Origin of the sequence: Phytoactinopolyspora limicola, from assembly GCF_011320225.1 — a bacterium.
Classification (GTDB): domain Bacteria; phylum Actinomycetota; class Actinomycetes; order Jiangellales; family Jiangellaceae; genus Phytoactinopolyspora; species Phytoactinopolyspora limicola.
Genome location: NZ_JAAOEN010000001.1, coordinates 815024 through 872093, shown reverse-complemented (window position 1 = coordinate 872093; position 57070 = coordinate 815024). Strand labels below are relative to the sequence as shown.

General features: G+C 67.1%; 57 protein-coding genes, 1 tRNA gene and 1 riboswitch (1 of these 59 only partly in view). Of the genes, 28 read left to right on the top strand and 30 right to left on the bottom strand.

Translation table 11 applies throughout. From position 1 onward, the window contains the following. Positions 1 to 171 precede the first annotated feature (171 nt). The 4 genes from G8760_RS04265 (at position 172) to G8760_RS04250 (ending at position 3561) form a co-directional block, all read left to right on the top strand. A complete protein-coding gene (locus G8760_RS04265) occupies positions 172 to 693 on the top strand; it encodes a hypothetical protein (RefSeq protein WP_166346989.1) in 522 nt (173 codons plus the stop codon). Continuing rightward, positions 690 to 1610 (top strand): hypothetical protein, encoded by a 921-nt coding sequence (locus G8760_RS04260; protein ID WP_166346986.1) that lies wholly within the window; start codon positions 690 to 692, stop codon positions 1608 to 1610. Before G8760_RS04265 ends, G8760_RS04260 begins: the two co-directional genes overlap by 4 nt. A 74-nt stretch (positions 1611 to 1684) precedes the next feature. Continuing rightward, positions 1685 to 2227, top strand: a complete 543-nt coding sequence (locus G8760_RS04255) for a SigE family RNA polymerase sigma factor (RefSeq protein ID WP_166346982.1) — start codon at positions 1685 to 1687, stop codon at positions 2225 to 2227. Beyond that, positions 2224 to 3561: a hypothetical protein gene (locus tag G8760_RS04250; RefSeq protein ID WP_166346979.1), complete on the top strand. Its 1338-nt coding sequence runs from the start codon at positions 2224 to 2226 to the stop codon at positions 3559 to 3561. Before G8760_RS04255 ends, G8760_RS04250 begins: the two co-directional genes overlap by 4 nt. 97 nt (positions 3562 to 3658) lie before the next feature. On the opposite strand, the gene G8760_RS04245 is transcribed toward G8760_RS04250, so the two are convergent. Both G8760_RS04245 and G8760_RS04240 read right to left on the bottom strand, forming a co-directional pair. Further along, positions 3659 to 5128 (bottom strand): phytoene desaturase family protein, encoded by a 1470-nt coding sequence (locus G8760_RS04245; protein WP_166346976.1) that lies wholly within the window; start codon positions 5126 to 5128, stop codon positions 3659 to 3661. An 85-nt stretch (positions 5129 to 5213) separates the two neighbouring features. After that, positions 5214 to 5696: a hypothetical protein gene (locus tag G8760_RS04240; RefSeq protein WP_166346973.1), complete on the bottom strand. Its 483-nt coding sequence runs from the start codon at positions 5694 to 5696 to the stop codon at positions 5214 to 5216. 260 nt (positions 5697 to 5956) lie between these two features. On the opposite strand from G8760_RS04240, the gene G8760_RS04235 reads away from it, so the two are divergent. Together G8760_RS04235 and G8760_RS04230 are read left to right on the top strand one after the other, a co-directional pair. Next, entirely contained in the window at positions 5957 to 6652 is a 696-nt protein-coding gene (locus tag G8760_RS04235) for a class E sortase (protein WP_166346969.1), read from the top strand. 6 nt (positions 6653 to 6658) lie between these two features. Continuing rightward, positions 6659 to 6814, top strand: a complete 156-nt coding sequence (locus G8760_RS04230) for a DUF4175 domain-containing protein (RefSeq protein WP_166346966.1) — start codon at positions 6659 to 6661, stop codon at positions 6812 to 6814. A 560-nt stretch (positions 6815 to 7374) separates the two neighbouring features. Here G8760_RS04230 and G8760_RS04225 read toward each other — a convergent pair. The 5 genes from G8760_RS04225 to G8760_RS04205 form a co-directional block, all read right to left on the bottom strand. After that, positions 7375 to 7662, bottom strand: a complete 288-nt coding sequence (locus G8760_RS04225; RefSeq protein WP_166346963.1) for a ubiquitin-like small modifier protein 1 — start codon at positions 7660 to 7662, stop codon at positions 7375 to 7377. Between the two features lie 8 nt (positions 7663 to 7670). Beyond that, entirely contained in the window at positions 7671 to 8948 is a 1278-nt protein-coding gene (thrC, locus tag G8760_RS04220; protein WP_166346960.1) for a threonine synthase, read from the bottom strand. Positions 8949 to 8963: 15 nt separating this feature from the next. Beyond that, positions 8964 to 9073: riboswitch (SAM riboswitch) on the bottom strand. 124 nt (positions 9074 to 9197) lie between these two features. Beyond that, positions 9198 to 10007, bottom strand: coding sequence for a trehalose-phosphatase (gene otsB, locus G8760_RS04215; protein ID WP_207782004.1), 810 nt, complete (start codon positions 10005 to 10007; stop codon positions 9198 to 9200). Then, on the bottom strand, positions 10000 to 10611 hold the full coding sequence (locus tag G8760_RS04210; protein ID WP_166346954.1) for a LytR C-terminal domain-containing protein: 612 nt from the start codon (positions 10609 to 10611) through the stop codon (positions 10000 to 10002). Before G8760_RS04210 ends, otsB begins: the two co-directional genes overlap by 8 nt. Positions 10612 to 10693: 82 nt before the next feature. Next, complete coding sequence (locus G8760_RS04205) at positions 10694 to 10996, bottom strand: DUF3263 domain-containing protein (protein ID WP_166348105.1); 303 nt, start codon at positions 10994 to 10996, stop codon at positions 10694 to 10696. 151 nt (positions 10997 to 11147) lie between these two features. Here G8760_RS04205 and G8760_RS04200 point away from each other — a divergent pair, with 151 nt between their 5' ends. Beyond that, a complete protein-coding gene (locus tag G8760_RS04200; protein ID WP_207782003.1) occupies positions 11148 to 12548 on the top strand; it encodes an alpha,alpha-trehalose-phosphate synthase (UDP-forming) in 1401 nt (466 codons plus the stop codon). Positions 12549 to 12582: 34 nt separating this feature from the next. Here the strand turns inward: G8760_RS04200 and G8760_RS04195 are convergent, their stop codons facing one another. After that, positions 12583 to 12861: a hypothetical protein gene (locus G8760_RS04195; RefSeq protein WP_166346951.1), complete on the bottom strand. Its 279-nt coding sequence runs from the start codon at positions 12859 to 12861 to the stop codon at positions 12583 to 12585. Between the two features lie 286 nt (positions 12862 to 13147). Between G8760_RS04195 and G8760_RS29745 the strand changes: the two genes are divergently transcribed. Beyond that, positions 13148 to 14122 carry a hypothetical protein gene (locus G8760_RS29745; RefSeq protein WP_207782002.1) on the top strand — a complete coding sequence of 325 codons (975 nt, stop codon included), beginning with the start codon at positions 13148 to 13150 and terminating at the stop codon, positions 14120 to 14122. A 447-nt stretch (positions 14123 to 14569) separates the two neighbouring features. On the opposite strand, the gene G8760_RS04185 is transcribed toward G8760_RS29745, so the two are convergent. Beyond that, the gene (locus tag G8760_RS04185; protein ID WP_207782001.1) at positions 14570 to 15292 is read right to left on the bottom strand and encodes a GntR family transcriptional regulator; all 723 of its coding nucleotides are present in this window, start codon (positions 15290 to 15292) and stop codon (positions 14570 to 14572) included. Between the two features lie 201 nt (positions 15293 to 15493). On the opposite strand from G8760_RS04185, the gene G8760_RS04180 reads away from it, so the two are divergent. The 6 genes from G8760_RS04180 (at position 15494) to G8760_RS04155 (ending at position 23190) form a co-directional block, all read left to right on the top strand. Beyond that, entirely contained in the window at positions 15494 to 17086 is a 1593-nt protein-coding gene (locus G8760_RS04180) for a family 10 glycosylhydrolase (protein WP_166346948.1), read from the top strand. A 209-nt stretch (positions 17087 to 17295) separates the two neighbouring features. Further along, positions 17296 to 17607 (top strand): hypothetical protein, encoded by a 312-nt coding sequence (locus G8760_RS04175; protein WP_166346945.1) that lies wholly within the window; start codon positions 17296 to 17298, stop codon positions 17605 to 17607. Positions 17608 to 17838: 231 nt separating this feature from the next. Further along, complete coding sequence (gene secD, locus G8760_RS04170; RefSeq protein ID WP_343074365.1) at positions 17839 to 20247, top strand: protein translocase subunit SecD; 2409 nt, start codon at positions 17839 to 17841, stop codon at positions 20245 to 20247. A gap of 223 nt (positions 20248 to 20470) precedes the next feature. Next, positions 20471 to 20544, top strand: a tRNA-Thr gene (locus G8760_RS04165). Between the two features lie 97 nt (positions 20545 to 20641). Next, a complete protein-coding gene (locus tag G8760_RS04160) occupies positions 20642 to 21721 on the top strand; it encodes a hypothetical protein (RefSeq protein ID WP_166346942.1) in 1080 nt (359 codons plus the stop codon). Beyond that, the gene (locus G8760_RS04155; RefSeq protein ID WP_166346939.1) at positions 21718 to 23190 is read left to right on the top strand and encodes a hypothetical protein; all 1473 of its coding nucleotides are present in this window, start codon (positions 21718 to 21720) and stop codon (positions 23188 to 23190) included. Before G8760_RS04160 ends, G8760_RS04155 begins: the two co-directional genes overlap by 4 nt. Before the next feature lie 38 nt (positions 23191 to 23228). Here the strand turns inward: G8760_RS04155 and G8760_RS04150 are convergent, their stop codons facing one another. The 9 genes from G8760_RS04150 to G8760_RS04110 all read right to left on the bottom strand — a co-directional run bounded on the left by G8760_RS04150 (position 23229) and on the right by G8760_RS04110 (position 32125). Continuing rightward, on the bottom strand, positions 23229 to 24233 hold the full coding sequence (locus G8760_RS04150) for an Rv1681 family radical SAM protein (protein ID WP_166346936.1): 1005 nt from the start codon (positions 24231 to 24233) through the stop codon (positions 23229 to 23231). A gap of 11 nt (positions 24234 to 24244) precedes the next feature. Further along, positions 24245 to 25060 (bottom strand): Rv1680 family SBP-like protein, encoded by an 816-nt coding sequence (locus G8760_RS04145; protein WP_166346933.1) that lies wholly within the window; start codon positions 25058 to 25060, stop codon positions 24245 to 24247. A 15-nt stretch (positions 25061 to 25075) separates the two neighbouring features. Next, positions 25076 to 26218 carry an Rv1679 family acyl-CoA dehydrogenase gene (fadE16, locus tag G8760_RS04140; RefSeq protein WP_166346930.1) on the bottom strand — a complete coding sequence of 381 codons (1143 nt, stop codon included), beginning with the start codon at positions 26216 to 26218 and terminating at the stop codon, positions 25076 to 25078. After that, positions 26215 to 26592: an Rv1678 family membrane protein gene (locus tag G8760_RS04135; protein WP_166346927.1), complete on the bottom strand. Its 378-nt coding sequence runs from the start codon at positions 26590 to 26592 to the stop codon at positions 26215 to 26217. The genes fadE16 and G8760_RS04135 overlap by 4 nt, the downstream gene beginning before the upstream one ends. Next, on the bottom strand, positions 26589 to 27125 hold the full coding sequence (locus G8760_RS04130; RefSeq protein ID WP_166346924.1) for a TQO small subunit DoxD: 537 nt from the start codon (positions 27123 to 27125) through the stop codon (positions 26589 to 26591). The genes G8760_RS04135 and G8760_RS04130 overlap by 4 nt, the downstream gene beginning before the upstream one ends. Positions 27126 to 27636: 511 nt before the next feature. Beyond that, positions 27637 to 28674, bottom strand: coding sequence for an NAD-dependent epimerase/dehydratase family protein (locus tag G8760_RS04125; protein ID WP_166346921.1), 1038 nt, complete (start codon positions 28672 to 28674; stop codon positions 27637 to 27639). Between the two features lie 90 nt (positions 28675 to 28764). Continuing rightward, entirely contained in the window at positions 28765 to 30084 is a 1320-nt protein-coding gene (locus G8760_RS04120; RefSeq protein WP_166346918.1) for a hypothetical protein, read from the bottom strand. 119 nt (positions 30085 to 30203) lie between these two features. Further along, positions 30204 to 31430: a sensor histidine kinase gene (locus tag G8760_RS04115; protein WP_207781999.1), complete on the bottom strand. Its 1227-nt coding sequence runs from the start codon at positions 31428 to 31430 to the stop codon at positions 30204 to 30206. Then, positions 31427 to 32125: a response regulator transcription factor gene (locus tag G8760_RS04110; protein WP_166346915.1), complete on the bottom strand. Its 699-nt coding sequence runs from the start codon at positions 32123 to 32125 to the stop codon at positions 31427 to 31429. The genes G8760_RS04115 and G8760_RS04110 overlap by 4 nt, the downstream gene beginning before the upstream one ends. Positions 32126 to 32227: 102 nt before the next feature. On the opposite strand from G8760_RS04110, the gene G8760_RS04105 reads away from it, so the two are divergent. From G8760_RS04105 to G8760_RS04095, 3 genes are read left to right on the top strand one after another with little or no spacing between them, the layout of a single operon-like run. Next, a complete protein-coding gene (locus G8760_RS04105) occupies positions 32228 to 32941 on the top strand; it encodes a TIGR04282 family arsenosugar biosynthesis glycosyltransferase (protein WP_166346912.1) in 714 nt (237 codons plus the stop codon). Further along, positions 32938 to 33624, top strand: a complete 687-nt coding sequence (locus G8760_RS04100; RefSeq protein ID WP_166346909.1) for a glycosyltransferase family 2 protein — start codon at positions 32938 to 32940, stop codon at positions 33622 to 33624. The genes G8760_RS04105 and G8760_RS04100 overlap by 4 nt, the downstream gene beginning before the upstream one ends. Next, positions 33621 to 34448 carry an MTAP family purine nucleoside phosphorylase gene (locus G8760_RS04095; RefSeq protein WP_166346906.1) on the top strand — a complete coding sequence of 276 codons (828 nt, stop codon included), beginning with the start codon at positions 33621 to 33623 and terminating at the stop codon, positions 34446 to 34448. Before G8760_RS04100 ends, G8760_RS04095 begins: the two co-directional genes overlap by 4 nt. A 25-nt stretch (positions 34449 to 34473) precedes the next feature. On the opposite strand, the gene G8760_RS04090 is transcribed toward G8760_RS04095, so the two are convergent. Both G8760_RS04090 and G8760_RS04085 read right to left on the bottom strand, forming a co-directional pair. Next, entirely contained in the window at positions 34474 to 35796 is a 1323-nt protein-coding gene (locus G8760_RS04090; RefSeq protein WP_166346903.1) for an MFS transporter, read from the bottom strand. 143 nt (positions 35797 to 35939) lie between these two features. Then, complete coding sequence (locus G8760_RS04085; protein ID WP_166346900.1) at positions 35940 to 36377, bottom strand: CBS domain-containing protein; 438 nt, start codon at positions 36375 to 36377, stop codon at positions 35940 to 35942. Between the two features lie 216 nt (positions 36378 to 36593). Here G8760_RS04085 and G8760_RS04080 point away from each other — a divergent pair, with 216 nt between their 5' ends. Together G8760_RS04080 and G8760_RS04075 are read left to right on the top strand one after the other, a co-directional pair. Further along, a complete protein-coding gene (locus G8760_RS04080; RefSeq protein ID WP_166346897.1) occupies positions 36594 to 37718 on the top strand; it encodes an ABC transporter ATP-binding protein in 1125 nt (374 codons plus the stop codon). A 92-nt stretch (positions 37719 to 37810) separates the two neighbouring features. Next, positions 37811 to 39088: a DUF4032 domain-containing protein gene (locus tag G8760_RS04075; RefSeq protein WP_166346894.1), complete on the top strand. Its 1278-nt coding sequence runs from the start codon at positions 37811 to 37813 to the stop codon at positions 39086 to 39088. A gap of 116 nt (positions 39089 to 39204) precedes the next feature. Here the strand turns inward: G8760_RS04075 and G8760_RS04070 are convergent, their stop codons facing one another. From G8760_RS04070 to cysS, 3 genes are all read right to left on the bottom strand, one after another. Next, complete coding sequence (locus tag G8760_RS04070) at positions 39205 to 40353, bottom strand: acyl-CoA dehydrogenase family protein (RefSeq protein ID WP_166346891.1); 1149 nt, start codon at positions 40351 to 40353, stop codon at positions 39205 to 39207. Positions 40354 to 40591: 238 nt separating this feature from the next. Beyond that, entirely contained in the window at positions 40592 to 41557 is a 966-nt protein-coding gene (gene rlmB, locus G8760_RS04065; RefSeq protein ID WP_166346888.1) for a 23S rRNA (guanosine(2251)-2'-O)-methyltransferase RlmB, read from the bottom strand. 81 nt (positions 41558 to 41638) lie between these two features. Further along, positions 41639 to 43075: a cysteine--tRNA ligase gene (cysS, locus tag G8760_RS04060; RefSeq protein WP_166346885.1), complete on the bottom strand. Its 1437-nt coding sequence runs from the start codon at positions 43073 to 43075 to the stop codon at positions 41639 to 41641. Between the two features lie 69 nt (positions 43076 to 43144). On the opposite strand from cysS, the gene G8760_RS04055 reads away from it, so the two are divergent. Then, the gene (locus tag G8760_RS04055; protein ID WP_166346882.1) at positions 43145 to 43975 is read left to right on the top strand and encodes a phosphatase PAP2 family protein; all 831 of its coding nucleotides are present in this window, start codon (positions 43145 to 43147) and stop codon (positions 43973 to 43975) included. On the opposite strand, the gene ispF is transcribed toward G8760_RS04055, so the two are convergent. From ispF to G8760_RS04040, 3 genes are all read right to left on the bottom strand, one after another. Next, positions 43940 to 44410, bottom strand: coding sequence for a 2-C-methyl-D-erythritol 2,4-cyclodiphosphate synthase (gene ispF / locus G8760_RS04050; protein ID WP_166346879.1), 471 nt, complete (start codon positions 44408 to 44410; stop codon positions 43940 to 43942). The two genes, G8760_RS04055 and ispF, sit on opposite strands and share 36 nt — an antisense overlap. Continuing rightward, positions 44407 to 45120, bottom strand: coding sequence for a 2-C-methyl-D-erythritol 4-phosphate cytidylyltransferase (gene ispD / locus G8760_RS04045; protein ID WP_166346876.1), 714 nt, complete (start codon positions 45118 to 45120; stop codon positions 44407 to 44409). The genes ispF and ispD overlap by 4 nt, the downstream gene beginning before the upstream one ends. 125 nt (positions 45121 to 45245) lie before the next feature. Continuing rightward, on the bottom strand, positions 45246 to 45728 hold the full coding sequence (locus G8760_RS04040; protein WP_162450825.1) for a CarD family transcriptional regulator: 483 nt from the start codon (positions 45726 to 45728) through the stop codon (positions 45246 to 45248). Between the two features lie 245 nt (positions 45729 to 45973). On the opposite strand from G8760_RS04040, the gene G8760_RS04035 reads away from it, so the two are divergent. Then, entirely contained in the window at positions 45974 to 46528 is a 555-nt protein-coding gene (locus G8760_RS04035; protein WP_166346873.1) for a hypothetical protein, read from the top strand. A gap of 70 nt (positions 46529 to 46598) precedes the next feature. Here G8760_RS04035 and G8760_RS04030 read toward each other — a convergent pair whose 3' ends face one another. Next, complete coding sequence (locus G8760_RS04030; protein ID WP_166346870.1) at positions 46599 to 47279, bottom strand: response regulator transcription factor; 681 nt, start codon at positions 47277 to 47279, stop codon at positions 46599 to 46601. Then, positions 47276 to 48457: an ATP-binding protein gene (locus G8760_RS04025; protein WP_166346867.1), complete on the bottom strand. Its 1182-nt coding sequence runs from the start codon at positions 48455 to 48457 to the stop codon at positions 47276 to 47278. The genes G8760_RS04030 and G8760_RS04025 overlap by 4 nt, the downstream gene beginning before the upstream one ends. A 175-nt stretch (positions 48458 to 48632) precedes the next feature. Between G8760_RS04025 and phoU the strand changes: the two genes are divergently transcribed. Continuing rightward, entirely contained in the window at positions 48633 to 49274 is a 642-nt protein-coding gene (phoU, locus tag G8760_RS04020; RefSeq protein ID WP_166346864.1) for a phosphate signaling complex protein PhoU, read from the top strand. Positions 49275 to 49429: 155 nt separating this feature from the next. Here the strand turns inward: phoU and G8760_RS04015 are convergent, their stop codons facing one another. Further along, a complete protein-coding gene (locus G8760_RS04015) occupies positions 49430 to 50608 on the bottom strand; it encodes a L,D-transpeptidase family protein (RefSeq protein ID WP_207781998.1) in 1179 nt (392 codons plus the stop codon). A 301-nt stretch (positions 50609 to 50909) separates the two neighbouring features. Between G8760_RS04015 and mshA the strand changes: the two genes are divergently transcribed. From mshA to G8760_RS03995, 4 genes are all read left to right on the top strand, one after another. Next, positions 50910 to 52163, top strand: coding sequence for a D-inositol-3-phosphate glycosyltransferase (gene mshA, locus G8760_RS04010; protein ID WP_166348087.1), 1254 nt, complete (start codon positions 50910 to 50912; stop codon positions 52161 to 52163). Next, on the top strand, positions 52160 to 52639 hold the full coding sequence (locus tag G8760_RS04005; protein WP_166346861.1) for a type III secretion system chaperone family protein: 480 nt from the start codon (positions 52160 to 52162) through the stop codon (positions 52637 to 52639). Before mshA ends, G8760_RS04005 begins: the two co-directional genes overlap by 4 nt. 9 nt (positions 52640 to 52648) lie before the next feature. Continuing rightward, complete coding sequence (locus G8760_RS04000; RefSeq protein ID WP_166346858.1) at positions 52649 to 53395, top strand: phosphoglyceromutase; 747 nt, start codon at positions 52649 to 52651, stop codon at positions 53393 to 53395. 192 nt (positions 53396 to 53587) lie between these two features. After that, positions 53588 to 54151: a Uma2 family endonuclease gene (locus G8760_RS03995; protein WP_166346855.1), complete on the top strand. Its 564-nt coding sequence runs from the start codon at positions 53588 to 53590 to the stop codon at positions 54149 to 54151. A 46-nt stretch (positions 54152 to 54197) separates the two neighbouring features. Here the strand turns inward: G8760_RS03995 and G8760_RS03990 are convergent, their stop codons facing one another. Continuing rightward, complete coding sequence (locus tag G8760_RS03990) at positions 54198 to 54887, bottom strand: FadR/GntR family transcriptional regulator (RefSeq protein ID WP_207781997.1); 690 nt, start codon at positions 54885 to 54887, stop codon at positions 54198 to 54200. A 280-nt stretch (positions 54888 to 55167) separates the two neighbouring features. On the opposite strand from G8760_RS03990, the gene G8760_RS03985 reads away from it, so the two are divergent. Together G8760_RS03985 and G8760_RS03980 are read left to right on the top strand one after the other, a co-directional pair. After that, positions 55168 to 56379: an alpha-hydroxy acid oxidase gene (locus G8760_RS03985; RefSeq protein WP_166346849.1), complete on the top strand. Its 1212-nt coding sequence runs from the start codon at positions 55168 to 55170 to the stop codon at positions 56377 to 56379. A 142-nt stretch (positions 56380 to 56521) separates the two neighbouring features. After that, positions 56522 to 57070: the 5' portion of a fumarylacetoacetate hydrolase family protein gene (locus G8760_RS03980; RefSeq protein ID WP_166346846.1), read on the top strand. It continues 300 nt past the right edge of the window; only the first 549 of its 849 coding nucleotides appear in the window; the start codon lies at positions 56522 to 56524; the stop codon falls past the right edge of the window.

Below are 57070 nucleotides of genomic sequence, written 5' to 3'. Positions count from 1 at the left end.
CCTTGTCACTCTCACCTTAAGAGTGCTAACGCTGTTTTAGCACTCTCACCCTTGGAGTGCAAGCCACGAGATCAGGCGCCCGCACTCGTCGCCACCGGCACCGGTCATCCCAGAGGATGATCCGACCACCTGGGTGTCCGACCACGGGCCCATCTCGGATGTAGTCGAGGTGTGGACGACCCACCGGCCCGGATGCGTAGTCTCTACGACGTGATCCCCCGCACCACGACGTCGCCGCCGCAAGGCCGCGGCCTTTTGCCCCGATGGGCGAAGGCGTGGCGGCTGGCCGCCGCCGGCCTCGGCCTGCTGGCCCTGCTGCACGGCACGCTCAAAGACTCCGACGATTACTTCCCGTTTGGTTCCATGGCGCAGTACGCCACCGCGCACAACCTCGACGGACAGACGCGTTCCACCTACATCCTGGCCGAGACCGAATCGGGCGACGAGGTGCGGGTACCGCTAAACGCCACGGGCACCGGTATCGGCCGCGCCGAAGTGGAAGGACAGCTAGGCCGGTTCATCGAGGACCCCTCCCTCATGCAGGTAATCGCCGATGCCTTCCGCCAGCTCCACCCGGACCGAGACCAATACACACATATGTATCTCAAGCGAAGCGTCTACCAATTGCGGGACGGTTACGTCGTCGGAGATCCGGAGACCGAGCTGCTCGCCGAGTGGGAGGTAGTCCGGTGAACGAGGGCACCGAACAGACCACCGTCACTTCGCGCGTTGCGGCGCCGGACGCTCCCGCCGGTCCCCGTCATCCCACCCGAGCCCGCCGTCTCGGCACCCGCGTCGCCGACTGGTGGCTACCGGATATCCCCCGCTCGCGGGTGGGCATCATGCGGGCGGTCATCTACCTGTTCCTGATCTACGACATCCTGTACCTGCGCAACGACGTCATTCCGCATGGTTACGCACCGGAGCTTTACCAGCCGCTATGGATCGGGCGCGCGCTGCCGCTACCCGAACCGTCGGTGGGCCTGGCCCAAACCCTGCAGATCGTCATCATCGTCGGCTGCCTGATCGCCGCCACCGGGCGGCTGCCACGGCTGGCCGGGTGGACGGTGGCGCTGTGTTATTTCGAGTGGCTGATCTTGAGCATGTCGTTCGGCAAGGTCGACCACGACCACCTGGCGCTGGTGGTGGCCGCCTTCGTGCTGCCCACCATCGGCCGGGCGCGCATCAGCGACCACGGCACCACACAGGCCGGCGGTTGGGCGTTCCGCTGTCTGCAAGTCTGCGTCATCGCTACCTACTTCGGTGCGGCCGTGGCCAAATGGGTGCGCAATGGTGCCCCGTTCGCCTGGGGCAACAGCGCTGTGCTCACCTGGGCGTTCATTCGCCGTGGCACGGATCTCGCCCGGTGGTCTCTCGATTACCCCTGGCTGTTGCGGATCGGCCAGTGGGTGATGTTGATCGCCGAGTACCTGTCGCCCGTTATTCTCTTCCTCCGCGGAAAGGCGCTGTACCTCGGCGCGGCCTTCTTCTTGGGCTTCCACGTGATCACATTCCTGACGCTGGGTATCCACTTCCTGCCCACGGTGGTGTGCTGGTTGGCGTTCTTCCCCACTGAGAAGCTGCTGCCTCGACGGTTCCGGCCCGAGTGACGTCATGCAACCTGATTGGCCGCCTGTTCCGTGATACCGGGTGAGAGGTTAGTTCACCACCGGCGGAGGCGATTGTGCTGAAGATCGACGAGGGGTCGTACCGGGAGTTCGTCGTCGCCCGACGGCGCGCCCTGTTACGTACGGCCTACCTGCTCTGCGGTGATTGGCACCTGGCCGAGGATCTTGTTCAAGAGACCCTCGCCAAGTTGTATGTGGCATGGCGCAGAGTACGGCGACGTGACGACGCCGACGGGTATGCGCGCAGGACGCTGCTCAACGTGTACATCGACAACAGCCGCCGCCCGTGGCGCCGCGAGCACGCCACCGACACCGCGACCGACGGGTCACGGCAGACCGTGGGCGTCTCCACGGGTGATCCGGCCGACCTGGCGGACCCCGGGGTTCGTCATCGGCTGCTCTCCGCGCTGGCGGAACTTCCCGCTCGACAACGGGCCGTACTGGTCCTGCGGTTTTGGGAAGACCTCTCGGTCGAACAGGTCGCTGATCTACTCAACTGCCGCTCCGGCACCGTGAAGAGCCAAACGGCGCGCGGTCTGGATCGGCTCCGGGACCTGCTCGGCACCACCACACTGGCCGAGATGAAGGAGCAGCTATGAACCACGAAAGGTTACGGGCACTGTTCGCTGATGCCGTGACCCAGGATCCGCCGTCGCCAGGCCTACCCGACGACGACATCACCCGCGGCCGAGCTCGCCGAGCCCGGCACCTGCGCCGGCGAGTGGCAGGGTCCGGCGCCGGGGCGGCCGCGCTGGTGGCGGCCGCCCTGGTAGTCCCCGCGTCGCCGTTGTCGTTAATCGAAGGCGAACGCGACGGCAGTCCCAACTCGGTCCAGCCGGCAGCTGCCACTTCGCTGGACGGTGCACCGCTCAGCCCCGAGGTCGCCGACGATCCTCTGCTGCTGGAGATGTGGGAGGCCGTGAGCGCCGTCCTGCCCGAGGACGTGCACTTTGCCGAGAATCCTCCCGTGGGCGTGAGCCAGGGGCCCTATGGAACTCCGAGCATCGTCCTCAACCTACAGCGCGGCGACAACGGCGACCGGGAATTCTGGCTGAACATCTACCTGGCGCCTGCGCGACCGGACCTTGACGCATTCCGCCCATGCACCAATCCACCGCCGACCTCGTTTACCTGGCAGGAACCTGACGAATGCGAGGAGGGACGCACCAACAACGACCACTGGCGGATCGCGGCCGAGGTCGGAACGACAGGCGTCACCATCCTCGAAAACGAGTCAGCATCGGTCATCGTGCAGTGGGACGTGATGGGTGCCGATCAGTCGGCATACGAAATCCTGTCGAAGGAACATGCGGACACGATCGCTGATGCCGCGCTGGCTGTGGGCGAACGCCACGATAACGACGACCTGTTCAACGGCATCGATCTAGTGGGAACTCTAGCGGCGTGGCCCGACGTACGTGCCGACGTGGAAGAGGCGCTCGATCTGGGCCCACTCACCCCGGTGGAGCCGGATGACGGCGCACGGGAAGGGGGGGTCTTCGACCCGGAGACCGGTGCCCTCGCCGATATCGACGAACAATGGCAGTCCGGAACCATCACAGCTCGCTACACCACCGAAGATGGACTCAACGTGGACGTACTGATCTGGCAGAAAGGCAGACTCTACGACACCTTCTGCCACGATCGCCTCGCTGGATGTGCCGTGCTACCTGGACTGTCCGAGGAGTCTGACGAAACAACCGGATACCACGCGGCAAGCGTGTACACCCCCATCACTGGTGGCTCGGGTGTGGCTGTGACCCTCGAGACAGGACTATCGGATGGCCTGCCCGATTCCGAGGAATCGGAGGAAGCTCCACCGGACACGGCATACCTCGAGTTCGAGAACAAGGCGTCGTACGCTTCGAATGCAGTGACCGAACATATTCCGTGGGTGGGGGAGAACCCCTATACCCGCGCCGACGACCGGTAATCCACCCCAAGCGGCCCCGCAAGGCTCCGAGGCATTCCAGGCTTCGGGGCCCCGCGGGGCCGCTGCGTTGCCTGAGGCCCGCGGGGCCATGGTCACTTCAGACGTGTGGGGCGAGGCTGGGCGGGCGCTTGATGCCGAATACGGCTCGAAGCGCCCGCCGAGCCGCGTGCCAGCCACACATGCCGTGCACCCCGGGTGCCGGTGGGCTGGCCGACGAGCACAGGTACACACCCGGCACCGGGGTGGCCCACGGATCCCACCGCAGGGCCGGCCGGGCCAGCAGCTGCCACGTCGTCAACGCACCGGCAGCGAAGTCGCCACCGATGTAGTTGGCGTTGTGGTGGGCCATCTGCGCCGCTGGGATAGCCCGACGCTCGACGACGACATCACCGAATCCGGGGGCGAAGCGCTCGATCCCGGCCTGGACGGTCGCCCCGATGTCGACGGTGGAGCCCGCCGGGACGTGAGCATACGCCCACAGTGGGCGTAGTCCGTCCACCTCACGGGCGTCATCGGTCACCGTAGGATCCGACACAAGCGTCATCGGGTACTCCGCATGCCGACCGGCGGCTACCTCCGCCTCGGCACGGGCCATCTCCTCTCGGGTGCCGCACACGTGCACCGTGCTGGCCCGGCCAACCTCCGGATGGGTCCACGGGACGGGACCGGACAGCACGAAGTCGACCTTGCAGACGGCGTCGCCGTAGCGATACCCAGCCAGTGTCCTGCGGTATCGGTTCGGCAGCCGTTCGCCCATGACCTGGAGGAGATTTCTGGGGGTGGTGTCGAACAGATACGCCCGTGCCGTCGGTAGCTGCTCGAAGTCGGTGATCTCGGCCCCGGTGGTCACCATGGCGCCGTGCGCCTTGAGGTCGTCGATCATGGCGTCGACGATGGCCTGACTACCCCCGACCGGTAGTGCCCACCCCGGCGAATGAGCCAGCGCGGCGAGCATCACGGCGGTACCCGCTACCGGGAGGCTGGGCAGGGTGGAGATCGCGTGCGCCCCTACGCCGGTCAGCAACGCCGGAGCGACCTCGTCCTTCCAGCGGAGATTCCACAACCGGGTGCCCTGTTCGACCACGGCACGCCCAAGCTGGACAGCCGAGAGCGGATCCTTGGGCAGACTCCGCCGGTCCGACAGGGCCGCATCAACAACGCCTGGCACGTGCCGCACCAGCGGTCCGAGCAGCCGCCGCCAGCCCCGGCCGTCCGCGCCCAGACCTTCCACGGTTCGGTCCAGATCGCGGTAGGCCACGCCGGCACGTCCGCCATCCAGGGGCTGCGCGTAGGAGACGTCGGAATAACGCAGCTCGACACCCCGCGCGGCAAGGTCGAACTCACGGAAGAACGGTGAAGCCGCCGCCAGTGGATGGACCGCCGAGCAGATGTCGTGCACCAGGCCGGGCGCCATACCGAAGTCGAGTGTGCGGGCACCGCCGCCGAGTGTGGACTGTGCCTCGTACACGCGGACGTCGAGCCCGGCCCGAGCCATCGTGACAGCAGCGGCGAGGCCGTTCGGACCGGAGCCCACCACGACCACGTCGCACCGTTCCGCTGGGCCCACCCTCGCCTCCTGCGCCGACCGTCGAACCTCCACGCCTCATCGTAGGCGTTCGGAGATCCAGATCCGGGCACAACCCGCGGCTTGGTCAGTCGTCACCGGGGGCGTTCGGAGTTGCGGTGTCGATGTAGAGCAGGAACCCGCTGGGGCTCACGTGAAGAGTCGAGTCTCGCAGCAGCAGATCACGCAGCTCGTCCACGTCACGGTGGTTCAGCCTGGCGACCGCCTCGAGATCGTCACCCAGCGCGTCGATGGCCTCCTGCCCACTCATGGGCTCGGAGAGGAAGTCCGCACCAGCCGGATTAGGCGCCACATCGCCGCGTTCCTCGGCGGCATCGGTCTCGTCGCCATCGTTGGACGGGTCGCCCTCCCGGACATCCTGCTCGTCGTCGGATGCGTCATCGGACGGGGACGGGGTGGCATCGTCGTCGGCGTCCTGGGTCGCTACCGCGTCGTCGTCACGGTCGGCGAGAAGCCCGATAGCGGCCGCGCCAATTGCGACGATGACCACGGCTGCCGCCGCCACGGCCACAACGGCAATGAGCTTGCGGCGCTCCGAAATCCCGGTCACGTTTGGCCGCCTCCTTCGTATTCATCCTGAACGTCTTACTCCTGGCACCGATGGGACGTATCGTCACGGCTACCGGTTCCATGATTGCGCGTTCGCCGCCGGACCCCGACGTCGGCCACAAGGAACGAGCCACCGACACCTGTGGACGCCGTCGCCGCGGTACCCCGTCACCGGCTTGATGGCACCTGACGACCGAACGCAGGTGCGCGACGCGACGCTTGGGTTTAAGCCGGGCGCCCATTGCACGTTAAGCTCGTGCCATGCATCGCAAGGCACGGCGGGGACGCCGCCGCGCACCTAAACGTAGCCCCGTCGCCGCCATCGCGGGCGGCCTGGGGGAGTTGCTGCTGACCGCCGGCGTCCTGGTTCTGCTCTTTGTGGGTTACCAGCTCTGGGGTACCGGCATCCAGACTGCCGCTGCCCAGAGCGACCTGCGCAGCCAGTTCGCACTCCAGATTGACAACGAGGAGCCCGAAGAGGTCTACGACGGCCTCGAACTCGGTGCCGCCTACGGCATCCTCCGCATCGAGCGGTTCGGCGAGAACTGGGAGTGGCTCGTCGTCGAAGGTGTCGAGGACGACGACCTCAAGAACGGCCCCGGCCGGTATCCCGACAATGTGCATGCCGGCGAGATCGGCAACTTCGCCATCGCCGCCCACCGGTCCGGCCACGGCGAACCCTTCGCCAAGTTCCCCGAGCTCCACGAGGGCGACATCATCGAGATAGAAACACACACCGGCGTCTACCGATACGAGCTCGACACCGCCCCGAACGGCAACGCCGACGGCAACCGGATCAATATCACCGACAGCTGGGTGGTAGACCCGGTTCCTGGCGAGCCGCGCAGCACGGAACCAACCGAAGCGCGTCTCACGTTGACGACGTGCTGGCCGCGTTGGGGTTCTTCTCATCGGATGTACGCAAGCGGCCTCCTGGTCGACGTCGAGGAGCGATAGACAGATATGTACGCGTGGATGTGGCGACACCTGCCCGGCCCGTGGCCCCTGCGCCTCTTGATCTTCCTGGTCGTGCTCTTCGCGGTCGCGGTCGCATTGTTTCTCTGGGTGTTCCCGTGGGTCGAGGAGACGTTCGAGATCAACCGCGTCACGGTTGGCTGACCGACCCCGTCCACAGATGACGTCCGGCCCCAGCACGTTGGCAACAGCGGGTCACGGCGCGCGTCTCCGGTGTGCCAGGCTTGGTCGACGAGCCGCTGCTCCGGGTGTCGGGCGACGAGCCGGCGTCGGCGTTGCGCCAGACGTTGGGCGACGAGATCTCGAATCGATCGGGCTCATTCACTGGCCGGCCAAAGCTGCCTGCCGCGCCTGATGCACCTGATCGGCTCCAACATGTGGGCACCCGCATGTCGACATCGGACGATCAGATGCTCCACGCGACGCGTCAGCACTGTTTGCGCATCTGATCGTTCGGCGTCCGCATGCTGGAGGCGATCAGGTGACACAGCGCGGCGCCGGTCGGGCGAAATCGTCGTCGCTAGCACCTGATCTTTTTCGTGGTAGCGATCAGGTGCGGGCAGGACTGCGGCTACGACCACCGCCATCGCGGGAGACTGGACGGCAGGCTCAGCTGCCACGCAAACAGTGCCGTCGACCACAGGAAACTACGTGAATCATCCGGTGGGGCCGCGAACCACGCCCCCACCGAAGGCTGTCCCGGGTTAACAGCCACCGGCGACAGCAGGGATGACGGCCACCTTGGTGCCGGCCGGCGTAGGGGTCTTGAGGCCGGAGGCGAAGCGTACGTCGTCGTCGTTCACGTAGACGTTGACGAACCGCCGGATCTCACCGGTGTCGTCGAGAATCCGCGCCTTGATGCCGGGGTAGGCGGCTTCGAGTGCATCAACGACGTTAGCCAGCACGGCGTCGTCGGCGACATCGACGCTGACGTCGGCTTCCCCCTTGGTGTAAGTACGCAGGATGGTGGGGACTCGTACGGCAACACTCATGGTCTTCTCTAAGCCTCCGGGACGAGGGTATGGAATGCCTCGGTTGTTGGTGCGATGGTCCCGGCCGGCCCGACGACGGGCGCGACCGCGTCGAGGGTCTTCAGACCCTCACCAGTGTTGAAGATCACCGTCTCGGCGTCTGGATCGAGCAGCCCGTCGCGCAGCAACTTCGCCAGAACAGCGACGGTCACCCCGCCGGCGGTCTCGGCGAAGACCCCCTCGGTCCGGGCTAGTAGCCGGATACCTTCGACGACCTCGTCGTCGGTCACATCCTCGACCGCACCACCCGTGCGACGGGCGACGTCCAGGACATACGGGCCGTCAGCTGGGTTGCCGATGGCCAGCGACTTCGCGATCGTGTCCGGGCGCACCGGGCGGACGACGTCGTGCCCGGCTTTGAAAGCGGCCGAGACCGGCGAGCAGCCGGCGGCCTGTGCCCCGAAGATGATCGGCGCCTCACCCTCGACGAGACCAAGCTGGACCAGCTCCGCGAAGGCTTTGTCGACCTTGACCAGTTGAGCGCCGCTGGCCACCGGGATCACCACCTGGCGTGGTAGCCGCCAACCGAGTTGCTCGGCGACCTCATAGCCGAGTGTCTTCGACCCCTCGGCGTAATACGGCCGGACGTTGACGTTGACGAACGCCCAATCCTCATGTTGCCCGGCCAGCTCGGATGCGAGCCGGTTGACGTCGTCGTAGTTACCTTCGACGGCCACCAACGTGGTGCCGTACACCGCGCTGGTGACGACCTTCTGCTGCTCGAGGTTGCTCGGAATGAAGACGAAGCTACGGATGCCGGCCCGGGCGGCCGCGGCGGCTACCGCATTGGCCAGGTTGCCCGTGGAGGGGCACGCCAAGACCGTGAAGCCGAGTTCACGGGCGGCCGCCAGCGCCACCGCGACGACTCGGTCCTTGAACGAGTGTGTTGGGTTGGCCGCGTCGTTCTTGACCCACAAGGTCTTGAGACCCAACTCGCGGGCGAGATTGTCGGCCCGAAGCAGCGGGGTCAGCCCGGGTTCGGTGTTCGGCGTCGAGGCGACGTCAGCCGGGACCGGCAGCAGGTCTTTGTAGCGCCAGATCGACCGCGGCCCGGCCTCGATGCTTTCCCGGGTGATGTGCCCGTAGTCGTACGCCACCTCCAGCGGGCCGAAGCACTCCATACATGCGTAGTGGGGCCCAAGCTCGATGGTGGCCGCGCACTCACGACATGACAGGTGGGTAGCCCGGCCGAGGTCGGGTGCCGACGTGGTGGAACTCGTCGCGGCGGGCGTGTCGGTGATGGTCATGATCTCGGAGTAACCTCCTCATCTTCCCCGCAATCCAGCGGGCCGGACTTGGCACCGAACTCGCTGGATTGCGAGTGGTTGCCGGGGCTTCACCGGGCCGGTCCCTCTGCCCCTCTGGATGAGTACTGCGAGAAGCGTAAGCGGAATAGCGTCAACACCCGCAGGATCGACCATATTATGAGACAAAACTGTCTTACAATGTGGTCACATGGCTCTGTGGGCGGCACATCTGACCGGACCCGCTGCCCGTCAAGCTCCGCCTGGTTCAGAGAGCACCAGCACGTCGAGCGCATCCCGCACCCCGGCCGGGCCAGGCACCACCACGTCGGCGCGTTCACGTAGGCCGGGGACAGACTCGTTGGTGTCGCTACAGATCACCACGCCGGTGACCCCCGATGTCGCCAACTGCCGGACGGCGTCGACCGCAGGCAAGTCACCGAGGTCGTCGCCGGCGTAGACAACGGCACGAGCCCCCACCTCGTCGACCAACTGCCGGACCGCCACACCTTTGTCGATACCCGCTGGGCGTACCTCCAGCACAAACCGGCCCGGCGTGAGCTGAAGCCCACTCTCGGCCGCGATCGTGGCGACCTCCTCGTGCAGCGCGTCGAGAACACCCTGAGGGTCTACCGCGCGGCGGGTATGTACCGCCAGCGAATGGTGCTTGTCCTCCAGCGTTACACCCGACGTGCGCTCGACCAAGGCGGCCAGCCGAGGCCGCGCCAACGTCACCCCACGGACCACATCCGGGGTCTCCAGCCGGCCACTCGACCACCGCTGTAGGCCGTAGTGGCCCAGCACCACCAGTCCAGGAACATCGGCCAGCTCCCCCAGCCGAACGGCGTCGGCCGCGGGGCGACCAGTGACGATCGCGACCCGCGCCACCCGCTCCGCAATTCTGGCCAGCAGCCTCGCCGTTCCGGGTAGGGCACGGGCGTCTTCCGGACGGTCCACGATGGGCGCCAGCACCCCGTCGAAATCGAGCGCGACGAGTGTGTGGGGCAGATGCGGCTCGAGGGCGGACCGAAGGGCGGCTATGCGCCCATCGCCATCAGCCATCGACATCGGCATAGTCGTCCACGAGGATGATGACGAGCCGGCTCTGGTTGATGCCCTCGAACGTGGGCTCTACCCGGCTGATCTCGGGGAACTGCCGGGACAACGCCCGCGCCGACTCCTCCATACCCGGCGGGTAGTACACCGTGGTTTCTGGGACGTTGCCGTTGAACCCACTGGTGGCAGCGACCTCCCAACCACCAGCTTCGAGCCGCTCCCGGGCCCGCAGCTCAAGGTCGGCTACCGAGGTCTGGTTGGCGATGCCGACCGGGCTACGCAGTTCCGGCGGAGCCGTCGTGACCTCCGTGGACGGCTCTTCACTGGTGTCGTCGCCCGCGTCCTCGTCGCCTTCGTCGCCCCCGTCGTTCGGCGTGTCGGTCGGCTGATCGGTGGGGCCGCCCTCACCTTCCTCGGCGCCATCGGTTGAGGTGTCGTCGCCACCCCCGACCACGATGTCACCGAGATCGTCGTCCGGAGTGTCGCCGGTGTTGTCGCCGAAGACGAACAGCAACACGAGCACCACGCCCACAGTGCCGAGCAGAGCTACCAGGGACGGCCAGATACGGCCAAGACGTTCACCCATAGTCACCGAATCCCCAGCAGACACCAACCGAGCCTCGCCGACGTCACGTCGGCGAGGTTACCGTCTGAGCCGGTACCCGGCGTGGCGTTCATCGCGGTCTCGTGTCTCAGGCCTCGGCTGCCAATCGTCGCGCGGATCTGGCGCGGGTGCGCGACGACCGCAGGCGGCGGAGCCGCTTGACCAACATGGGGGCGTGGGCCAGCGCCTCAGGCCGGTCGATGAGGGCGTTGAGCACCTGGTAGTAGCGGGTAGCGGTCATGTCGAAACGTTCGTGGATGCCCTGCTCTTTGGAGCCAGCGTACTTCCACCACTGTCGCTCGAAGTCCAAGATCTCGCGTTCGCGCTCATCGAGCGAACCCGAGGACGGGACGTTCGCCGACCGGTCGGCTACTGCTTCCATGCCGGCCATGGTAAGCACAAGCGCCTCCGTGGGCACGTTCGACACAGCTGCTGAGCCAGATTCAGGCGTATACGGCGGCCGGCCGGGAATCAATCAAGATCGGTACCGATGCACCATATCGGCGCATCGCCCGCTACCGTAGAACGGACGAGGAGGCCACGTGGCAGATATCGGAAAGAGTAGCTTCGTCGTCGTCGCCAACCGGCTCCCAGTGGATCGAGTCGTCTCAATAGACGGTTCGGCCACCTGGCGCCGTAGTCCGGGCGGATTGGTCACCGCACTGGCACCGGTGATGCGTTCCGTCGAAGGAGCGTGGGTCGGCTGGACCGGATCCCCTGATGACGCACCAGATCCGTTCTCCACGGACGACATGGACCTCGTCGCGGTCCCACTGTCCGCCCAGGAGGTCGGCGAGTACTACGAAGGTTTCTCCAATGCCACGCTGTGGCCGCTCTATCACGACGTGATCGTGGCGCCTGAGTATCACCGGGAGTGGTGGGATGCCTACCGCCGGGTGAACGACCGCTTCGCCCACGCCGTCGCGGGCGTCGCCGCCGAAGAAGCAGTCGTTTTCGTGCAGGACTATCAGCTACAACTGGTCCCCGCCATTCTGCGCCGCCTGCGCCCGGACCTGAAGATCGGCTTCTTCCTACACATCCCGTTCCCGCCCACCGAGCTGTTCGCGCAGCTCCCCTGGCGGCGCCAGATCTTGGAAGGGCTACTCGGCGCGGATCTCGTGGGTTTCCAGCGAGAAGGCGCGGCCGAAAACTTCGCCAGCCTGGCCGAACGTTATACCGACGCCACCGCTGAGAGCCGCCAGGTCCGCACCGCCGATGGGCGGACGGTCCACGTGCAGTCGTTCCCGATCTCGATCGACGTCAGCGAGATCACCGACCTCGTCTCCGATCCCGACGTGCTGGCACGTAGCGACCACATCCGCGAAGAGGTGGGCGCTCCGAAACACATGCTGCTGGGCGTCGACCGGCTGGATTACACGAAGGGGATCGGCCATCGCCTCAAGGCGTTCGGAGAGCTACTGGCCGCGGGCGACCTCACCCCGGACGAAGCCGTCATGGTGCAGGTGGCCACCCCCAGCCGAGAACGGGTCGAGGCGTATCAGACGCTGCGCGACGATATCGAGCTACAGGTCGGCCGGATGAACGGCGAGTACGGCACCATTGGCCAGCCGGCCGTGCACTACCTGCACTCCTCGTATGAACGCGTCGAGCTCGTGTCGCTGCTGCGGGCCGCCGACGTCATGGTCGTCACGCCGCTGCGCGACGGCATGAACCTCGTGGCCAAAGAGTACGTCGCGGCCCGCACCGACCTCGGCGGAGCCTTGGTGTTGTCCGAGTTCGCCGGCGCCGCCGACGAACTCGGCGACGGCGCGTTCCTGGTCAACCCGCACGACATCGACGGACTAAAGCGCACGCTGCTAGCCGCGATGCGACTCGATGCGGCCGAAGCCACCCAGCGCATGAAGCTGCTGCGTGAGCGAGTGCTCAGCAATGACATTACGCGGTGGGCGGAGAGCTTCCTGACCTCGTTGCGCGCTGCCTGAACCGCCTGGCTGAGCCGCTACGGACTGGCGGCTACTACGACCGCTCGGCGTCTTCGTCCGGCGCTTGTTCGGTATAGGCCAGCCAAGCCTGCGTGTCAGCCGCGTCCAGCGGCTCCGCTGGGCTGGCCGGCTGCGCGGGCTCGTCGATGGCGGCCAGATGCGCCTCAGCCTGCTCAACTCGGGTGAGCTCGTCCTGTGCCAGGGTGACCAGATGGCGCAGCCCGGCCGCGCCGAATCGGTCACGAACCGATTTCACCGCCTCGAGGACCATCGGATCGACCTCCGGCCGGGCGGGATCGGACCCCTGCATCATTGCGCTCCCCTCATCGTTCGCCGCGGCTCTCTACCGTAACCTGCCACCTGGCTTGGTCGTCGGATCAGGCACACCGGCTTGGTGTCGAATGTGAGGGTGGTCACGCGAAGCGAATCGGACAAATGCCCACGAAATAGGACGGTGGGGCGAATCACAGAGCTCGTGCCCGGCAGGCCGCCGTGACACCATGAGCGCGGATCGAGCAAGATGAGCAGCATATAGGCCGAGTGGTGCGGGGGCACAGGCGGCCGAACCACAACAGCCCGACTCAATCCACGGTGGTCGATTGTTCCCTCGCAGATTCGCCCTCGTCCGGCACGTCGACTACACCGGCATATCCGGTGTCGGCGTCGTCGCCTACGGCGTGGTGTTCTTCGACGGGCATGTCGTGCTTCGTTGGTGTTCGGACTACCCGGCGACCAGCCTGTGGAACTCTATCGACGATCTGCTGACCGTACACGGCCATGGCGACGCCACCAGCGTGCAATGGATCGACGACACCACCGACCGCCTACGCGAGGCGATGGACACTCTCGGAGCCTCCCCTCCACAGCGGGGGCGGCGAGCCAGACGGCAGGCCAGCTCACCTCACTCGGAAGCCGCCTCCCCCGGGGCCGCGCGCCAGGCGCGGACATCCCGACCGGCGGGCCATGAGGTCACCGATGGCTCTTTCGGCGGCCAAGCTGGCCCAGCCAGGCCCGAGCCCGCACCCGTCGGACAAGACCCACCATCCGGCGAAGCCGCGCCCGCCGAGCCAGCACCCGCCGAAGCCGCACCGGTCGAGCCAGCACCCACCAACCCCAGGCCCATTGAACCGATCCCCACGGCACCGATCCAAGCCCAGCCCGCTCGGGTCGACCGCCTACGCCGTCTACCCGACCAGGCCGAGCCCACCTCGCCTGCTCCCTCGCCCGCTGACGCTGCGCCGAGAGATCCAGCACCACCACGCGACGCCGCTCCGACAGAGCCAACCGTGGCCGGACCGGAGACAGCTGAATGGGAGAGCACCGAGCCGGACCCGGCACCGCGCCACGGTCCGTCGGCAGCACCACCCGCGCCGCCTCCCCCGCCCAGTGACTACATAACGGCGCAGTGGCCCGGCACCGAGCGCCGGACGGTCCGATCCGGACCGGACCGGGGTGATGATGGCCGCGATATTCTGCCCGATCTCGACGAGGCGTCGATCCCCTCGCAACGACGTTCGGGCGGACGGCACCGACGCCGTTCTGAACCTTCGGAGGAGTCAGCCGGCCGGCGTTAACTCATGACCGCCCCGTGTCACGGACCGGAAGGCCACAGAACCACACCTCAGAATAGCCACTGCCAGCAACAACAGCCACATTCGCATCCACACCACACGCCTCAAACCACCCCCGTTGACTCCATTTGACACCAAGAATGGCACCACGCGGCGCCGGCCCGACGAGCCGTGCTCAAGTAGACAGAAACGTCGATGATTTTTAGGCGCAATCGTCGGCGATTTCTAGGCAACTTCGTCCCCGAACCCTCTACCCCTACGACCTGAGTTTGGCCACTTGGAGCATGCTGGACAAGCGACGGGGCTGTGACCTGAGGTTATGGTTGTGCTGCTGACTGATTTGAGGCACCAGCGAGTGTCGTAGTCTCGGGCGAGTGGCGTGGAAACGGCGGGTGCGGACAGCGTCAGGCGCGGGCGCCTCACCCGCGACACCGCCACGTCGGCCAGCTGTCACGACGGGTCCCGCGGCCCCCGCGCCGGTTGCAGCTCCACCCGGAATTGGTACCGATCACCTCGGTACACCGAGCGGACGAACTCGACGACCTGACCGTCGCGAGCGCGCGACACCCGCTCGAACAGGAAAGCCGGCGAGTGAAGCGGTACCTCGAGTATCTCCGACTCGGGCTCGTCGGTGACGGTCGCCTCGATGGTTTGTACACCACCGGCCAAGACGATGCCGTAGTCCTCGTGGAGCAGTTCGTAGAACGAGGCATCGTCGAGTGCGGAGCCATCGAGGTCCGGCGCCACCCGGCCGGGGACGTGCAACGTCTCGACCGCCATCGGGGCGTCGTCGGCGAGCCGCAGCCGCACCACCCGCATCACGGGCTCACCGGTGGAGATCTCGAGCCGTTTGGCCAGCTTCGGGCCAGCGGAGAGTTCCCCGGCGTCGAGTGTCCGACTGCTAGGAGTGGCTCCACGCTGGCGCATGTCTTCGGAGAACGACGTGACGGCGAGCCCTTGAGCGATCTTCGGCCCCGCGACGAACGTGCCGGCACCGTGTTTGCGCTTCAGCCGCCCCTCACGGACGACCTCTTCGATGCCTCGTCGCAGCGTCATCCTGGCCACACCGAACTGTGGAGCCAGGGTCCGCTCCGGCGGTAAGGCCTCGCCCACGTCCATTTCCGCGATGAGATCCAGGATCTGGTCCCGGATCGAGAGGTATTTCGCTGCCACGCTGCCCTCCGGGGTTAGCTCCCTGGCATTCTGACAGGCCGGCTCGATTTTTTCAGGTCGGAGAAACCGGGTGCGCTGCGGCACCCCACCTGTCGGGCCGGAGTCCAGCGTAATCCGCGACGCAAGAGGTCTAGACGTATCGGCGGCAATAGACCACACTGTGGACGGACATTGGTCTAGTCCATTTGGGAGGTCCCTTCCATGGCACGATCACTCCGCACGTCCCGCATCCTCACCACCGCAGCAACGGCCGCCGCCGGACTCCTCGTCGCGTCGCTGGCCGTGCCCACCACGGCCGCCGGTGCCGACGACCCCCCGGAACAGTGGCGCAGCTACTGGGTCGACGCCTTCAACCCGGGGATCTACAACCCGGAGCAGGTCGAGAAGCTCGTCGATGACGCATTGGAAGCCAACGCCAACGCGTTGATCGTCCAAACGGCACGTCGCTACGACTGCTTCTGCAACCGCGCGCTCTACCCGCGGACCGACGCCGCCATCGACCCCGCACCGTACGATCCACTCGACGCCATCATCGAAGCCGGGCACGCCGCCGGCCTCGAGGTCCACGCCTGGGTCAACGTCAACACGGTGTGGAACCTCGCCACCCCGCCCAGTTCACCCGACCACGTGTTCAACCAGCACGGACCCACCGCCGAGGGCGATGACCGCTGGCTGAACAAAAAAGAGGACGGCACCGAGTTCCAGGGCAACAACGTCTTCATCGACCCCGGGCATCCGGATGCCGGCAACTACATCGTCGAAGCGATCCAGAGCATCGTGACCGAGTACGACGTCGACGGGATCAACCTCGACTACGTCCGTTACCCGGACTTCAACTCCACCACCACCCACAGCGACTGGGGCTACAACGACGTCTCCGTCGCCCGCTTCCAGGAGGCCACCGGGCGGACGGACGTCCCGGCCGCTTCCGACCCGGAGTGGGGAGAGTGGCGGCGCGACCAGCTGACCAACCTGGTGCGCAAGATCTACCTAGGCCTCTGGGAGGTCGACCCATCGGTCCGGCTCACCATGGACGCCATCACCTACGGCTTCGGGCCACAGTCCGTCGGCGGCTGGGAGAAGACCCGAACGTACGCTGAGGTGCTTCAAGACTGGAAGGGCTGGCAGGAGGAAGGGATCATGGACACGGTCGTGGCCATGAACTACAAGCGCCAGTGGATGCCTGACCAGGCCCAGATGTTCGCGGAATGGAACGAGGTCCTGGCCGACTGGCAAGGCGACCGGCAGTCGGTCTCCGGTCCGGCGTTGTATCTCAACGAGATCGAGGACAGCGTTGAGCAAGTCCACGAATTGCTCACTCCCACCGATGCCGGCAACACGGTGGTCGGCTGGAGCGGCTACTCGTATGCCAACGCGAGCCTGACGGCGGCCGGCAGCTCCGACCCGGCGGTCAAGAACGCAGAACGGGAGGAGCTCGCGGCAGCGCTGACCGAAGGGCCCGACGCGCCGTTCGGCGAGCCCGCCGCCGTGCCGTCGATGCCGTGGAAGGAGAACCCCACCGACGGTCACGTGGCGGGGTCGCTGGTCACCCGCGGTGGAGAGGCCCTCGACAACGTCGACGTGACACTGCGCCCACTCACCGCGGGCGGGGACCCGGTCACGCGGACCAGTGACGGTACTGGCTGGTTCGGGTTCGCCCACGTGCCCGACGGGCGGTACCTGCTGCACGTCGACCTCCCGAAGGGCGTCGTCGGCAAACCCGTCGTCCCCGTCCAGGTCCACAACGGTGAGATCGCCGTCGCGGACGTCTCCCCTCTGATCAGGGTCCGCTAACCCCCACACCACCCCATGATCATTGGCTTTTGACTACCGGATCCGGTAGTCAAAAGCCAATGATCATGGGGGTTGGTCGGCCACCGTGTATGGTGAGGGGCGCCAACGTAGCTTGAGGGAGGGTTGGGGCCGTGCCCGATCGCCGCGCCTCTCGCCGATTGCGGCGCCTCGCGCGAACACTCCCAGCCGTCGTGCTTTCGGGTCTGTTCATGATCCTCACGGCGGGTATGTCGGCGTCCGCGGCCACCGTGCCGTCGCGTGAACACTCCGGCACCTACCAGCAGGCATCCGAACCACAGGTCCTCGCCGGAATGGCCGACCTTCCCGGCCAGGTGCTCACCGCCGCCCAGGTCAGCTCCGGGCCCGATGTCGCGGTACCACCGTCAACCGGCACCACTGTCGACCCACGCGACCTCTACCCGTTGCCCGGCCTCATGGGCCGCACCGACGTCGTCACACCCAGCTCAGCGACGCACACGCCCCGGCATACCCGCGGGCCTCCCGTGTCCGGACAGCACTAGACGCACCGTCCTGTCCGTCCAACGCCCGGCCTAACCTTGCCGGCCTCGGCACCCGAGGTTCGGTCGCCGGGCGGTAGCCCGTGGAGATCACCCGTGGAAGGCACCGCCGCGTTCTATCTTGTCCTTGCCGTCGTCGCCGCCTGTTCGGCCACCTATGCACTGTTCCGCCTGAGGGCCGCGAAACGAGGCGACCGGTCGGTCACCGAACCGGGCCGTGTACTCCGTGTCGCCGTGGCATTCCTCCTGCTCGGCGCCTCGGCGTGGGCAACCCTCACCGCAACACCCAACCTGGGTCTCGACCTCGAGGGGGGCGCCCAGATCACGCTGCAAGCGCAGGACACCCCCACCGTCAAGGCCGACTCCGAGGCAACCGACCGCGCCGTAGAGGTTCTGCGCCGCCGGGTCGATGCACTCGGTGTGTCAGAGCCTTCACTCTCCCGCTCGGGTGAGAACCGCATCATCGTCGAACTTCCCGGCCTGGACGACCCCACCGAGGCGGCGGCCACGCTCGGCCAGACCGCCCAGCTAACCTTCCACCCGGTGCTCGGTTACGGTCAGCCGCCCCAGGACCCGGCCGATGATCAACCCGACGACGACGCCACCGCCGACGCCACCGACGACGCCACCGCCGACGCTGCCGAGGACACAAGCGAAGACGCCGGTACCGAAGACGAAGCGGCGACCGACGACGACGGTGCCGAAGAGGACGAGTTCGACCCATCCGCGGCAGAGATCGACATCCTCGACGAACGGGGCGGTCCGATCGTGCTAGGCCCGTCGGCCATGACCGGCGAGCTGGTGTCGAACGCGAACGCCCAGTTCGACATCCAGCAGGCCGGCGGCTGGTTCGTCGATATCAACTTCACCGGCCAGGGCGGCAACGTCTGGGCGGACATGACCGGCCACGCGGCATGTTTCTCGATGGACGATCCCCAGCGGCGCATCGCCATCGTCTTGGACGAACAGGTCATCTCATCACCACGAGTGGTGGACGCCACCTGCGACATCGGCCACCGCGCCGGGACCTCACGGATCACCGGAGACTTCGACCAAGAGTCATCTGAAGAACTCGCGGCGCTCATCGAGGGTGGTGCGCTACCACTGCCCGTCGAGGTGATCGAACAGCGGGTTGTTGGCCCCACGCTCGGTGAGGCAGCCATCCGGGCCAGCGCCTGGGCAGCCATCATCGGTATCTCTCTCACCGCGATATTCATCGTCGTCGTCTACCGCCTGGTGGGTTTGATGGCCGTCGGTGCGCTGATTGGTTACGCCGCTATGGCGTACGGCTCGCTGACCGCGCTCGGTGCCACCCTGACCCTGCCAGGCCTGGCCGGATTCGTCCTCGCCATCGGTATGGCAGTGGACGCCAACGTGCTGATCTTCGAACGAGCTAGGGAAGACTACGTCGACGGCGCGGTGAACAGCCTGCGCAACGCCATCCCCAGTGGATTCAAGAAGGCGATCTCCGCCATCGCCGACTCCAACGTCACCACGCTGCTCGCAGCGATGTTGCTGTTCTTCCTGGCGGCCGGGCCGGTTCGGGGCTTCGGTGTGACGTTGACGATCGGTGTACTCGCGTCGCTGCTGTCCGCCCTGGTGCTCAGCCGCGCGTTGGCCGAATGGTTGGTCCGCCAACGCTGGATCCGGACCCGCCCGCACCTCAGCGGGCTGGCCAAACACGGCCGCATCCGGCTCTGGTTGCGTGAGCGCAACCCGGACCTGATGCGGCACAGCCGAAGGCTGCTGGCGGCGTCGTTGATCGCCATCATCCTCGGCGGGGCCGGCATCGCGCTGCGCGGGCTCAACTTCGGCATCGAGTTCACCGGTGGACGTCTGGTAGAGGTCCAGCCAGAACAGATCGTCGACATCGACGATGCCCGGGATGCAGTGACCGACCTCGGCTTCCCCACCGCCATCGTCAACGAGTCGGGGGCGGCCGGTGAAGACGCGATCTCGGTGCGCACCGTGGAGATGAGTGATACCGAGGCGCGTGAGGTGATCGACGCGATCTCCGAACTCGGCGGCGGCGGACAGCTGATCCGGGACGAGCTCATCGGCCCCAGTCTCGGCTCCGAGCTGCAACGCAACGCGCTCATCGCACTGGCGGTGGCGCTCGCGGCCCAGCTGACCTATCTCGCGATCCGGTTCAGGTGGACGTTCAGCGCCGGGGCGGTGACCGCGCTCCTCCAGAACGTCGTCATCACCGTCGGGATCTTCGCCTGGTTGGGCAAACCCATCGACGGTATCTTCCTGGCCGCGATCCTCACCGTCATCGGGTACACCGTCAACGACTCCGTGGTGGTCTTCGACCGGATCCGGGAGATGTGGACAAGAAAGCCGGGCGAGAACTTCGCCGGGGTGGCCAACTCGGCGGTGCTCAACACCTTGCCGCGGTCGTTCAACACCGGGCTGAGCACGCTGTTCCCACTGCTGGCGTTGTACTTCCTGGGCGGTGACTCCTTGTCCGACTTCGCGTTCGCGCTCATCATCGGCATCGTCATCGGGACCTACTCGTCGAACTTCACGTCCACCCCGCTGGCCGTGGAGTTGGAGACGAAGTACCCGGCGCCGGAGCGTGCGGAGAAGCCCAAGGCTGGCAAGGGTGGCCGGGAGGATCCGAACTACGGCGCCGTGGTCTGACGACCACCCCAGCTCGCCCGTCGGGCCGGGTTTCCGCCCTACCAACCGTGGTGGGGTCGGGAATCCCGGCCCGGTCGGGTCAGGAATCCCGGCCCGGTCGGGTCAGGAATCCCGGTCGGGTCGGCCTGGGATTCAGGCCTGCTGGCCGGAGCGGGGCGGAGTGGAGAACTCGACGGTGGCTCGGGTACCGTACTTTCGGGCATCCCGCGCGGGTTGTCTCCGTGCCCGAATAGCTCAGTTGGTCAGAGCAGCTGTCTTGTAAACAGCAGGTCGTCGGTTCGAATCCGACTTCGGGCTCCCTCCGTCACCGTCCCCGTCTGGTGCCGAACCAACACGGACGGTTGCGCCACCAACCGATTCGTGCCTTCCCACCGCGACCGGTACCCTCACCCCGGTGAGGACCATTCGACCTTTACGTACGCTGCTCACGGCGCTCGTCGCCGGCGCCACTCTGAGCTTGATCGCCAGTCCGGTTCACGCCGACGAGCCGAGCAATCCGTACCTCGATGAGGTTCTGGCCGGGTGGCAATCCGGCAACGTTTATGTTGACGCCAGCCAACACCTCCTGATGACCGACGACGCCGCCGCCTCACTCGCCGCTCGGGTCGACGGGAACACACCGCCCATCCACATCGCCGTTGTACCCGCGGTGGCATTGTCCACCATGTCCGGCCGCACGGACGACGAGCGCGGCGTCGCTTTCGTCCAGGCCGCCACCGAGCGGATCGGTGCGGACGGCCATTACTTCGTCGTGTTCGGCGGTAGCGGCACCTACAGCGGCTCCGTCGGCGTGGGCGTCGCCGCCGACCAGATCCTCGTCGGGCAACTCGACAACTTCACCCGCGGCGAACCTGCTGGACTCCTCAACGCGGTTCTCGACGAACTCGGCGTTCCGTCGCTGCCGGACGACGGCACCAACAGCGGTGTATCACCAGTGGTGCTGGTCGGCCTCGGCGCCGTCGTCGTCCTGCTGGCCGGGGGCGGGCTCTTCCTCTGGCGGCGGATGCGCCGCTCCCGGGCGCACGGCCCAGCGCTGTACCGCCCGTCGTTCGACGCTCTACCGGACGAGATGGACACTCTGGAGGGCCGGCAGGCGCTGGCCCGCGAAGACGTCACCCGCTTCGGCGAGGAGATCAGCTCCGCAGGGCTCCCGCTGGACGACCCTGCCGTCGCCGCCGATGTCCAGGCAGCCATGGACGCATACTCGGAGGTCGGCCACGCTGTCGACGCCGACCCGGACGACCTGATCCTGCGGGCCGTCCGTGCTCGCAGCGAATACGGACGATGGCGACTCGCCTGCGGGAAGGCCCGGTTGGCTGGAGAGCCGCTACCCGCCCGGCGGGTGGACTGTTTCTTCGACGCCCGCCACGGCGTCTCGGTGACCGACTGGCTGTACACACCGGCCGGTGGGGTGAAACGTGAGGTCCCGGTCTGCGCGAACTGCCGGGACGAGCGGATGGCGGTGACCGGATGACCACACATAGCCGAACCTCGGTGGTGCGAAGGGTACGGGCAGTCGCCGCCGTCGCCGCACTGGGCGTCGTGGGATCGCTCGGCGTCTCCGGCTCCGTCGTCGCCAGTCCGGGGTCGACGGCGGTCGCCCAGCCCGCCGCCACCAGCGCCGCGGAACACGAACGAGCCGTCGAGGTGTATTTCGACGAGTTAGCGCTGCACCTATCCGAGCCCGGAGTGTGGGTCGCGCCGGAGAGCCAGCAACGCCTCAGCGGGCGGTCCGCCGCCGAACTCGACCGCGCAGCCAAGGGAGCGCCGGTGCCGATGCGGATCGCGGTGATCCCGGCGTCGGTCCTGGCCATCCCCGACGAGCGAGCATTCCGCACCGAGCTGCTGTGGGAGAGCCCGGTGATGGCCACCGAGCTCTACGAGCGGGTCGGCCTGGATGGCGTCTACGCCATACTCGTGGACGCCGATTCCTCCGACGACGGCCGTGGTTTCTGGGGTGTGCAGCACGCCGACTCCGGCCCTACCTACAACGTGGAAAGCGCCGTCGACCAGGCCGTCGACTGTTGTGCACCGGACTACCACGCCATGCTGGATCGATTCATCGATCGGGCTTCCCAGGTGAAGCAGCCGTGGTATCTCTACGCGGCGGTGGCGGTCGGTGTAGTAGTGGTCGTCTTCGCGCTGTGGTGGTTCGTCGCCAGCCGAGTCGGCCGTCGGCAGCAGCGCGACGAGGAACGGCTGCACGTGTTTACGGTTCAGCCACTGCTCAACGAGGAGGTCATCGAGTTGTCGGAGAAGGTGTCGACGCTCCCGGCCACCTCCGACATCGAGCAAGCCCTCCTGACCCGCGAGATCCTCGACGCCGTGGAGAAAGCCCGACACCGACTCGACGCCCTGGAGGGCGACGACGACATCCGCGCTGTCACCACACTCCTCGGCGACGCCCGTTACCTCCTGCACTGCCTAACCGCGATGTACCGAGGTGAACCACGGCCGGAACGGACCCCGCCGTGTTTCTTCGATCCGCGGCACGGCCCGAGCACGGCCGAGCGTCAGTGGTCACCATCCGCCGGTGCGGAGCGCACCGTCAACACCTGTACCGAGTGTGCGGAGCGGATCGATGCCGACGAGACGCCGGATGCGCGCGTCGTCGACCGGCGCTCCTACTGGTCGGTGGGTGAACACCTGGTGGCGTATATCGAGGGCTACTGGAGCACCGATGACGGCGGCACATGGCGGTTCCCGGAACGCCGCCACTACGAGGCGCGGCGCACCCTCTGGGAACGCCGCGACCACCGCCGTCCAGCACAACGGCTCAACCGAGGGGCACAGCGCACCGCTCGCCTCGTCCGCACCGCGGCGAAGGAGATAGCCAAAGAAAGCTCGACGTCGGGCCGGGGTGGCGGCCGCTCCGGAGGCTCGTTTGGTGGCGGGTCGAGTCGCAGCTCGTCCTCGCGGTCCAGCGGGGGCCGCCGCTTCTGACCGCGGCTCCTACCCGCAGGTGAAACGCTCGCCCGGTTTCACGCGCAGGTGAAACGCCGCGCCGCGGTATCGGCTTCGCGCCGGTATTGCACGAAACGGCGTCGGACCTCGTCAATGGCTTGGTCGAGCGGGAACAGCTCCCTAGTAACCAGCTGATCGTCGTGGTTGGCGGCAACGGGATGCCAGTACACGCCGTCAGCGGTCACCGTCACTTCCGGGATCAACGACTCGACGGTGAGCATCACCCCGTCGTCGGCGAACCCGCGTTGTGCGATCGGCCGGATCAACTGGTCGGATCGGTCGATGCCCAGGCCGTCCAGCAACTCGTGAAACGCGGCGACCTCCTCGGCACCGGCCTCGCCGCCAGCAACGGTCGCTGCCACCCGGACCCGGAACCCCTCCTCCAGCGCGGTCCGGATACCGGCCAGAGCACGCCGCCAACTGCCGTCGCCGCGGTGTAGATCGTGCAGTGCGGCACTGGCCGAATCGAGACTGATTTGCAGCGCGAACCCGGCCCGAGGCATGTTCCGCAGCATCCGCAGCCGGCGGCCCTTGAACAGCATTCCGTTGGTCAGGACCGTCGTCGGAACCCACTCCACACAACGGCGCACGATCTCGTCGAGGTCGAGCAACAGGAACGGCTCACCACCGGTCAGGAATACCTCGGTGACACCGTGCCGAGCCCCTTCGGCAACCAGTCGCCGGATCCGGTCCGAGCCGAGCTCTCGCCGGGGAGCCTGCGGTGACGACCGCGCACAGCAGTAGTCACACGCCAGGTTGCAGTCGAAGTTGGTGTAGATCCACAGCCTGGTCCCCGGCCAGCGGTCGGCGGGAACGGCCGCGCGCACGGTGGCTTCGCCGGGAAGCGGCCCCCGTCGGACCACGGCGCGATCTCCTTCGATCGAGACCAGCTGGTGCCCTGCCCGCTCGCACCAGCGTGCGACCACGTCGGCGTCTCCCGCCGAGATCGGTACCTCGACTTGATCACCCGCGGCTAATGTGCCGATCCGCTCTACCAAGTCCAAGACGATGTGACGACTCATAGACCCACCCGCTACCAATACGCTGGGATCTGCTGCTCTTCGACCGCCGCGAACAGTGATTCGTAGCCGGTGAGTTCCGGGAGCACCCAGCGTCGCCGCAGCCCTTCCAGCTCCATGATCCGCCGCTGTTCCGGGTCGTCCCACGACATCGCCAGCAGATGTTCGACCCACGGCTGACGGATGGCGTCGGGCAGTGTGTCGAGCGCGGTGAAGTTGCAGTGGCAATACTCCGGAGACCGCCAGAACTCGCTCAGCGCGTCCGGCATAAGCTCGTCTCTACCGATCACCTCCCAGGTATTGACGCCCAGCGCCACGGCATCCGCCTGCTCGTCCAACACGAGTCGGATCGCGTCCAGTTCGCTACGTCCGGTGTCTCCGTGTTTACCCAAGTCGGAGTCGACGCGCACCAGCGTGACGTCGCCGTCTCGTAGTCCGGCCGCCCGCAGGTACTTGACCGGGAGGATGGCGGCCTGAGCGGAGTCCCGCGAGCCCAGGGCGACCGTTCGGCCGCGCAGGTCACCGAGGTCGGTGAAGCCACTCCCGGCCCGCGCGGCGAACACCGTCTGGAACGTCAGGTCGACGTCGCGCATCGCCAACGCCTGACATCGTCCCTGCGTACGCAGCACGGTGCGGACCCAGGCAAGGTTCGTGTTCCACGCCACGTCGACAGTACCGTCGAGCAGCGCGTCGACCTGCCGGCCATAGTTGGAGAACAACACGAAATCCATCTCCACCGGGCCGTCGGCGAAGTAGTCACGGATACCTTCCCAGATCGGTACGACGTTGGGTGTGTAGGCGACGGCTCCGACAAGTAGCGGTTTGGTCATCGTCGATCCACCTCTCTAACCAGCGAACAACGGCAGCCCGGTGATGGCCTTGCCGTGCAGGTCGTACAAGACGTCGGCAGTTGGGGCCATGACATGCCCGGCCCGGGCGTCCCGGAAGAACCTGTCCAGCTGCAGCCGGCTGGAGAACGCCGCGCCACCGCAGACCCGCATGGCCGCATCGGTGATCCGCAGAGCGGCGTCGTTGGCCAGCGCCTTCACCCCCAGAACATGGAGGGTGGTGGTGTCGTCCGGGGTGGCAACGCTCCGAGCGGCGGTGCCGAGATAGGAGCGTGTGGCGGCCAGCTCGAGCGAGATTCTCGACAGCTGCGCCCGGATGGTTGGCAGCTGCGCCAGCGATTCGCCGAGATGTTCCAGCCGCGCGCCCGACGCGTGACTCACCGCGGCGTCGACGGCCGCCTGCGACAACCCCACCGACACCGCCGCGTTGCCGAGATTGAACCACGGCAGCACCGCCTCCAGCATCAGTTGGAAGCCACCGCCGGCTGGCCCGATCCGGTCCGGCTCCGCCACGTCCAACTCGAAGGTCATGGGTGACGACGCGTTGCCGCGCAACCCCATACCCTGCCACGGCGCCGCGACGGAGACGCCGGGCCGCTCCGCGGGCACCGCGTAGAGATCGACCGCGGCGGCGTCATCTCCGGTGCCCAGCGTGGAGACCACGTACAGGTCGGCATACCCGGCCGAGGTGACGAAACTCTTGCGGGCCGACAGCCGGACCTGCCCGTCTGCCAGGGCCGCTCTCGACGTCGGCGCCCAGAAATGTGAACGTGACCCCGGTTCGGAGAAAGCCAGAGTGCCGAGTTGGGTGCCGTCGGCCAACTGCTGAACGAGCTTTGCCTGGCCCGGCGGTGGGGCAGCGGCCACCGTCATGGCGGCGCTGACATGCATCAGGTAGACCATGGCCGTCGAACCACAGACTCCCGCCAGCCGGTCCAGCACGTAGACGAGCTCATCCGGCCCACCGCCCAGACCACCGTGGTCGGTGGTCAACGTCAGGCCGAACAGCCCGGACTCACGTAGGGCGCTCACTGCCTCGTCCGGAAATCGGGCTGCGGAATCCACTTCGGACGCGGCGGTCCGGGCGGCGTCCAGTACGGGCGTCAGACGCTGGTCGAGTTCAGTGTCGCTGAATGTCATCGATGTCCTTCCGTCGTCATGTGCGGTGCAAGAAGAGCCGTCGTTGTGCATACGAGAAGGCCGGCGCCTAGCCCGAGCCAGAACGACATCGTGCTCAAATTCGCACCCAGCCAGTCGTTGCCCGTGGCCGTCGAGATCAGCTGGATCAGCGCGGCCAGCAGGAACCCGGCGCCGGCCACACCCGCGAGCACCACGTTCCCCAGCCATCCGGCCACGATGACGAGCAACCCAAGGCCGATCGCGACCAACAGCGATCCACCGCCCACCCGCATGAACCGGAAGTCACCCAGGTCTTCGACGACGAACACGACGCTGGCCAGCGACGCCACGCCGATGCCGAGAACGGCCCGGTCGATACGTCCGGCGGCGCTCATGACACCCTCATCAGCACACGGGCGAGCCGTCCGTCACAACGCCGCCAGTACGGCCGCAGTACGCCGTCCAGTCCGCCGTACCGTCCCGCCGCGGTGGCGAAGAGCATCAGGTGCACGAGGAACATCAGCAGATACGCCCAATACCACTCGTGCGGAGCGTTGAGGGTCGACAACGCGATCGCGACACTCTGCCCCAAACCGACCAGCGCAAAGGCCCGGGTGAACAGTCCGACGAGCAGGAATGCGCCCAGCGACGCCTCCACGATCAACACCAACCAGCCGAACACCGTGAAGTTCGGCAGGACCACGGTCTCGACGAACCATGCGTACGGCCGGAGAACCTCGTGCTCGACGCCCATCAGAGTCCAGCGATAGAGCATCCGAGGCGGGTCGCCTTCGCCGAAGTCCGGCGGCTGCTTCCACGACGTGTTGTCGATCCACATCAGAGCGACGCCCACCCGGGCCAGCGCTAGTAGCCAGGCGGAATGGACCCGGCCGGGGCCGGTTGCCTGGGGAGGGCTGTCCGCCGTCATGTTCCGATCGAAACACGGCGGCGCGACGCTGATGCTTACGAACTGCGAAAGTATCCGGTGACGGTGGTACGCGGCGTAGTCGGATACATGCGCCGGGCGATCAGATGCGCCGCTGGGCCCCCGACCCTACCCCCGGCGGCACCCTACCCCGGCATCTGGAGCACCTGATCGTCTCCGCCATGTGGACACTGCAAGTGGTCGCCGGACAGAGTGGCCGCCCGACACAGTGGCCGCCCGACACAGTGGCCGCCCGACACAGTGGCCGCCCGATCGAGGTGTACGCCCGATCGAGGTGTACGCCCGATCAGATGCATAAACGCGCCTGCCGTGCCGGTTTGTGCACCTGATCGTTTTTCGCTCACATCGTGAGACGCGATCGGACGACGCTACAGCGAGTCGACCAGCGACGTGCGCCGCGCACACGCACCTGATCGTCGTCACAAGAGCGATCAGGCGTCAAAACGGAGATCAGGTGACAACGGCGGGGTGCTGAGCACACGAGAACGGGGTGCTAGGCACGAAGGGGAGCATGGGCGAACGCCGCCATTCCCTCGCCGAACGACACTTCGGCGCGGAATCCGAGTGCCTGGGCGGCACGGTCGGGCGCCGCGACGACGTGCCGGACGTCGCCGAGCCGGAACTCGCCAGTGACGACGGGGGCGGGAACGGGCCCACGGAACCCGGCGCCTAGGGCGGCGGCCATCTCGAGCACACTGTGCGGTTCGCCACTGGCGACGTTGCATGCTCCCACCCACGACGATTCAAGAGCAGCCAGGTTGGCCCGGGCCACATCGTGGACATGGACGAAGTCACGCATCTGGCCGCCGTCCTCGAACACACGCGGTGCCAGGCCGGCCTCGTAGGCGCTACGGAAGATGCTCGCCACCCCGGCATAGGGGGTGTCGCGGGGCATCCGCGGGCCGTACACGTTGTGGTACCGCAGGGCACACACTGGTGCACCGGTCTCCCGGCCGTAGAGAAACGCGAGGTGTTCGGTATGCACCTTGGTCGCCGCGTACACGTTGCGCGGGTCGAGTGGGACGTCTTCGTCCACCTGGGTCCAGGCGAGCACAGAATGACATCGTCGACATCGCGGCTCGAAGCGACCAGCGCCCAGATCTTCGACTGTTCGCGGCTGGGCTTGGGCCATCCCGTGGCTGGCACACCGGTATCGCCCCTCCCCGTACACCACCATCGACGAAGCGACGACGATCCGCCCGGTGAACGAGCGCCGCCACAACGCCCGCAGCAGCGTCGCGGTCCCGGCGTCGTTGTCGCGGACGTACCCGGTGACGTCGTCGAAGTCCACACCCAAACCCACCCGCGCGGCCTGATGGCACACCGCGTCGACGCCATCCACGGCTTGTTGGACGGCCCGCTCGTCGGTGAGATCGGCCACTCGAAGCTCAGCCGCGGGCGGTAGGTAATCCGGCGGTCCGTTGTGCGCGGTCAGCGAATCAACGACGACCACGTCGGCGCCATTCGCAACCAACTGTTCCACCACGTGACCACCGATGAACCCCGCCCCACCGGTCACCAACACGCGCATCGCTCCACCGTCCTCCTATCCACCTCCCTCCCATGATCATGAACACTTTGCCGTGCTATGGCACGGCAAAGTGTTCATGATCATGGGAGGTCACCATGGGACTCGCAGCGCCGCCACGAGCACAACCGTCACCGCCAGTTGCAGCACCAACCAGGCCCGCACCTCCCGCACCGTTCCGGACTCCCGCACCGTTCCGGACTCCCGGACCGTTCCGCCACCGCGGTCGAGCGCACAACCGGCGGCGAGCACCAGCGGCATAAACGGCTGCCAGATCCGCTCCGTCTCACCGGACGACAGGCCCGACAGGTTGGCCACCGCCACGACCGCTAGCCCACTGCCAACAACGAGCCACACCCGCCGGTCTCGTAGCCGCGTCAGCGCCACCACCACCGCGGGACCGATCGCGAGACCGAACACCATCGGGTTGGCGAGCAGGAAGTACCAGTACCCGCGGACACTGGCCACGCCGTCGTAGTAGCGCTCCCGCGTCGCCGCCAGCCCGTCCAGCCACCAATAGCCCCACAACAGCGGCAGCAGGACGACGAGCAGGGCGATCAGGGCCCCACCCGCCACGGGCAACCACCGCCGGCGCCACACCGCGAGCACTACGATCGGAATAGCCAGCAAAACAAGCCCGAAGGCCACCATCAGTGCCGCTCCACCGAGCAGGCCACCTGCCACCGTGTACACCACCGTGCGGGTGCCCCGTGCTCCCGTCGCCACCACGAGGAGGGCTACCGCGGCCAGCGCCACACCACCGAAGACGATGTCCGCGTTGGTGTGCCATACGGCGGCCGGCGCCACCACCAGGAACGGCGCCGCGGCACGGGCCCGGCACTCGCCGGCCACGTCGCGCACGATAACCAGCACGGCGACGATCGCCGCGGCCGCACCCAGCATGGCTAGCGCGTTCTCGAACACCACTCCGGATAGGCCGGCCTGGCCCGACCACCAGAAGAACAGGATGAGGCCGGGCGGGTGAGAGCGCAGGTGCACCGGGTACGACGGGATCCGCTGGCTTTCGGTGTATCCGCCGAGGAACGCACCAGGCCCGCCTGCGTCGTCCACGAGACCGACGTGACCGGCGTAGGTGACCTCGATGTCGCGCCACACCGCGGGATGGGTCTCGGCGGCCGCCAGCGCCAGGCTCAACAACACGCCAGCTCCGGCGGTCGCTGTCGCCAGCACCGGCCACGACCACGTCCGCGACATCCGCGGCAGCACCGCGACCACCAGAACACCCACCATCACCGGCGCCAGCAGCCACCAGGTCATCTCCCATTGCCAGTCGCCGTACAGGGGGATCGCCCGCAGCTTCAGGTCTGCGTCGCGGGTGGCGACGACGTGTAACCCGAGCAGTCGCACGGCCACCAGCGCCAGCACCCACCCACCGAGGACTACCAATGTCATCCGGCCCGGCCGCCAGTCGCGCCACCTCGGCCGGTGAGGAGCCGGGTGGAAGCCGCCGTCAGGACGCACAACCACTGGTGGTTGGTTCGCTCCTCCCGACGGCATCCGACCGCCCCTCGCTACCGCGGTGCGGCAGCTGGCAGCCGGATGGTGAAACGACACCCATCGCCGTCGTTAGCCACTGAGACGGACCCCTGATGAGCTTCGACCAGCCCGCGGGTGATGGCCAGGCCGAGACCGCCGCCTCGTTCATCCCGCATCCGCGAATCGTCCCCCCGAAAGGCGACGTCGAACACCCGGGGGAGGTCGGCCTCGGGGATACCACCACACTGGTCGGTGACGCACAACACCGCGGCACCGCCGACGTCGCCGGCCTCCACGATCACCCGGCCGCCCGGCGGTGTGTGCCGGATGGCGTTGTCCAGCAGGTTGTCGAGGGCCCGGCAGAATTCCCGGGCGGACACCTCCATCGCCGGGAGTTGCCGTAGCCGCTCGACGATCTCCACCCCCTTGACGTCGGCGGCGGCACCGGCACCGGCCAACGAGTCGGCCACGACCTCGCCGAGCCACACTTTCTCGCCGCCCAGCCGCAACGCGCCGCTGTTGATCCGGGACAGCTCGAACAGGTCCTCCACCAGGGCGGTCAGGCGCTCGGCATCCGTGCGAATCTGTGCGTGATAGCGGGCGACGGTGTCGGGGTCATCGGCGACGTCGTCGTCGAGCGCCTCGGCCATCGCCCGGATCGTGGCCAGCGGTGCGCGTAGATCGTGTGAGACCCAGGCGATCAGTTCTCGGCGGGACGTCTCGAGTGCGTGTTCTCGTTTCTGCGACTCGTCCAACCGGCGGGAGACGTCAGCCAACTCCGCCACCAGCCCGGCCAGCTCACCTGGTCCGGTCACGTGGGGTGCGCTCGATGGCGCGATGCTGCCATCCTCATCGACCATCGTCCGCGCGTAGTCACCCACTTGCCGGGTTCCGGCGCCGATATCGTCACCGAGTTGTAGAGCAGCGCCAACGGCGACACCCATGGCCACCACCAGCACGACGATCAGCACGATCAGGTCATGTTTGGAGATGAACATGGCCAGCGCCGCGACGATCACACCCGTGACCGCCACCAGCACCGCGGACATAGCCACAACGAGCACCTGTGCGCGCACCGGTCGGCCCCGGAAGAACCGCAGCACCATCGCTCCGGCGACACTGGCTATCGCCGACGCCACGAACGCCACCCCGAGCAGGATTGCCGCCTCGTCTGCCGGGACACCGCAAAGAGCAGCGATCACCGCCGCGACCACCATGGCGGCGGTGAGGATCACCAGGGTCGGGAAGGGTCTGCGGATCATGGCTCAAACCGGTAGCCGACACCACGAACCGTGACCAGATGGGTCGGCGCCGAAGCGTCGCTTTCCACTTTCTCGCGCAGTCGGCGCATGTGCACGGTGACCGTCGACGTGTCGCCGAATCGCCAGCCCCACACCGCTTCCAGCAGCTCTTCGCGGCGGAACGCCCGGCCCGGATGGGCGAGTAGATAGACGAGAAGATCGAACTCCTTGGCGGTCAACGCCACAGCTGCGCCGCCCCGGGTGACCTGGTGACCGACGACGTCGACCTCGATATCGCCGGCCACCAGCACGTCCGCGGATGTCAGCGAAACACCCCCGCTTGCGGCCCGGCGCAGCACTGCCCGCACCCGAGCGGCTAGCTCCCGGGGAGAAAACGGCTTGGTGACGTAATCGTCCGCGCCAATTTCCAGACCGGCGATCCGATCGTTTTCCTCACCGAGCGCGGTCAGCATCACCACCGGGATCGGCGCGACCTGCCGCAGGCGGCGACACACCTCCAAGCCGTCCATACCGGGCATCATGACGTCCAGCACGACGAGGTCCGGCAACGTGGCCAACGCCTGTTTCAGGCCTGTGGCGCCATCGGTGGCGTAGTCCACCTCAAAGCCGTCACGGCGCAGATACCGGGCGACGACATCGGCCAGGGCCGGATCGTCATCAACCACAAGCACGCGCGAGGCGGCAGCGGAATCCATGCAACTACCATGACCGATCCACTACCCCCGCGTCGCCTCCGCGGGGCAGACTTTCGCGCTTCGTAATGATTCGACGCGCTTTCCGCCTCTAATGTCGCCTGCATGCGCAGCCCTCACGTGCTGGTGCTGGCCAAGGCGCCCGCCCCGGGGCGAGTCAAGACCCGGCTCAGTCCACCGCTGTCCCCCGCCGCCGCGGCGGCGGTCGCCGAGGCGGCGCTAGCCGACACACTGGAGGTGGTGGCCGGCTGCGACGTGGACCGGCGCATCCTGGCCTTGGATGGTCCCCGCGGCCCATGGCTGCCGCCGGGCTTCGAGGTGATCCCGCAGGTGTCTGGCTCCCTTAACCAGCGGTTGGCCGCGGCATGGGAGTACGCCGGGGGCCCAGGCGTTCAGATCGGCATGGACACCCCGCAGGTCACCCCGGGTCTACTCACCCATGCACTCAGCATCGTGATGGGTTCGGCCGCCGACGCGGCGCTCGGCCTCGCCGAGGACGGCGGCTGGTGGGCGATCGCCTTGGATCAGCCGCGCCCCGGTGTGTTCCGTGGCGTGCCTATGAGCCGGCCCGATACCGGCCGCCAGCAATACGATCGCCTCCGCGCGCTGGGGCTGCGAGTACGGAGCCTTCCCGTGTTGCGTGATCTCGACGACGTCGTGGATGCCCTGGCGATCGCCGGTGCGGCCCCGACGTCTCGCACAGCTGGGGCTGTTCAGGACCACGTGAGGACTATTGCCCGCCCCCGGTCGGCCGCCCGGGAGTCGGGCCCCGCCGGGGGCACAGCGGGGGCCGGAGTGGCCGGCGAGGCCCCGGCATGATCGACGTCATCCTTCCCGTCTTGAACGAGCGGGCCGCGATCGCCTGGGTGCTCCCACGGATGCCACCCGGATACCGACCCATCGTGGTCGACAACGGGTCCACCGACGGTTCGCCGCACGCGGCCGAAGCCCTCGGCGCGTGGGTGGTCAGCGAACCGCGGCGCGGCTTCGGCGCGGCCTGTTATGCCGGCCTCTCCGCCGCCAGCGCCCCCGTTGTGTGTTTCATGGACTGCGACGCGTCGCTCGACCCGATAGATCTGCCAACCGTCGCCCACCCTGTTGTCCACGGCGCGGCCGATCTGGTGTTAGGAGCTCGACAGCCCACCGACGGCGCACTCGCGGTGCACAGCCGGGTGGCCAACCGGTATCTGGCCTGGCGCGTCAACCGCTACGTCGGGGCGCGGATCAGCGACCTCGGGCCGATGCGGGCCGCCTCCCGGGTTCCGCTACTCGAGCTGGGTATCACCGACCGGCGCAGCGGCTGGCCCCTGGAGATGGTTCTGCGGGCCGGGCGGGCTGGTTGGCGCGTCTCCGAGGTGCCGGTGCCCTACCGTCGGCGGATGGGCCGTAGCAAGGTGACCGGTACCGTGCCGGGCACGGTACGCGCCATCATCGATATGCAGGCACAACTTGGCCGGGCTCGGGCCGCGGCGCGAGCCGCCAGCAGGCAGGAGGAACCGTGACCGACACGCTCCATGGCCACCCGCCGTCCGCCGGCCCGCCCACCGCCGACATCGGTGTCTTCGGCGGGTCCGGCTTCTACGCCTTGACCGGTGCTGACCCGGGCGACGTCCACACCGTGGAGGTGACGACCACATGGGGCGCACCGTCGGCACCGGTGACCATCGCCACCTTCACCACGGGGGATACGTCGGTCCGGGTGGCGTTCCTGCCACGGCACGGCACGCACCACGAGTTTCCCCCGCATCGGATCAACTATCGGGCCAACGTCGACGCGATGCGCCAGTTGGGTGTTCGAGTGCTGGTGTCACCGTTCGCGGCGGGTTCGCTGCGCCCCGAGGTCAAACCCGGTGAGTTCGTCGTTGTCGACCAGCTCGTCGACCGCTCCCATGGTCGTGCCGACACGTTCTACGACGACTTCAAGGAAGGGCCGCGGCATCTGCCGTTCGCCGACCCCTACCACCCCGGTGTCCGCCGCATCCTGCTCGACGCGGCCCGAACCGCGGGAATCACCATCCACGATGGCGGCACGGTTGTGGTCATCAACGGGCCCAGGTTCTCCACCCGGGCGGAGTCCAGGTGGCATCGTGCCGCAGGCTGGGATGTGGTGAACATGACTCAGTACCCGGAAGCCGCGCTCGCTGGCGAGGCCGGCATCCCGTTCGGCGGCATCGCGCTGGTCACCGACGACGACACCGGTCTGGAACGGGCCGGGTCCGAACCGGTCACCCAAGAGGCGGTGTTCGCGGTCTTCGAGCAGAACCTGCACCGGCTGCGCGAGCTGCTGGCCGCCGCGCTGCCGGGGCTGACACGTTTCGTCGCCTAGGCCGACCCGGGCGCATGAGCGAGCATCACTCATCCGCTCCGCGCCGGCGGCGATGCCGGCGCCGGCGCGCCATCACCTCGCGGATCGGTGGCACCACCACGCCATGGGCGGCCATCCGGCGCCGCACCTTGCGACGGGTGATGAGGATCCCCGCCAGCCCGCCGAGCCACACGACGTACTGCACGGCGAAACCGAGCCGGAAGTCGTCCAGTTCGTACGTCGTCCCGTCGCCACTGCGCAGGTCGATCAAAGCGCCGATGGCCAGGATGATCAGCAGCGCGGCGGTGAATCCACCGACGTTCACGATGCCGGTAGCGGTGCCGAGGCGGTTAGGTGGGTTGAAGGTACGGGCGAAGTCGAAGCCGATCATCGAGCCAGGACCGCTCAACGCCAGCGACAACACGAGCAACACCAGCAACCACACCGGCGCGGCACCGGGCCAGAGCAAGACCGCCGTCCAGGCCGACGCATTGGCCAGCACGACCGACACCACCAGCCAGGAGCGCCGCAACGGATGCCGTTGCACGAGCACCCCGACCACCGGGCCGGCGACCGCTCCGGCCAGGACCATAACGGTCATCAACGCGCCGGCCGCCGCCTGCGACATACCCTGCCCGGCCACCAGGAACGGGTAGCCCCACATCATCGCGAACACGATGCCCGCGAAGCCGGTGGTGGTGTGAGTCCACAACCCGAGCCGAGTTCCGGGGTGCCGCCACGCCGTCATCAGGTCGCTGCCGACCCCACCCCAGGTGTTGCCTTGGATAGGGCGCGCCCGCGCCTCCGGCGAATCGCGCAGCGTAACGATCGCCACCACAGCGACCACCACACCCAGTACGGCGACCGACCCATACGCAGACGTCCATCCGAGCTGACCGAGGACCGCGACGAAGGGCACGGCGGACAGCACCTGGCCCAGCTGGCCGGTCAGACCGGTCAGCTGGGTGAGCAATGGAACCCGGCCGGGCGGGAACCAAGCAGCGACCAGACGCAGGACACTGACGAACGTCATCGCGTCGCCACACCCGACCAGGATCCGGCCGGCGGCGGCCGCCGGTACCGACTCGGCGAAAGCCAGCACCCCCTGGCCACCGGCCATGATCAGCGCCCCGATGATCAGCAGCCGGCGAGGACCGATCTGATCCAGCAACACGCCGACCGGCACCTGCAAACCGGCGTAGACCACCAATTGGAGGACCACGAACGATGCCAGGACACTGGCCGAGGTGCCGAACCGGTCCGCCGCCTCCAGCCCGGATACACCAAACGACGTGCGGTGCAAGACGGCCACGATGTAGGACACGAGGCCGACTCCCCACACGATCTGAGCACGGCGCGCGGTGGACATCACCTCGTATTGTCCTCCGCCGCTGCCGTCCGCGCGGGGAGTTCGGGGTGTGATGTTCGTTGGGTGAGCGACAGACTTCCCACGCTTCGCACTTGCGTCGCGACGTGGAGGCCTTCGTCGCTAGTGTCCCGCGCCGGAGGACACTAGGTGGAGGCAGTCCTGATGTACGACGACAACGAATCTCGCTCGACCTCAAGTTCGGTGATCCGGCTCTTGACGACGTCACCGATGCTGACGAGCCCGGCCAGGCGGTCGTCCACCATCACCGGCACGTGCCGGAATCGGCCGTCCGTCATCACCCGCGACAACTCCTCGAGATGAGTCTGCGGCGTGCAGGTCTTGACGTCGGCCGTCATGATGGTCGAAACGGCGTCGGACAGAATAGCGGCACCTCGGCGGGCGATGGCCCGGACGATATCTCGTTCCGAGACGATACCGGCGAGCGCGCCGTCGGCGTCGACGACAACCGTCGCACCGATGTGGTGCTCGGCCAGGACGGCCAGCAACGTCCGGACGTCGTCCTCGGGGGAGACGGTCACGACGTCGGCACCCTTGGTGCGGATCAGGTCGGATACGTGCATGGGGGCCTCCTGATGGTCTCGGAGTACTCCTCGTGCCATTGCACGGTACGGCGTATTCGCCGCCGGTGGAAGCCTTTCGGGTGAACCCGCCCGCGTGACGCTCACAGCATCCACCATGTATCGTCACAAGACACCCACGCGGTGGGACAACTTCATACCCATCCACTTCACTACGGATCGTCCGGCACGTACCTGCCGGTGAAGGGACACATCACCATGGCCACTGTCACCTACGACAAAGCGACCCGGGTTTACCCGGGCCAGGACACCCCGGCCGTCGACAGCCTCGATCTGGCCATCGAGGATGGCGAGTTCCTCGTCCTCGTCGGCCCCTCCGGTTGTGGGAAGTCCACCAGCCTCCGGATGCTCGCCGGGCTGGAAGAGGTCGACGCTGGATCCATCCGGATCGGCGAGCGAGACGTCACCCACATGCCGCCCAAGGACCGGGACATCGCCATGGTGTTCCAGAACTACGCTCTCTACCCGCACATGACGGTCGCGGCCAACATGGGCTTCGCCTTGAAGATCTCCGGCACCCCGAAGGCCGAGATCCAGCGTCGTGTTCTGGAGGCCGCCAAGCTTCTCGACCTCGTCGAATACCTCGACCGCAAGCCGAAGGCGCTCTCCGGTGGTCAGCGGCAACGAGTTGCCATGGGCCGCGCCATCGTGCGTGAGCCGCAGGTGTTCCTCATGGACGAGCCGCTGTCCAACCTCGACGCCAAACTCCGCGTCTCTACTCGCACCCAGATCGCGTCGCTACAGCGGCGCCTTGGCATCACCACGGTCTACGTCACCCACGACCAGATCGAGGCCATGACCATGGGCGACCGCGTCTGTGTCCTGAAGGACGGCCTCCTGCAGCAGGTGGACACCCCGCTCAACCTGTACGACACACCCGCCAACGTGTTCGTCGCCGGGTTCATCGGCTCCCCCGCGATGAACATCGCCACCTTCGACATCATCGAGGGCGGCCGGGCCAAGCTGGGCGAGGCCGACGTCTCGGTGCCCAGGTCGGTGCTCACCAAGGTCTCCGACGAAGGCTCCGACCTCGTCACCATCGGCTTCCGTCCGGAGTCGCTGGTGCCGGTCTCCTCCGAGGATGTCGGCGGCATCCCGGTCACTGTCGACGTCGTCGAGGAGTTGGGCTCCGACGCCTTCGTGTACGGCCACCCCGCCGGCCCCAAGGCGGCGGAGCAGACCGACCGGATGCGCAGCGACACCGTCATCGCACGGGTCGAGCCGCGGATGGCACCGGCCAAGGGTGAGAAGATCGTGCTCAAGGTCCGTGAGGGAGAGTCGCACTTCTTCTCGGTCAAGACCGGCGAGCGTATCCCTCAGTAAGACGTCACGCGCGAACGGGGGGCGCCGAGCATTCGGGCTCGGCGCCCCCGTTCGCGCCGCCTATGAACCAGGACTCAGCGAGAATGTCCGCTATGGAACTGCGCATCCTGGCCACGCCGAGGGAACAGCAGGCGCTGCTCGACCTGCCCTGGGACATGCCGCTGGAGGAATGGCCCGAGTGGTATCTCGTCGCCCTTCCCCGCGGCATCTCCCGGCATGTCGTGCGGTTTACCCGATTGGGCGGCCGGATCTATGCGCTCAAAGAAGTCGTGCAGTCCTACGCGGACCGCGAATACCGCCTGCTGCGTGATCTGGAACGCCTGAACGTGCCGGCGGTGAAGGCGGTAGGGGTGGTCAGCGGGCGACAAGCACCTGACGGCGAATCGCTGGATCCGATCCTGGTCACTCGCCACCTCCAGTTCTCTCTCCCGTACCGGGCACTCTTCGCCCGCATGATGCGCCGGGACACGGTGGATCGGCTCATCGACGCACTGGTGGTACTGATCGCCCGGCTACACCTGCTGGGGTTCTACTGGGGGGACTGTTCGCTCTCCAATACCCTGTTCCGACGCGATGCCGGAGCCTTCGCCGCCTACCTCGTCGACGCGGAGACCGGCGAGTTGCACGACCGGCTCAGCGACGGGCAGCGCCTTCACGACCTCGAAGTCGCCAGGGTCAACATCGCCGGCGAGATGATGGATCTGGCCGCTGCGGGATATCTCGACGAGACGGTCGACCCCATCGCCACGAGCGATCAGGTCGTCGAACGTTATCGGACGTTGTGGGCCGAGCTCACCGAATGGGAGGCGTTCGACGTCAACGACCGGTGGCGGATCGCCCGCCGGGTGGAGCGCCTCAACGAACTGGGTTTCGACGTAGCCGAGCTCGACATCGTCACCGACATCGGCGGGCGCACGGTTCGGGTCCAGCCGAAGGTGGTCGACGCCGGACACCATTCGCGCCGGCTGCTCCGGCTGACTGGAATCGACGCACAGGAGAACCAGGCCCGTCGGCTGCTGAACGACCTCGACGCGTACGCGGCCGAGACCGACCAGCAGGGCGAAGACGAGGAGATCGTAGCCAACGCCTGGGTCCTCGACTGCTTCGAACCGGTGCTGCGCACCATCCCGCCCGAGTTCCGCGGCAAGCTCGAGTCCCCGGAGATCTACCACGAGGTGCTCGAACACCGGTGGTACCTGTCCGAGCGGTCCGGCTACGACGTCGGCCTGCCGGAGGCGGCACAGGACTACGTCGACACGGTGTTGCGGCACAAGCCGGACGAGCTGGCGATTCTAGGCGGAACCACCGAGAATCCGGAGGACCCAGAGGCGACCCAGCCGTTCCGGGTTCCCTGGGACGAACTGCGCTGACCCCACGCCGGCGGTGAGCCGCGGCGAGGTGTCCGGCCCTGTGGCGGCGTCGGCCGTGGCCACCGACCTGTCCGGCCTGACAACTCGCGAAATGCGGGGATGAGCAGGGAACCCGATCATTCGGAACGTTCGAGACTGCGGGCGATGACCAGGCGCTGGATCTGGTTGGTGCCCTCGAAGATCTGCATCACCTTGGCCTCCCGGAAATAACGCTCCACCGGGTAGTCGCGGGTATAGCCGGAACCACCGAGCACCTGCACCGCGTCAGTGGTGACCTTCATGGCCGCATCGGTGGCGATGAGTTTGGCGACGCTGGCCTGGTGGCGGTAACTCATACCCAGGTCACGCCGCTGAGCGGCGACGAGGTACGTCGCGCGGGACGCCTCCACCGCCGCGGCCATATCGGCCAGCAAGAAACCGAGCCCTTGGTGTGTGATGATCGGCTGGCCGAACTGCTCACGCTGCTTGGCATACGCCACGGCGACGTCGAGCGCCGACTGAGCCAGCCCGGTCGCACCAGCGGCCACACCCAACCGGCCGGAGTCGAGCGCCTGCAGCGCCAATCCGAATCCGGCGCCCTCGTCACCGATCCTGCGTTCGGCCGGCAGCCGCACGTCGTCGAAATGGACCAGCGTGGTAGGTGAGCCGGTGAAGCCCATCTTCTTCTCTGGTGTCCCGAACGACAATCCGGCGGCGTCGGCGGGCACCAGGAAACACGAGATGCCGCGTGGGCCGTCATCGGACGTACGAGCGAAGACGGTGTAGAAGTCGGCGAGCCCCCCATGGGTGATCCAGGCTTTGGTGCCCTTGAGCACGTAGTCGTCGCCTACTCGTACCGCCCGGGTGGACAGCGCCGCCGCGTCGGATCCGGCATGCGGCTCGGATAGGCAGTACGCCCCCAGGAGTTCGCCGCCGATCATGTCCGGCAACCAACGCTTGCGCTGTTCATCGGTGCCAACGGCAACAAGCGGCCAACACGACAACGTGTGCACGCTGACGCTGAGCCCCACCGTCGCCCATCGGGCCGCGAGCTCCTCGATCACCTGGAGGTAGACCTGGAACGGCTGCCCCCCACCGCCGAAGTCTTCGTCGTACGGCAAACCCAACACGCCAGAGCGGCCCAGCAGGCGCAGCAACTCACGTGGATACTCACCGCTGGACTCCGCGGCATCGGCACGCGGAGCGAGTTCGGCATCGGCGATGTCGCGGACCAAGGCGATCAGGTCACGCGACTCAGGTGTTGGCAGCAGGCGTTCTACCGGCACGTCGTTGTACCTCCACGGCTCGCGCCGGCCAGAGATCACCCCGCCGGCGTTGGTCGTCGTTGCGCCTGGCAGGTCGGCAGCAGGCGGTGACCCGAGTCACCGGCATGCCAGGGCAGCGACAGCATACCCCGTGATCGACAGACGTCAGCATTGCCGCTGGCCGACACCGCCGTGACCTGCTGCCCAACTACCGTGCGGCCACGGCCCGGTTCGGAGACCGGCGGGAGGTCAGCTGGCGTCACGACCGCGCGCGGGCGACCTCGTACAGAGCCACGCCAGCGGCGACGCCGGCATTCAGCGACTCCACCGCTCGCGCGATGGGGATCCGCACGACGAGGTCACATGCCTGAGCCACCACTCGCGACATCCCAGCCGCCTCCGAGCCGACTACCAGGCACAGAGGCTCGCTCAAGGTGGCCGCGTCGGTGAGCTCAACCTCACCGTCGCCGTCGAGACCAACAACGAACAGCCCGGAGTCTCGATACGCCCGCAACTGCCGGGCCAGGTTGGTGGCCCGCGCGACCGGCAACCGGGCGGCGGCACCGGCCGACGTCTTCCACGCACCTGCCGTCATACCCGCGCTACGCCGTTCGGGGACAACAACGCCGTGTGCGCCGAACGCGGCCGCGGACCGAACCACTGCGCCGAGATTACGGGGGTCGGTCACCCCGTCCAAGGCGACCACCAGAGGGGTCTCCCCGGCCTCGTATGCCGCTTCCGGCAAGTCGGCGGGATCGGCGTACTGATAAGGCGGCATAGTCAACGCGACGCCCTGGTGCACCGCACCAGCGGTGAGCCGATCGATCTCGGTGCGTGGCGCCTCCAGCAACGGCAGCCGCCGCTCGGTGGCGATGCGCAGGATTTCCCGGACCCGGGCGTCGCTGTCGATCCGTTCGGCGACGTAAAGCGCCCGCACCGGCACGTCGGCGCGCAGTGCCTCAACAACGGAGTTGCGACCCGCCACCGTCTCCGGAGCGCCAGGCCGGCCACGTTCGGTACCCGAGCGGCGAGCCCCGGAGGAGTCGGCGGCCCGCTGCTTTCTGGCGGCCTGCCGAGCGGCCGGATGGCCGGTACGGTCCTGCGCTCGCGGTGTTGGCCCCTTACCTTCGAGGCTGCGGCGGCGCTGGCCGCCGGAGCCCACCTGCATCCCCTTCTTGCTGCCGGGTTTGCGCATGGCGCCACGGCGACGCGAGTTACCAGGCATACGAGGGGTCCTAACGCTGTGGTGGTTATGGAACGGCTGGTTCGAGCCGATATTGACGCCGGTACCGGTGCTCGCCGGGCACTACGTGGTGTGGCTGTCGTCGGTGAGCTCCCACCTGGTGCCGGACGGTCCGTCTTCCACGACGATACCGATCTCGTTGAGCCGGTCGCGAATCGCGTCGGCTGTGGCGAAGTCACGGCGGGCCCGCGCTTCCTTCCGCTGATCGAGCAGCGTGCCAACAAGCCCGTCGACGACCTGCCGCAATCGCTGCCCGGCGCTGCCGACGGAGTCGAGACCCACCCACGGTTCGGCCAGTGGGTCGATTCCGAGCACACCAAGCATGGCACGGACATCCGCGAGGTTCGTGCGCAGCTCGGAGTGTTCGCGGGAAGCCAGGAACTGGTTGCCCTCCCGGACGGCGTCGAAGAGCACGGCTAGGGCCTGCGGCACGGAGAGGTCGTCGTCCATAGCCGCGGCGAAGGCCCGGGGAACATCCGGTGCCGGCGCTACCCCCGGTACTACCTCGGCGGCCCGAGTAACGTATCCCTCGAGCCGGCGGTACGCCGCGGCATCCGCGGCCATCGACTCCTCCGAGAAGTCGATGTGGCTCCGGTAGTGCGCGGCTAGCAGGTAGTACCGCAGTTCGACCGGCCGCACCCGGCGCACGACATCGGACACCAGCAACGAATTGCCCAACGACTTGCTCATTTTCTCGCCGGACAGGGTGACCCAGGCATTGTGCATCCAGAACCGGGCGAACCGCTGCCCGGCGGCCCGAGACTGGGCCAGTTCGTTCTCGTGATGGGGGAAGCGCAGGTCGATGCCACCGCCATGGATGTCGAACTCGTCACCCAGGTACTTTCCGGCCATAGCCGAGCACTCCAGATGCCACCCCGGCCGGCCGCGGCCGAATGGAGTCGGCCAGGACGCCGACTCCGGCTCACCGGGTTTGTGCCCCTTCCACAGCGCGAAGTCGCGGGGGTCGCGCTTGCACCGCGGGTCGGCGTCGGCCGCATGCTCCATCTCGTCGATCTTCTGCCCGGACAGCTGCCCGTAGGCCGGCCACGAACGGACATCGAAATAGACGTCGCCGGAGCCGTCCGTGGCTTGGTACGCGTGATCGCGCTTGACGAGTTCGTGCATCAGCTCGACCATCTCCGGGATGTGCCCGGTGGCGCGTGGCTGGTAGGTGGCCGGAATGCACCCGAGGATCTCATAGGCGGCATCGAGCGCACGTTCGTTCTCGTAGGCCCATGCCCACCACGTCCGGCCGGCGTCGGCCGACTTGTTCAGGATCTTGTCGTCGATGTCGGTGACGTTGGCGACGATGGTGACGTCGAGTCCGCCGTGCTCGAACCAACGCCGCAACACGTCGAACACGACCTCCTTGCGGATATGCCCGATATGCGGCGGACCCTGTACCGTCAGGCCACAATGGTAAATGCCCACGTGTCCGGCACGAACCGGGACGAAGTCACGGATCTCTCGGGTGGCTGTGTCGTACAGGCGGAAACTCACCGCACAAGGGTAGCTAGTCTGGGCCGTATCGGCACCGTCCCCAACCCCTAAGCCTGTGGAGCAGCATCAGTGTCCGACGTCGACCGGTCGCCTCCCGAGCACCGCGACCCCCTTCCGTCTGCCGCGGATGGGCCGGGCCAGGACACCACCGGTTCCAGGAACGCCGCCCCGGTCGGATGGTGGATCAGCGGCGCCGGGCGCTGGTGGCTGCTCCCGCTGATCTCCGGTCTTGCCACCGCTGCGCTCCTCGCCTTCCTCACCTGGCAGGTCGTGGTGCGTGGGCCACTGATCGCGTGGGATTGGCCGTTGCACGTCTACGTCGATGCCCGACAGCCGTCCGGTTTCCCCCGCGAGGTGCTCAACGGCATCGCCAGCCTCGGTGGCCAACGCCTCTACACCCTGCCCATCGTGGTTTCCGTCGGCGCGTGGGTGGCATGGAAGCAACGCAACATCCGCCCGCTGATCGCCATCGGTGCCGGACTGGCCACCGTCTTTTTCATCGGCTACTGGATCAAATTCAGTCTGGCCCGGACCGCCCCGCACACTGGTGTCGACATCCTGCACGGCGAGGGCCAGGCGTTCCCGTCCGGCCACACCGCGAACGCCACGTTGACGTGGATCCTGATCGTCGTCGTGTTGTTCGGCGCTCAGGGCTGGAAGCCCGACCAGCGGCGGTTGAGGTTCTGGGGCACAGTGGCCCTCACCGTCGTGTTCGTATCCGGCATGTTGATGACCCTGCTCGATTACCACTGGTTCAGTGACATCCCCGGTGGCTGGCTGTTGGGCGGGTTGGCACTGGCGGTGTCGCTGGCGGTGTTGCGGCTTCCAGTTCGCTGGCCGGTGCTGCGGTGGCCGGAGCGCAGCTCACCAGGTCACCAGGGCGACGGCGACCGCGGCTAACCCCTCGCCACGCCCGGTCAGACCGAGTCCATCCGTGGTAGTTGCGCTGACGCTGACCGGAGCACCCAACGCCTGGCTCAGCACCTCCTCCGCCTCGGCCCGCCGTGAACCGATCTTCGGGCGGTTGCCGATCACCTGGACCGACACGTTGCCGATGTGGCCCGACGCCTCCCCCACCAGCCGGGCGACCTCCGCAAGCAACGCAGTGCCCGACGCTCCCGCCCACTCCGGCCGGGCGGTGCCGAACACGGATCCCACATCGCCGAGACCCGCTGCGGCCAATACGGCGTCGCAAGCAGCGTGCGCGGCGACGTCACCGTCGGAGTGGCCCGCACAACCGGCGGGTTCGTCCGGCCAGTGAAGCCCGGCTACCCAGCATGGGCGGCCCCGCTCCAGCGGGTGGACGTCGGTACCGATCCCTACCCTGGTCGTCATCGATGCCCCTCATCGGCAGCCCGGGCGGCCAGCAACGCTTCGGCCAAGAGCAGGTCGAGCGGCCGGGTGACCTTGAAGGCGGATTCGTCGCCGGGAACGACGTACACGGGCTGTCCGAGCCGTTCTACCAGGCCGGCGTCGTCGGTGGCTTCGTCACCGGTCGCGGCATCATGGGCCCGCTGCAATAGGCCACGACGGAATCCCTGCGGAGTCTGCACCGCGCGGAGAACGGTGCGATCCGGGGTGTCGACGACTGACCCGCGTCGATCTACCTGTTTGAGGGTGTCGACCACCTCAAGGCCGGGAACAACCGCGGCCCGCCCGGCCTGCACGGCTGCGGCCACCTCCGCGAACAATCGCGGTGGTGCGAGGCAACGAGCGGCGTCGTGCACCAACACGACGTCGATGTCACTCGACATGGCGGTCAGCGCGGCGCGCACCGAACTTTGGCGAGACACCCCGCCATCGACGACGCGCACCAACACGTCGGCCGGGATTTCAGGCTGGACGAACTCAAGGACACGTGTGGCAAGGCCAGGCGGTGCAGCCACCACGATGGCCGACACCACGCCCGACTCGACGGCCGCACGCACCGCGTGGCTGAGCAACGTCTGGCCACCGACGGTGTACAGCGCCTTCGGCATACCAACACCCAGGCGCACGCCCATGCCAGCGGCCGGCACGATCAACCCGACCATGGCGTTCCGCATCTCCGCACGCTGCCCACCCTAGTGGGCCGCCGGGCCACCACGGCGGACAGGCACCTCCGACGCCACGAACCTGGCGAGCGCCGCCCACAGCCTCGGCTGAGGCGACGTCCGCCGGGAGCGGGCAATCAGCCGGCGAGAACCTCGTCGAGCAAAGTCTCGGCCTTGTCTTCGTTAGTGTGCTCGGCCAGCGCGAGCTCCGACACGAGAATCTGTCGAGCTTTGGCCAGCATGCGCTTCTCTCCAGCGGAGAGACCGCGGTCACGCTCACGACGCCACAGGTCACGGACGACCTCGGCAACCTTGATGACGTCACCGGAGGCCAACTTCTCAAGATTGGCCTTGTACCGGCGTGACCAGTTGGTAGGTTCTTCGGTGTGTGGAGCCCGTAGGACCGAGAAGACCCGGTCTAGGCCCTCCTGGTTGACCACGTCACGTACACCGACCAGGTCAACATTGTCCGCCGGGACCTTGACGGTCAGGTCACCTTGGGTGACCCTCAAGACGAGGTACTGGCGCTCTTCTCCTTTGATGACCCGGGACTCGATAGCTTCGATGAGCGCAGCCCCGTGGTGCGGGTAGACAACCGTCTCGCCGACCTTGAAAGTCATATGTTCCTGTCCCCTTTCCCATGACAAGGATACCACGACTCTTCAGCACTTCTAGAGCGTTTGTGCTGGTCAGGGGCAAAGCTGGGGCTTGACAATCGTCAAGCTACGTGCTCCCGGCTGGGGAAATGCCGCCTTCCGATGCTCGCGGACGGCCGAATCCGTCCCGCCGACCTGCTCGAATCGATGCCTCGGTACCCTTAACAACGGCAGACCGACCTTACCGCCCACCCTCGAGGAGTCATCCGGTGAAACCTGCTGTCCGCCGCGGCGTCCTGGTCAGTATCCCGGCCCTGGCGTTCCTCATCGGAGGATGCAGCGTCCACGAGCAGACCCAGGGCTGGCACCCACGCTACGACGGCGTCACCGGCGAGGCCGGCGACATCGGCTTGCGCAACGTCGTGGTGGTGGTGTCCGACGACTCCCGCGCCACCGTACTCTCGTCGTTCGCCAACCGCGGTGCGGCCGATGAGCTTCTCGAGGTCCGAGTCGGCGAGGTCACGGCCGTCCCGCCGAGCGGCTCCCTGGAGATTCCCGACACCGGCTATGCCGCCCTCGAACCAGGCCCCACGCAGATCGAGTTCGACGGCGTCGACGTCGGGCCGGGGCGGATCACCGAGGTCGAGTTTCAGTTCGCCAACGCACCCAGGGTCACCCTCGACGCAGTCGTCAAAGGAGCGGACGGCCGCTACGCCCACGTCGAATTCTCCGAGAACGTCGAAGCCGACGGAGCACCGCTAAACGGTGCCGACGACCCCGGCGACGACGACCCCGGCGACGACGATTCCGCGGACGAGGACTGACCCACCCGGACGACGGCCGAGCCGGCTGGCCCCGACCGCGGACGTCGCCTAGGCCGGCGACGTCCGCGGGTCAGGCCTCCAGCTTGTAGCCGAGCCCGCGCACGGTCAGCAAATATGTCGGCGTGGTGGGATCCGGCTCTATCTTCGCCCGCAGCCGCTTCACATGGACGTCGAGCGTCTTCGTGTCGCCCACATAGTCGGCGCCCCAGATGCGGTCGATCAGCTGGGCCCGAGTCAGCACCCGGCCGGCATTGCGCAGGAGGAGCTCCAGTAGCTCGAACTCCTTAAGCGGCAGCCGGACCGATTCTCCGCCGACGGATACGACGTGCCGCTCGACGTCCATCCGCACCGGACCCGCCTCGAGGATGGCCGGACTGACCTCGGTCGGCTCGGCCCCCCTACGCAGGACAGCCCGGATCCGCGCCACCAGCTCGCGCGACGAGAAGGGCTTGGTCACGTAGTCGTCGGCGCCGAGTTCAAGGCCGACCACCTTGTCCACCTCGGAGTCCTTGGCGGTCAACATGATCACCGGCACACCGGAACGCTGCCTCAACTGCCGGCATACCTCCGTCCCAGACAATCCCGGCAGCATGAGGTCGAGCAGGACGAGGTCGGCCCCAGCCCGGTCGAACTCCTCGAGCGCGGCATCGCCGGTGGCCGCGACGGCCACCTCGAACCCTTCCTTCTTCAGCATGTACGACAGTGCATCGCTGAAGGACTCTTCGTCCTCGACGACCAGCACTCGGGTCACGGTGCCTCCCTAGCAACGTGCGCGACGACCTCGGACGGTTGCCCAGGCCGATACGGGTGGAGCGGAAGCCGCAGGGTGAAGGTGGATCCGGCGCCTTGTACGCTCCACACGTTGACGTCGCCGCCATGGCTGGCGGCGATATGTTTAACGATCGACAGCCCCAGCCCAGTACCGCCAGTCTTGCGGGACCGGGCCGGATCGACGCGGTAGAAACGCTCGAAGATGCGGTCGAGTTCGGTTTCGGCAATGCCGTGGCCCTGGTCGGTGACCCCGATCTCGACCACATCGTCCCGACAGGTGACGGCCACGGTGACGCGGGTTCCTTCCGGGCTGTAGCTGACGGCGTTCTCCACCAAGTTGCCCACCGCGATGATCAGCTGTTTCTCGTTGCCCAGCACCTGTAGCCCGTTCGCGCCGCCGGAGACTAGTTGAACCTTGCGGTTCTCGGCGTCGACCCGGCTGCGATCGACCGCCGCGGCCACGACGTTGTCGACCTCGACGGGGTCCGGCGAATCCACGGGGTCGTCGTACTGGAGCCGGGACAGGTCGATGATCTCCTCCACCAGCCGCGCGAGCCGGGCGCCCTCGCGCTGCATCCGGGTGGCGAAACGCTGCACCGCTTCGGGGTCGTCGCTCGCGTCCTGGACCGCCTCCGCCAGCAGCATCATGGCACCGACGGGCGTCTTGAGTTCATGGGACACGTTCGCCACGAAGTCTCGTCGTACCTCGTCGACCCGGATCTGGTGCGTACGGTCTTCCACCAGTGCCAGCAACAGGCGGTCACCCAGCGGCGCGACCCGAGCGGACACATGCAACGTTTGAGTGCTGTCCCGTGACCTCGGTACTTCAAGCTGTAGCTCCCGGATCTGCCCGTCGCGGCGGACCTTCTCGGCCAGCTTCGACAATTCGGGCACCGCGATTCGGTCCTGGCGCACCAAGCCGAACGCATAGGCGGAGGGGCTGGCTTTGACGACGCTGGCATGTTCGTCGAGCACGATGGCGCTCGAACGCAGCACAGCGACCACCTCAGCTGCGCCCTCGGGGATCGGTGAGGCACCCGACGGTGGTGTGGGAGTGGGCCTGCGGCCGCGGGACAAGACCCGCCAGCCGACCGCGAGGCCTACAGCGAAGCCGACGACGGCAGCCAGGACTCCAACGATGATGGCGTCCACATTCATCGATAGTACGGGGATCTGCGGCTCACGCAGCACAAAACGCCACTACGACGCGGTTTGGCCGACGATGTTCACCGGTATTTCGCAGCTGATTCACCTTGTGCCGCTCGCCGTCTACCCGTGCGACCTACTCTGTGCTCGAAGTTACGACCACCGACAACGACGGGAACGACGACACATGCGCGAGGCCTACCGCGAACAGCTCGACGCCGTAACCGGCCGGTTGATCGGCATGACGCGCAAGGCGAACGAACAGATGCGCTGGGCGTCCACGGCACTGCTGGAAGCCGAGCTGGCCTTGGCCGAGAAGGTCGTCGCCGCCGATCCGGCGATCAACCGCGACCAGCTGGAGATCGACGAGCACGTGATCGAGCTGATGGCGACCCAGAATCCCGTGGCCAGCGATCTCAGATTCGCCACCTCAGCGCTCCGGATCACCGCCGACGTCGAACGGATGGGCGACCTGACGGTCCACATCGCGAAGATCGCCCGTATGCGTTACCCCGACCACGCCATCCCCGCGGAACTACGCAGCACGTTCGCCGCCATGGGTGAGACCGCGGTCCGGATGGTCGACAAAGCCGGGCAGGTCCTTCGGACCCACGATCTCAAGGTCGCCGCCGAACTTGCCCGCGACGACAATGAGATGGACCAGCTGCACCGTTCTCTCTTCCTCGTGCTGTTGGACGATGACTGGAGTCGCGGCGTGGAGGCGGCTGTCGACATCGCACTGCTGGGGCGCTATTACGAACGGTTCGCCGACCACACCGTCGAGATCGCGGCCAACGTGCGCTACCTGGTCACCGGCGAGATCCGCTGACCCTCGGCCCCTTTCGTTCACCCTCACCCCCGGTGATCGTTGCCGGATTTCTGCCCTCACCCCCGGTGATCGTTGCCGGCTTCGTGTCGCAATAGCGACGCGATCTGGGGTTTGATCACCGGGGGTGAGGGCAGAAATCCGGCAACGATCACCGGCTAGGAGTGGTAGACGATCACCTTGTCGCCGACCTTCACCTGGTCGAACAGCGACGCGATCGCGCCCTTGTCCCGGACGTTGACGCAGCCGTGCGACGCGCCGTTGTACCCGTTCTGGGCGAAGTCGGGTGAGTAGTGGACCGCCTGACCACCGCTGAAGAACATCGCGTAGGGCATCGGGGTGTCGTAGAGGGATGACACGTGATCACGTGACTTCCAGCCGACCTTGAAGGCGCCCTCACGGGTCGGTGTCAGCTCCGACCCGAACCGTACGTCGAGTGTGGTCTTCACCTGTCCGTCCACCACCCAGCGCAGGCTCCGGGACGTCTTGTCGATACACAGCGCACGACCGGTGGTGCAGCGCGGGTCGAGCCCGGCCACCGGTGTGGTGGTGGTGTCGTCGGGCTCATCCTCGTCCGGCTCGCGATTGTGCAGCTCGTCCTCGGTGGGTTTGCGGGTCATCGCGGCCAGCCGGTCCCACGTGTCTTGGTCCACCGCGCCGGTCTCCGGCAGCTCCCGCTTCACCTGGAAGCCGGCCACCGCGACCCGCGTGACGTCGCCGTAGTTGGGCGTGACCTCACCGGTGAACCATCCGATCTGCTTCAGACGGGCCTGGAGCTCACGAACGCGGTCACCGGAGTCGCCGGGGCTCAGGATCGGTGGGCCGGCGACGATCCGGTTGTGCAATTCGTCGTCGGTGGGTTTGCGGGTCATCGCCACCAGCCGGTCCCACGTGTCCTCGTCGACCACGCCGGTCTCCGGCAGCTCCCGCTTCACCTGGAAGCCAGCGACCGAGGCCGTCGTAATGTCGTCGTACTCACCTGAAATGTCCGGCTCGTACCATCGCAGTTGCTTCAGGCGGGCCTGGAGTTCGCGGATGTCGTCACCGGTGTCACCAGCGTCGAACAACGGCTCAGGCTCGGGCGGCTCGGTCTCCTCCGGCTCGGGGGTCGTGGTGGGGGCGGGCGTGACGGTAGGCGTCGACGAGGGCGCCAGGGTCGGAGCCTCGGCGAGTTCCTCGGAACGCTGTGTCGGCGATGCGCTCGCCGGGTCGGCGGATGTCGTGGCAGCAGCGGAATCGTCGGAGAGCAGCTGGCCGATTCCGTAGGCTCCCCCCGTGCCCACGGCCACCACCAGCACGGCAGCCCCCACGATCTTCGCGATTCTTCTGTTGCGCACGACACGTTCCTCTCCGGCTCGATGCGGCTACTGTCGACGCCGCCCCCACCCGACATGACGCACATCGTGCCGGGCCGGTTGCACATCTCGCACTGTGACGTTGATTACGAATCGGTCACAGAACTGTGGCTCGCACCGCTACACCCCTCATAACGAACGCTGACGATACCGGCCGGGTGGGCGGAAGAGACAGGGGCCGCGCGGTGTTGTAGCTGGGGTGTGACGTACGAGACGGCCAACGGACAGGAGTAGCACCGACGTGACCGACCGCCGCCGCGCTACCCCGCTCCGACGGGTTGCCATGCTCAGCGTTCACACGTCCCCCCTTGACCAACCAGGCTCCGGCGACGCCGGCGGCATGAACGTGTACATCGTCCAACTGGCCAGAGAGATCGCCGCAGCGGGCGTCGAAGTCGAGATCTTCACTCGGGCCACATCGTCCGAGCTCCCGCCGGTGGCCCCGGCAGCGCCGGGGGTCACGGTCCACCACGTCCCCGCCGGCCCATACGAGCCGTTGCCGAAGAGTCACCTCCCGGCCCAGATGTGCGCACTCACCACCGGAGTGCTCCGCGCCGAAGCTGCCCGCCAGCCCGGCTGGTACGACGTCGTGCACTCCCACTACTGGCTGTCCGGGCAGGTCGGGAGGGTGGTGGCCGATCGCTGGGGAGTCCCTTTAGTGCACTCCATGCACACCATGGCCAAGATCAAGAACCGGGCGCTCGCCGCTGGCGACCGGCCCGAGCCACCACCCCGCGAGCGCGGCGAAGAACAGATCGTCCGCGCGGCGCACCGGCTGATCGCCAACACCGACGACGAGGCAGTGCAGCTGGTTCGGCTGTACGGCGCCACTCCGGAGCGGGTCGAAACGGTGTGGCCCGGCGTCGACCTGACTCTTTTCACGCCGGGCCTTCGGGCTGCGGCGCGGCGGCGGCTCGGATTGGACCCGGCTGCCGCCGTCTTGCTCTTCGCCGGCCGGATCCAACCCCTCAAGGCCCCGGACATCCTGGTTCGCACCGCCGCCCGGCTGGTGGCGGCCGAACCGACCCTGCGCCGCCGCCTGGTAGTACCTATCGTCGGCGGGTTGTCGGGAACCGGCACCGAACACCCTGACAGCGTCATTCGGCTGGCCGAGTCGCTCGACGTCGCCGACATCGTCCGGCTACACCCACCGGTCCCGCAGGCCACCCTCGCGGATTGGTATCGGGCCAGCGATCTCACGGTGGTGCCGTCGTACAACGAATCGTTCGGCCTGGTGGCCTTAGAATCGCAGGCCTGCGGCACACCCGTCGTCGCCTCGGCGATCGGCGGGCTCAGAACGGCGGTCCACGACGGACACTCCGGGGTCCTCGTCACCGGCCATGACCCCGCGAGGTGGGCGCATGCCATCGGCGCGCTCCTCGACGACCAACCCCGCCTGGATCAACTGCGCACCGGTGCCTTACGGCACGCCGCCCAGTTCGGTTGGGCGGCGACGGCGGCCCGTACCCTCGAGATCTACACCGACACCCGGGACCGGCACCGGGCCGAACTCCTCGAGGCGGTGCGCTGCTCGTGAAACCAACCGACATCATCCGCGATTACCTCACCACGTCGGAGTTGACCTGGGACGAACCCACCCCCGGATCCTTCTCCGTAGAACTACCTGGTGAACGCAAGCTCACCACCGCCTGTAGCCTCGCGGTCCGCGACCACAGCGTGGTGATCAACGCGTTCGTCGCCCGCTGCCCGGACGAGAACCACGGCGATGTCCACCGTTGGCTGCTGGAACGCAACGCACGCCTGCCGGGGGTGGCGTTCGCCGTCGACCGTGCCGGCGACATCTATCTGGTCGGGCGCATACCCCTAGCGGCGGTCAGCCACGAACACGTCGACCAACTACTGGGCGCCATCCTGACCACCGCCGACTCAGCCTTCAACACCATCTTGGAGTTGGGTTTCGCCACGTCCATCCGGCGCGAATGGGAGTGGCGACTAGCCCGGGGCGAGTCCACTCGCAACCTCGCCGCGTTCGAGCATCTGCGGCCGCGTTAGGCTCCAAGCATGACCTACCGTCTGGTGTTGCTCCGGCATGGCGAGAGCGAGTGGAACGCGAAGAATCTCTTCACCGGTTGGGTGGACGTCGACCTGACCAATACCGGTGAGGCCGAAGCCCGCCGGGGCGGTGAGCTGCTGTCCGAGCGCGGCGTCCTACCCGACGTCGTCCACACCAGCGTGCTGCGCCGCGCCACCCGCACCGCGAACATCACCCTCGACGTCGCCGACCGGCACTGGATCCCGGTCCGCCGGTCGTGGCGGCTCAACGAACGTCACTACGGCGCACTGCAGGGTAAAGACAAGAAGCAGACGCTCGACGAGTTCGGCGAAGAACAATTCATGCTGTGGCGACGCTCCTACGACACCCCGCCACCACCCATCGCCGACGACGACGAATTCTCGCAAAGTGGCGACCCCCGGTACGCGGATCTGCCGCCAGAGTTGTTGCCGCGCACCGAGTGCTTGAAGGACGTCCTGGGCCGGTTCCTGCCGTACTGGTACGACGCCATCGTGCCGGATCTGCGCGGCGGACAGACGGTTGCTGTCGTGGCCCACGGCAATTCGCTGCGGGCACTCGTGAAACACCTCGACGGGATCTCCGACGACGACATCGCCGGCCTGAATATCCCTACCGGTGTGCCGCTTCTGTACCACCTCGACGAGGCGATGCGCCCCGTCGCACGTGGTGGCGAGTACCTGGATCCGGACGCCGCGGCGGCAGCCATCGAAGCGGTCAAGAACCAGGGCCGCTGACCAAGAAGCAGCGCAGCCAACCCGAAGCGCGGACACACCAGCCCACTCGCCCCGCCTGCCCCCCTGCTCGCCGAGTTGTCCGGCCTGACAACCGGTCGGGCAGGGGGTTGGGCAGGGGGTTGGGCAGGAGGCTGGCGGCACGATCGGCGTGATGCGAAACTGACATCAGGCTGGAGGGACGTGGTGGTCGAGATGACAGCTCCAGAGATTCCCGTTGACCGGAACGAGCCTTGGACCTTCGACGATCTCCGGAAAATCCCCGACTCCAGCTGGCGCTTCGAGATCATCGAGGGCGGCTTGTACATGACGCCGCCACCGGGGTTGTGGCACCAGACCGTCTGCTCCAGCCTCGAACGTGTCATCGCCGCGGCTATCGGCCCCACCAGTCACGTCCTGGGACCGGTGGCGGTCGATATCCACCCGACATACCTGGTGCCCGATCTGTCGGTAGCCTCTGCCCGTGCTGCCCGGGCCGATCCTGACCGCGTGCCCGCCTCCGAGTTGAGCCTCGTCGTCGAGGTGGTCTCGGCCGGATCGATGGCACTCGACCGGTTGCTGAAGCCCGCCAAGTACGCTGCCGCGGGAATTCCGGCGTTCTGGCTGGTAGAGACCGAACCACGAGCCAGCCTCACCGCCTTCACGCTTACTGACGACGCTACTGTCTACACCGAGGTCGGCACCTGGATGGTGGGTGAGGTGGCGCACCTGACCGAACCGTTCCAGGTCGACATCCCCATCTCCGATCTCGAAGGCTGAGCAGTCGGCCGGCGTTGCCTCGTCAAGGGAGCTTCAAACCCCGCCCTCAGGCCAGCCGGGTGGCCCGATAGAAGCCGTCGATGTGGTCGGTGACCAGCTTTGCCGCGACCTCACCCTGCCCGCCACGCACCGCGTCCAGGACGGCGCGGTGTTCGCGCCGCAACTGGGCCGCGATGTCCGGCCAGTTGTCGACCATCGGCACGGCCGCCATCACATAACCATGGATCGCCTCCCGCAGGGCGGCCATGATGGTGGAGACCAACAGGTTTCCGGCCCCCCTGCACAGCGCCACATGGAACTCCGCATCGAGGATGTGAAACCGTTCCGGACCTAATGCGGGGTCGTCCATGGCGTCCAGCAACCGGGCGGCGGCATCCAAGGCGGCGTCGTCCATCACCGTCGCGGCCTCCGCCACCGCCCAGGACTCCAGCAGGATCCGGGTCTGCACGATGTCGGAGATCGGCAGATGACTCGTCGCCAGGTGGAGACGGAGGGTGGATGTCAGTGGGGAGTGTGGTTCGGCGACGACGACCGCTCCAGCGTCGGGCCCGGACCCGGCCGATGTACGAATGACCCCCATCACCTCGAGTACCCGGATAGCCTCCCGGACCGAGGTTCGGCTCACCCTCAGCCGATCCGCCACCACGCGCTCGCCGGGCAGCCGATCGCCGATGGCCAGCCGACCCTCCGCGATCTCGCCTTCGATCCATTCCAGGACGAGTTCGTACGCCTTCACCATCGCAGCGTACGACGGTCGGCTTGGTGTGGTCCAACCACACCACCTACTGTGGTAGGACCACAGCGCCACGCCAGCCAGATCACAACCCCAGCTAGTGTGTCGCGCCGGAGATCCGCGTCTGAAGTTGGTGGTCAGGTGGATGCATCGCAAGGCGCCGGAGGAGGTCGATGTGGTGCATCGATCGACGACGGCAACGCAGCGAGGCGCCGCCTGGGCACTAAATTCAGACGCACGGATTTCCGGCGCGACACACTAGCACCGTCCCCGCGGAGTATCGATGACACGACGACAGCTGCCCCGATGGGCCGACCTCAAGCCGCTCCTGCGCCCCCAACCCGTAACCATGAACGCCACCGACCGCCGGCTCGAGAAGGCGCTGACGATTGCCGACCTACGCCGGATCGCCCGCCGCCGGACACCACGTTCGGTTTTCGACTACACCGACGGAGCCGCTGAAGCGGAGGTCAGCCTCCGCCGCGCCCGAGAGTTGTTCCGCCGAGTGGAGTTTCGACCCTCAGTCCTGCGCGACGTCTCCACGGTCGACACATCGACGACGCTGCTCGGTCAGCCCAGCGCCCAGCCGTTTACCTTCGCTCCCACCGGCTTCACCCGGATGATGAACCACGAGGGCGAGCGTGCGGTGGTGCGGGTCGCGCAACAGGTCGGCATTCCGTACGCCCTCTCAACCATGGGAACCACGTCGATCGAGGACGTCGCTGCCGCGGCACCGGAAGCCCGCCGTTGGTTTCAGCTCTACGTGTGGAAAGACCGGGCCGCCGGCGAAGATCTCGTCCGCCGGGCCTCCGCGGCCGGCTACGAGGCGCTGATGCTGACCGTCGACGTTCCGGTGGCCGGAGCCCGGTTGCGCGACGTTCGCAACGGGTTCACCCTTCCACCCTCACTCACCGCGAAAACGGTCGCCAACGCGGCGATGCACCCGAGCTGGTGGATCAACCTGCTTACAACCGAACCCCTCAGGTTCGCTTCCCTGTCCGAGTGGCACGGAACCGTCGCGGAACTACTCAACACACTCTTCGACCCAACCATGACCATCGACGATCTCGCCTGGCTGCGCTCGATCTGGACTGGTCCGTTGATCGTCAAAGGCATCCAGACGGTCGACGACGCGCTCCGCGTAGTCGACGCGGGCGCCGATGCGATCGTCCTGTCGAACCACGGCGGCCGCCAGCTCGACCGAGCACCCACTCCGCTGCGGATCCTGCCCGACGTCGTCGCGGCGGTGAACGGACGTGCCGAGATCTACCTCGATACCGGAATCCTGAGTGGTGCCGACATCGTGGCAGCCGTGGCGCTCGGAGCCGACGCGTGTTTGGTCGGCCGGGCCTACCTCTATGGCTTGATGGCCGGCGGCGAGCGTGGGGTCGCCAGAGCCGCCGAGATACTGACCACGGAGGTGCGTCGAACTATGCAGTTGCTCGGTGTCGGGTCGGTCGATGAGCTCACTCCGGAGCACGTTCACATTCTTTGACCGCCGATCGATCTCCGGCTTTGCGTTCACCTGCCGACATTCATTGATAGATCACCCATCTCGCCTATTGACCACTACTTCGGTTTCGTCGACCAAACTGACAGAATCGTCCCACGAGATCCCTATTACAGGAGAGATAAGCATGCAGCTGTTACGCCTCGGGCAACCAGGTGCCGAACGTCCTGCAATCCGTGTCGACGACACAACGTTCGATCTCGGAAATATCACACCGGACATTGACGGTGCTTTCCTCGCCGCGGACGGAATCGCACGAGCCCGGGCGGCAGCCGAGGCGGGGGAACTCGTCGCCATTGACCCTGAGGGACAACGTGTCGGAGCACCGATCGCCCGCCCCGGAAAGGTCGTCTGCATTGGCCTCAACTACAGTGATCATGCCGCCGAGAGCGGTATGAAGATACCGGACGAACCGGTCATCTTCATGAAGGCCCCGAATACTGTGGTCGGGCCATACGACGACGTACTCATCCCACGTGGCAGCACGAAGACCGACTGGGAAATCGAGCTCGGTATCGTCGTCGGCAAGCCGGCCCGTTATCTCGACTCTCCGGAATCCGCGCTCGAGGTGATCGCGGGCTACGCGGTCTCACACGACGTGTCTGAACGCGAGTTCCAACTCGAACGTGGCGGACAGTGGGACAAGGGCAAGTCCTGTGAGACATTCAACCCGCTA

Excerpts from the sequence above, each read along its gene's own strand:
- rlmB (WP_166346888.1), bottom strand. The coding sequence starts at position 41,557 with ATGCCTGGTAACTCGCGTCGCCGTGGCGCCATGCGCAAACCCGGCAGC.
- G8760_RS04250 (WP_166346979.1), top strand. The coding sequence starts at position 2,224 with ATGAACCACGAAAGGTTACGGGCACTGTTCGCTGATGCCGTGACCCAG.
- G8760_RS04000 (WP_166346858.1), top strand. The coding sequence starts at position 52,649 with ATGACCTACCGTCTGGTGTTGCTCCGGCATGGCGAGAGCGAGTGGAAC.
- G8760_RS03985 (WP_166346849.1), top strand. The coding sequence starts at position 55,168 with ATGACACGACGACAGCTGCCCCGATGGGCCGACCTCAAGCCGCTCCTG.
- G8760_RS04115 (WP_207781999.1), bottom strand. The coding sequence starts at position 31,430 with ATGATCCGCAGACCCTTCCCGACCCTGGTGATCCTCACCGCCGCCATG.
- thrC (WP_166346960.1), bottom strand. The coding sequence starts at position 8,948 with ATGACCATCACCGACACGCCCGCCGCGACGAGTTCCACCACGTCGGCA.
- G8760_RS04150 (WP_166346936.1), bottom strand. The coding sequence starts at position 24,233 with ATGAGTCGTCACATCGTCTTGGACTTGGTAGAGCGGATCGGCACATTA.
- G8760_RS04080 (WP_166346897.1), top strand. The coding sequence starts at position 36,594 with ATGGCCACTGTCACCTACGACAAAGCGACCCGGGTTTACCCGGGCCAG.
- G8760_RS04130 (WP_166346924.1), bottom strand. The coding sequence starts at position 27,125 with ATGACGGCGGACAGCCCTCCCCAGGCAACCGGCCCCGGCCGGGTCCAT.
- G8760_RS04100 (WP_166346909.1), top strand. The coding sequence starts at position 32,938 with ATGATCGACGTCATCCTTCCCGTCTTGAACGAGCGGGCCGCGATCGCC.
- mshA (WP_166348087.1), top strand. The coding sequence starts at position 50,910 with ATGCTCAGCGTTCACACGTCCCCCCTTGACCAACCAGGCTCCGGCGAC.
- ispF (WP_166346879.1), bottom strand. The coding sequence starts at position 44,410 with ATGACGACCAGGGTAGGGATCGGTACCGACGTCCACCCGCTGGAGCGG.
- G8760_RS04025 (WP_166346867.1), bottom strand. The coding sequence starts at position 48,457 with ATGAATGTGGACGCCATCATCGTTGGAGTCCTGGCTGCCGTCGTCGGC.
- G8760_RS04085 (WP_166346900.1), bottom strand. The coding sequence starts at position 36,377 with ATGCACGTATCCGACCTGATCCGCACCAAGGGTGCCGACGTCGTGACC.
- G8760_RS04180 (WP_166346948.1), top strand. The coding sequence starts at position 15,494 with ATGGCACGATCACTCCGCACGTCCCGCATCCTCACCACCGCAGCAACG.
- fadE16 (WP_166346930.1), bottom strand. The coding sequence starts at position 26,218 with ATGACATTCAGCGACACTGAACTCGACCAGCGTCTGACGCCCGTACTG.
- G8760_RS04125 (WP_166346921.1), bottom strand. The coding sequence starts at position 28,674 with ATGCGCGTGTTGGTGACCGGTGGGGCGGGGTTCATCGGTGGTCACGTG.
- G8760_RS04135 (WP_166346927.1), bottom strand. The coding sequence starts at position 26,592 with ATGAGCGCCGCCGGACGTATCGACCGGGCCGTTCTCGGCATCGGCGTG.
- G8760_RS04145 (WP_166346933.1), bottom strand. The coding sequence starts at position 25,060 with ATGACCAAACCGCTACTTGTCGGAGCCGTCGCCTACACACCCAACGTC.
- G8760_RS04090 (WP_166346903.1), bottom strand. The coding sequence starts at position 35,796 with ATGTCCACCGCGCGCCGTGCTCAGATCGTGTGGGGAGTCGGCCTCGTG.
- G8760_RS04195 (WP_166346951.1), bottom strand. The coding sequence starts at position 12,861 with ATGATGCAGGGGTCCGATCCCGCCCGGCCGGAGGTCGATCCGATGGTC.
- phoU (WP_166346864.1), top strand. The coding sequence starts at position 48,633 with ATGCGCGAGGCCTACCGCGAACAGCTCGACGCCGTAACCGGCCGGTTG.
- G8760_RS04205 (WP_166348105.1), bottom strand. The coding sequence starts at position 10,996 with ATGGCCGGCATGGAAGCAGTAGCCGACCGGTCGGCGAACGTCCCGTCC.
- G8760_RS04040 (WP_162450825.1), bottom strand. The coding sequence starts at position 45,728 with ATGACTTTCAAGGTCGGCGAGACGGTTGTCTACCCGCACCACGGGGCT.
- G8760_RS04155 (WP_166346939.1), top strand. The coding sequence starts at position 21,718 with ATGACCACACATAGCCGAACCTCGGTGGTGCGAAGGGTACGGGCAGTC.
- G8760_RS04225 (WP_166346963.1), bottom strand. The coding sequence starts at position 7,662 with ATGAGTGTTGCCGTACGAGTCCCCACCATCCTGCGTACTTACACCAAG.
- G8760_RS04105 (WP_166346912.1), top strand. The coding sequence starts at position 32,228 with ATGCGCAGCCCTCACGTGCTGGTGCTGGCCAAGGCGCCCGCCCCGGGG.
- G8760_RS04110 (WP_166346915.1), bottom strand. The coding sequence starts at position 32,125 with ATGGATTCCGCTGCCGCCTCGCGCGTGCTTGTGGTTGATGACGATCCG.
- otsB (WP_207782004.1), bottom strand. The coding sequence starts at position 10,007 with ATGGCTGATGGCGATGGGCGCATAGCCGCCCTTCGGTCCGCCCTCGAG.
- G8760_RS04235 (WP_166346969.1), top strand. The coding sequence starts at position 5,957 with ATGCATCGCAAGGCACGGCGGGGACGCCGCCGCGCACCTAAACGTAGC.
- G8760_RS04175 (WP_166346945.1), top strand. The coding sequence starts at position 17,296 with ATGATCCTCACGGCGGGTATGTCGGCGTCCGCGGCCACCGTGCCGTCG.
- G8760_RS03995 (WP_166346855.1), top strand. The coding sequence starts at position 53,588 with ATGACAGCTCCAGAGATTCCCGTTGACCGGAACGAGCCTTGGACCTTC.
- G8760_RS04075 (WP_166346894.1), top strand. The coding sequence starts at position 37,811 with ATGGAACTGCGCATCCTGGCCACGCCGAGGGAACAGCAGGCGCTGCTC.
- G8760_RS04230 (WP_166346966.1), top strand. The coding sequence starts at position 6,659 with ATGTACGCGTGGATGTGGCGACACCTGCCCGGCCCGTGGCCCCTGCGC.
- G8760_RS04120 (WP_166346918.1), bottom strand. The coding sequence starts at position 30,084 with ATGACATTGGTAGTCCTCGGTGGGTGGGTGCTGGCGCTGGTGGCCGTG.
- ispD (WP_166346876.1), bottom strand. The coding sequence starts at position 45,120 with ATGCGGAACGCCATGGTCGGGTTGATCGTGCCGGCCGCTGGCATGGGC.